The organism is Shewanella sp. TB7-MNA-CIBAN-0143 (assembly GCF_040310065.1).
Taxonomy (GTDB): domain Bacteria; phylum Pseudomonadota; class Gammaproteobacteria; order Enterobacterales; family Shewanellaceae; genus Shewanella.
The window spans coordinates 115,344-173,014 of record NZ_JBEOPL010000008.1; the positions used below are offsets into that span (position 1 = coordinate 115,344).

Consider the following 57,671-nt stretch of genomic DNA (forward strand, 5'->3'; position numbering starts at 1 on the left):
TTTCAACTAATCCGGCCATAAATGAGCATTGTGAATGATATCTTTGAATGTCCACTAAAGCATTCTCTAAAGAGTAAAATTTTTCATCATCATCATCCTCTTCAAGGATTTTTTGGTTAATTACCGCCCGTGATTTCGTTCTACTTACATCCATCGCTCTTACAATCGCAGTGCTCATTGCATTTGCATAGATTTCCTCATTGGCTATTGATTGAATACCTGTGACAGCGGTCGCTCCGGCGGCTAATTCAGCAGCTGTTTGGGCATGGCTTATAACGGCAGCAGTCCCAGTCAATAGCATAGATAAACTGCCCATACTCACATTCCACGCATTACCATTACTAATAATCGTTGCCTGATGTTGAGTGCATTTATTATCTGAACTGAGTATGGCTTGAGCAATAAAGGCTTTACGTTGTTCTTTGTTAGCATTGAGGTTGATTATGTCTTGAGTGGTTAATTTAATTTCTCCTTCTGGATTAAAATACGGAATAGGTTGTGCTTCCGTACCATAATCATTATCGGCGATAAGTTGATCTGGAAGGTAAGTTTTTGCGAGCGTGCCACATCCTTGTATCAGAGTAACTATTATAATAAACAGTAGCTTATTCATACTATATCCTTATATTGCAACACCGTGGTGGTTGTTTTTTGTACATTTCAATATTGAATTTAGTCTATATATGTGAATTACAGTAATCAGCGATTAGTATTAAAATTTTCTAAACGGTATTAATACTGTCACTTAAGATTGTTAACGATGCGTAGATAAGTGGGGGAAGTGGGGCAAGTAGATAAGTGTGGTCAGAGTCTGAGGTATCCCCACGAATTTAATTTCATGTTTGCGGATCCTTGATTAACGATTTTAGCGTCTTAATTCCAGCTAGCCAGTGAGACTTCAGCAGCCTTAAAGACTTATCTTTGTAAGCTCTTAATCCAATAAATTGATTTGATAAAACATTACGGTGCTTGATTGAATTCGTGGGGATCCCTCAGGGTTAGGGTTATCTTCGGGAGTAATAAAGAGTAGTGAATAAGCACGGGGAGCCGGAATAAAATGCGGCTGATTTCAGCAAAATGATTACAGTTACCATTTACCCGAGCGTGAAACATAAAAAGGCCTGCTTATTTTAAGCAGGCCTTTTGGGTTTAGTTTTCGCTGTTAGTCATGTTCACTTCAAAAACATCGCTTAAGCTAGTCACTATTTGGGTAAGTCACTTTCTACACAAGCAGTTATAAAATCAGTCTTAGAACTGGTTCATTGTGTTGTCTTTACCAGACGCTTTAAGCGCTTGGTCACCAGAGAAGTACTCTTTATGTGCATCACCCATATCTGAACCAGCCATGTTTTGATGTTTAACACAGGCGATACCTTGACGGATTTCCTTACGTTGAACATTGGCAACATAACCCAACATGCCTTGGTCACCGAAGTATTCTTTAGCCAAGTTGTCGGTAGACAGTGCTGCTGTATGGTAAGTCGGTAGTGTAATCAGGTGATGGAAAATACCTGCTTCACGGGCCGAGTCAGATTGGAAAGTACGAATCTTTTCATCAGCTTGGATAGCAAGCTCAGTGCCATCGTAATCAACACTCATTAATTGAGGGCGGTCGTAAGCTGACACGTCTTGTCCTGCTTTTTGCATCGCATCAAATATTTGCTGACGGAAGTTAAGCGTCCAGTTAAACGATGGCGAGTTGTTATACACAAGCTTGGCATTAGGAACAACTTTACGGATTTCGTTAACCATGGCACCGATTTGAGATACATGAGGCTTTTCAGTTTCAATCCACAATAAATCAGCGCCATTTTGCAATGAGGTAATACAATCAAGTACACAACGTTCTTCACCCGTACCGGCACGGAACTTAAATAAGCCATTTGGTAGACGAGCCGGTTTCACCAGTTTGCCACCTTGCTTGAATACCACATCACCATTTTCAAGTTTTGCAGCATCAACGGCTTCAACTTCAAGGAAGCTATTGTATAAATCGCCTAGATCGCCAGCTTCTTTAGTGACAGCAATTTTTTGAGTTAAGCCTGCACCTAATGAATCGGTACGCGCAACAATCACGCCGTCATCGATACCGAGTTCTAAAAATGCATAACGAACCGCATTAATTTTTGCTAAAAATTCAACATGTGGCACGGTGACTTTACCGTCCTGGTGGCCACACTGTTTTACATCTGACACTTGGTTTTCTAATTGAATACAACAAGCACCGGCTTCAATCATTTGTTTTGCCATCAAGTAAGTGGCTTCTTCGTTACCAAAACCGGCATCAATGTCGGCAATAATAGGTACAACGTGGGTTTCGAAGTTTTCAATTTTGTGTTGAATCGCGGCTTTATCTGACTCTTTGGCACTATCTAATTCGCGGAAAAGACCACCTAGTTCACGAGCATCAGCTTGACGTAGGAAGGTGTATAACTCTTTAATCAACGCAGCAACAGAGGTTTTTTCATGCATAGATTGGTCAGGTAATGGACCAAACTCACTACGCAGTGCAGCTACCATCCAACCTGAAAGATATAAGTAACGACGCTTGGTGGTTAAAAGGTGTTTTTTAATCGAAATCATTTTTTGTTGGGCGATAAAACCATGCCAGCAACCTAAAGACTGAGTGTACTGCGATGAGTCCTTGTCGTAGTTGTCCATGTCTTCACGCATGATCTTGGCAGTGTACTTTGCGATGTCTAACCCAGTTTTAAAGCGATTTTGTAGACGCATACGAGCGACTGACTCTGGGTTGATGGCATTCCATGCACTACCTTCCGAATTAATCAAGGTGGCAGCTTCATCGATATTATTTTTGTAGTGAGTCATGTGTTTATTCCTTAACAAATAGATTAGCGGCAATTGATTACGTTGAAAATAATAGCTAGACTTGGTTAAATAAACCTAATTTATACTTACTATCTTCGGTATTCACCATATGAATGTATCTCGTATCGACTTGAACCTCCTTGTTTATTTAGATGTTTTACTACGTGAAAGAAATGTTACTAAAGCGGCAGACCAGCTTGGGATCAGCCAGCCTGCAATGAGTAACGGCCTAAAACGCTTACGAAACTTGTTTGATGATCCCTTACTTATTCGCACGAGCCAGGGCATGACGCCGACCGAACGTGCAAATGAATTACAACCCATTATCAGTGAGCTGATTATTGGGCTGGAAAAAGCCGTACAACCGCGCGCCAATTTTGATCCACTGGAAAGTGATAAAGTCTTCCGTGTTATGGCAAGTGATTATGCTGAAGCGACATTAATTCCGCCGCTCATTGCTAAGCTTCGTACTCAAGCACCCAACATTATTTTAGATATCATGACCCCAAGTGATGTCAGTTTCCCTGATGTAGAACAAGGAAGAGTCGATATGGTGATCAACCGTTTTGACAGTATTCCGCAATCATTTCATCAAAAAATATTGTGGAGTGATGATTTTAGCTGCCTGATTAGTAAGGGTAATCCTGTTTTAAAGAAGTTTTCTTTAGACAGTTATTTAAAAGCTAAGCATGTGTGGGTGAGTAAAACAGGGATGGGTGTTGGGGTAGGGATGAACCCAGATGATGTTCAGCGTTTGGGCTGGGTAGATGAAGCATTAACGCGAATGGGTGTGAAACGCCAGATCACCGTTTTTACACGCCATTATCAAGCCGCCTGTTTGTTGGCTGAGCAACAAGATTTGATCGCAACCATACCAAGTAAGATGGCACGTCATCACATCAATAATGAACGGGTGAGCATTGTTCCGCCGCCTTTTATTATTCAACCCATCGCCTTGACTATGGCCTGGAGCCCTTTGCTTCAACATAATCCCGCGCATCAATGGATGCGACAACTTATCACTAAAACCGCAGAAGATATAAATAGAGGTGATGTTTAATCTTACTGTTATTGTGATTTTTAGTTACGTATATGTTGTAAATTAACCAAAAAACACCATTTTGCCATATCTTTGGTGAATAGTGGTGATAGTAAGTATAAATTGGATAAATAAGATAGCTTTGATATAGAGTAAAGTATTACTGCGTATGAACAGTAAGCTGTTAACAGTGGAATGAGTTTGCGCGAGTTATTTATGGCTAATGCTTATGACTGGAGATTCGGGACTAATGATTTGTGGCTAATGATTTAGGGCCAATGATTTAAGGCATATGATTTAGTACTGAGTTTACAGTCAACGCACAGGAATTAAGGTAGGGATATAAAATGACAGCACGTATTCAAGTAGGTGGATTACACATAGCGCAAGCATTGTGGCAATTGGTCGACAGTGACATTTGCCCAGGTACTGGCATTGATTCAGCAACCTTTTGGGCAAAATTTGAGGATATTATTAGCGAATTTTCTCCCGTTAATGTGAAGCTGTTAGAAAAAAGACAACAACTACAACAGCAAATTGATCAATGGCATATTGACCATCCCACCAAAGATTTTGACCCTGCACAATATAAAGCTTTTCTATTTGAAATAGGTTATCTGGTGCCTGAGGGGGAGGCTTTTCAAATTAGCACTGAAAATGTCGACCATGAAATTGCCGCGCAAGCGGGACCACAACTTGTAGTGCCGGTTAAAAATGCTCGCTTTGCGCTTAACGCTGCCAATGCTCGTTGGGGCAGCTTGTATGATGCGCTATATGGCACTGACGCGATATCTGAAGAAGGTGGCGCGGAGCTCACTAAACAATACAACCCGGTACGCGGCAATAAAGTTATCGCTTTTGCCAAACAACACTTAGATACCGCTTCGCCCTTAGCACAAGGCAGCCATGCCGATGTGACCCGTTATTACCTCGATGCGGGTGTGTTACGGGTGCAATTAACTGACGGCTCTACCACAACCTTAGCCCAAACCGATAAGTGTGTGGGTTACCAAGGTAGTGCCGATGCACCCAGTGCTATTTTGTTAGTTAATAATGGTCTGCATATCGAAATTCAAATCGATCCAAGCAGTGTTATTGGTGGCAGCGATCGCGCTGGCGTTAAAGACTTACTGGTTGAAGCCGCTGTTACCACCATTATGGACTGTGAAGACTCTGTCGCCGCAGTGGATGCTGAAGACAAGGTTGAAGTTTATCGCAATTGGTTAGGTTTAATGCAAGGTAACTTATCTGCTTCGCTGACTAAAAATGGCAAAGAGATCGTTAGAGAACTCAATGACGATCGCGTCTATACCGCAGCTAATGTCAACCAGAGTACCAACCAGAATGCAGAGGTAAAAACAGTCACTTTACCCGGCAGAAGTTTGCTATTTGCGCGTAATGTGGGTCACTTGATGACCATTGATGCTGTGCTGGATAAAAATGGTAACCAAGTACCTGAAGGGATACTTGATGGCATGATAACTGTGCTCGCTGCGATGCATGACCTTAAAGGTAACAATAATGGTCGTAATAATAGCCGTAAAGGTTCAGTGAATATTGTAAAACCTAAAATGCATGGTCCTGAAGAAGTGCAATTTACCTGTGATCTGTTTACTAAGATAGAAGATGCGCTCAAGCTTCCGCGTAATACGATTAAGGTCGGCATTATGGATGAAGAGCGCAGAACGACACTGAATTTAAAAGAGTGCATTAGGGCTGCGAAAGATCGCGTCGTGTTTATTAATACCGGCTTTCTTGACCGTACGGGTGATGAGCTGCATACCTCAATGCTAGCGGGCGCGTTTGTGCCTAAATCGGTGATGAAACAGCAAAAATGGATTAGTGCTTACGAAGATTGGAATGTCGATATTGGGCTTGAATGTGGCTTACAAGGTCGCGCTCAAATCGGTAAAGGCATGTGGCCAATGCCAGATGAAATGGCAGCGATGCTTGAGCAAAAAGTGGCTCATCCTAAAGCGGGCGCAAATACAGCGTGGGTGCCGTCGCCAAATGGTGCTGTGCTGCATTCTACTCATTATCACCAAATTAATGTGGCAGACGTTCAGCAACACATTAAGCAACGCCCACGTGCTAGCATTGACAGTTTGTTAACCATTCCTTTACTTGCTGAAGGGGTTACACTCACCAATGAGCAAATTGCTTTTGAACTAGAAAATAATGCCCAGGGTATTTTGGGGTATGTTGTGCGCTGGATTGACCAAGGTGTGGGTTGTTCAAAAGTGCCTGATATTAATAATGTCGGCTTGATGGAAGACAGAGCAACCTTGCGAATTTCGTCGCAATATTTAACCAATTGGCTTGAGCATGGCATATGCAGTGAAGCACAAGTGATGGCCGCGTTGAAAAAAATGGCCGCTGTGGTCGATACTCAAAATGCAGGTGATCCGCTGTACACTAATATGGCGCCTCACTTTGACGGCATCGCCTTTAAAGCGGCATGCGATCTGATTTTTAAAGGCAAATCTCAACCATCTGGTTACACAGAGCCTTTGCTACATGCTTATCGAATTCAAGCTAAAGCAGGTTAATCTTTACCGTTAATACTTGCACTGAGTGACTAAATAACCTCAACTCGGGATAATAAACGCCTTTCAAGCAGTCCTTTGCCCTGCTAACTGCGTTGAATGAACTTGCAATAGGCTAGCTATTGAGGCGTTCATTCGCCTTGTTAGCAAAACAAATGACAAGTTTGAAATAGTTGAACAATAATACTTTGATATTAAGCATTTTGTTTCCATTTCTAATCCCGAGACCAGGTTATTTAGCTTATTTCAGTTAAGGAGATAGACCATGAATGTGCGCGATATTATGACCCCTAATCCGGTGTGTATTAGCCATGAGGCTAGCCTTAAAGATGCGCATCAATTAATGCAAAGCCGTAATGTGCGTCATTTACCGGTGATCAGTGAATCAACAGGGCAGTTTATTGGGATGCTAACCCATAAAAAGATGATCGCTGTTGTATTAACCATGCTCAATAAGTATGGCCAAGGGGCGTTAGATAGAAAGGAGCGCTTTACGCCGATTGCCGAGGTGATGGATACCCAAGTGCAGAAGCTCGGTTTGGACGAGCCGCTGACGGTTGTAGTGCAATATTTTATCGACAATAAACTGGGTTGTTTACCTGTGGTTGATGAACACAATAAGGTACTAGGGATTGTGACATCGTCAGATTTTGTCAAACTTTGCCAGCGCCTACTACTAGCGCAAAAGTAACGATATTGGTCTTTTTCTGCTCGAGCTAAGCAGAACATTGACATGTGCAGCCTGAGTTGACTCTCAGTTTTACATTTATGTATAAGTGAAATATAGCTCTACAGCTAGCCTGAATAAAATGGTGACTAAACCAATAATAAATGTAGAAAATACTAAAATAAATATAGGAAGATAACCTAAAATCCCTTCATTTGCTTTAAGTGTTGCAAAATGTATGATTCCGTAAAACGTTACGGAATAACCGATGAAATGGAGGACATAATAATCTATCGTAAATATGTTTAATGCACAGTATATCGCTACAAGGCTGGGAATAAAAAAGGAGCATAGACCTAGCACTAAATTAGAAGTACTAGCAACCCAATGTCGTAAAGGTTGGTTTTCATATCTTTCTACTTCAAGCTTAATCTGTTCATCTAGTGTAAGACCTGTCAGCTTCATTTCTTTAGCTCTTCTGGCAAGATGTTGCTTTGAACGTTTGTTATCAAGCCAAATACTAAAACCAAAAAGCAGAAGGCAGGCTGCCATGAATATTAATGAGTAATATCCATATTCAACTTTAAAGTAATGACTGTATTTCAAAAGGGTTACCTCATATTTACAATACTGTAAGTTTAATTAATTATTTCTATTAGCCAATATTTTGCAGTTTTAAGATTCAGGCTACTATCTACAAATGGATTGAATTTAGACTAATTCCATCTTTGTTCGAAAACCAAACTAAATAAGTTGTATCATTAATGTCGGCAGTGATGAAAGCTGCACTTTAGATTCATGAAAAATATTACCTGGCAGCCGTGTTTTTTTTCGGTAAAACTAAAGTTGCCTTCTGAATCCGTGATTGTTTCATCAACATACTCTTCGTCACCGAATATTAGACAACGTATGATATTTTGGCTGGTGATAGGTTTTAGTTATTTGATAGTTTTCCATGAATTATGGGGCTGAGTTCTACAGTAGACTTATTAAGCATTCCTAGCATAATTTCATCCTTAAAATTTAAAGTGAACAAATAGATCTAACAATTAGGGGGTATTCAGGTGCCTCCACATTGACTAATTCAAACACCTCTTCGTCATTGCATATATCTGGATTTAGATTTCTTAAGTGTGACTTGCAAACATTAGGACAGGTAATGTTATGTTGATTTGTGGCCCAGATATAAGTTTCGCTATCATTGTCATCCAACGTAAACTCTAAAACTTGTCTAACAACAGGTTCATGTAAAATATTACCTGGTAAGCGTGATTTGATAGCTTTTGCTGTAAAACTAAATTCACCTTCAGCGTTAGTCATACAGTTATCTGAATATTCTTCATCTGCATAGGTGAGGCTACGTTCTATGAGTAGCTCTTTAATGGGGATGCCATTGTTTGTTATTTTTCCTGAAACTTCTGGGCATAATTCAACAGTATGTTTCTTAAGCATTCCTAGCATATTTCTGCTCCTTGCAAATATGGAGAGCGATTATAATCCTCGTATTTAAGAAGTAAACTATTTGCGGGTAAAGAATAAACAATAGATTTAAAACTCCTTTATTTATATATCCTTAATAATGTTTTATGGCTTCTGAATAGTTAGTTTTGGCGTATTTAACATGTCAGGTGATTGCTGAAGTTAGTAGAGGTTGAGCAGACGTTTCTCCCACTGACGGCCTGGCAAATTTAAATCAATGTAAAACAAAAAAATCGACCTGAAGGTCGCTTTTTTATTGGCTGAAAAATGCAGGGTTAGCGTTAACGACACAAATCACCAGTCGTTAAATCAATGATGATGTTTATTGTAATGACGCCACAATCTCACGGAAAAATTCGATGGTTTCTTGTTTTGAATTCAGTTCATCAAGAAAGCCTAAATCGGCACTGTTTTTAACGATCACCACATTGTGTTTTTGGTTTACATAAATATATTGTCCGTATACACCGACACAGAAAAATTCACCTTGCTGTGCTTCTGGCGGTAACCAAATTTGATAGCCATACCCTAATTTTCCGACTTGTGGTTGTAGGTAATCTGCTTGCGGTGTAGTGGCGGCTTTTATCCAAGCAGCTGACACTATTTGTTTGCCATTAAATGCGCCATTATTGAGTAATAAGCGGCCAAAGCGGGCGTAGTCGCGGGTAGTAACATTTAAGCCGCCTAATGCAAATGCGCTACCTTGGGAGTCAGTAAGCCAGTAGGCATCACTTTCCATACCGATGGTGTTCCAAATTTTTTGCTGTAAAAGTTCGACTAATGATTTATTAGTTACTCGTCTTAGAATCATGCCAATAACGTGGGTGTCCATGCTGACATAATGAAATGCTTTGCCTGGGGCTGACTCATTAACCAGTTCGCTGGTCATTTGATCTAACGAGCCGCCAATGGCCAGTACTCGGCCCATTTTGTTAATGTCAGAATAAAAATCTAGATAGTCTTCGTTCCACTTAACCCCGGACGACATTTGCAATACGTGTTTTACTTTGACGTTGCCATAACCAGACTTGGCAAGTTCTGGCAGATAAAAGCCGACGGTTTTTTCAATGTCTATGTTGCCAGCATCCACCTGCATGCCGAACAATATCGACACAAATGATTTGGCCATTGACCACGAGATACGCTTGTCATCACTTTTGGTGCCTAGAAAATATTGCTCGTAGGTTACTTTGTCATTTTTAAGCACCAGCAAGGCGGTTGTTGCCCTGCGAGTGAGAAACGCTTCGGTATTAGTTGAGCTGTTTCGATAGGTAAACGATTCAGGCAAAGGTGTTAAGGCGACGTCGAACACATAAGGCTCGCCTTGTTTATCGATTTTTTTGTTAAAAAAGACATCCTTCATATTGGAGAAATTATTTACCACGAGGGATTCATCAAATAAGGTGACTACGCTGTATAAGCGATTAACGCTTTGCCAATTAAACGCAACAAGAACGATGACAATAATAAAGATGCTGAGTAAGGCAGCTTTGATGAACTTAAACAAAGTCGACATTGACGTTTCCAGGTAGATAAAATTGATGTAATGACAATAACCTATAGTCATCATCAACATAAATCAAATAGTTAACCTGCTTGTTATTGCCGACCTTGGACGTTATGCACCTTGTGTTGAAATACTCACAATATCCCCATGCGATAAAGCTGGTTTTATTCAAACATCGCCGTTAGATTTACCGCTTATATGTGGTCACTTTTGTGAATGCAAACACCGCGGTAGTGTTTATGTTTACTGTTATTCACCTTGCTGCCATTGGCTAATCTGTTATATCAGTTGTTTTAATTAACATTTATTTAACTGGGTGGTTACAGGTTTATCTATTGCTAAAGTAGGTAATAGTGATGCGCTACACATTACATCTAATGTATTGCATTGAAAAATATCATTAATTTTACATTTTTGGTTTATTTTAGCATTTCATTACTTTAGAGTATGCGCCGCTAGGAAAGCGCGTTAGCCCGACGGTAAGGTTAGGCTACATTTGAGTTAATGGATAAACCCCCTTTTTATGATTTATCCATTCTTTATATCTGCTTGAATCTCCTAGCGTAAAATAATCAAATAAAGGAATGATTGATGAAAAACGTTACTGCATTAGCACTAGTATTAGGTTTTGCTGCACTACCAGCTGTAGCTGCACAAGATGCACCATTTCAACACGAAGCGGGTTTGCAATACTCTGCTAATACTGAAGAGTTCGGTGATGGTCAATGGGATCTAAACTACCGTTTCTATTTCGATTCTGTGTCACAAGAAAAAGGCCCATATGCATTAAATGGCTTTTTAGCACAAGCTACCAATGTTGGCGCTAGCTATTCAATGATTGATGATGCTGACATTGATGTTTTCTCTGTTGATGGCACTTATGTTTTTGATTCAAAGTGGTTTGTTGGCGCTAAAGTAGAGCGTTTTGACGCTGGTGTTTTTGATACTGATATTTACCAACTTGATGTAGGTTATTACTTCAACGACAGCTCAAAAGTAGCGGCATTCTATGTTGATGGTAGTGATATTGACTCAAGCTATGGTCTTGAAGCTCGCAGCTTTATCGATCTTAAAAGCACTACTGGTATCGATTTAGGCGCTATGTGGACTCATACTGATGCAGACGATCTCTTTAATGTAAACGCTGACTGGTATGTGACTAAAGCATGGTCTGTGGGTTTAGGTTACGCAGACATCGGTTCTGATGATTTTTTCATTGCTAAAACAGCTTACTGGTTACGCATCTCTGACGCTTTTTCTGCAACATTTGAATTGTCTAAAGATCTTGATTCAGACGTAGACGGTTTCGGTGCTGCAATTGGTGTTGTTGGCCGTTTCTAAGCTAAAAGGCTATTAATAATAGCTTATCAATAAAAGCTTATTGATATCGATCATTTACCCAAAAAAAAGGAGCCTTAACCAGGCTCCTTTTTTGTCTGTGTATCCATATTGTGTCTGTAATAGTGGCAAAATAATTCAGTTATAAATATCGTCTGAAACGTCACCGTATAAATCACTGCATGCACTGCTCGACATTAACCGTTTTTAGTAGCCAACTTGGTGGCTAAAGCTTCTACTTACGCACTTGGAATAAGACGTTATTATCTGATAGTCGTGTGCTTAGCGAAGGTTATTTGAGTGTTATAGATAAAAAAAAGCGAATCGATTGATTCGCTTTTGAATGTTAAAGATTCAAGTCCTGTTGTGTCTGTTGCGCTTCAGCTGTTAAGTGTTGCTGCGCTTGGTCACGAGGCTTAATCTTAACGGTCTAAGTTCATTACCTTAGTCCAGGCTGCAGCAAAGTCATTCACAAACTTTTGCTTCGATGTATCAAACGCATACACTTCAGACACTGCACGAAGCTCCGAGTTTGAACCAAAGACTAAATCGACTGAGGTGGCAGTCCATTTTTTGTGACCTGACTGACGATCAAATCCTTCATAAATACCATCGGTTGACGATTTTTTCCAAACCGTAGACATATCAAGTAAATTGACGAAAAAGTCATTGCTTAAGGTGCCCGGTGTGCTTGTGAGTACCCCATGTTTTAGCCCTTTGTAGTTAGCATCAAGTGCGCGTAATCCACCCACTAAAACGGTCATTTCTGGCACTGATAGGTCAAGTTGGTCTGCTTTATCAACTAACATGTCCACAGGCGACTTGTAGCTTTGCTCTGCGTCAAAGTAATTTCTAAAACCATCAGAAGTTAGCTCAAGTAAACTAAAGGCATTGATATCGGTCATTGCTTGTGTGGCATCACCACGACCAGCATTAAATGGCACTGATACAGTAAAACCTGCATCTTTAGCGGCCTTTTCTATTGCAGCCGTGCCCCCTAGAACGATTAAGTCGGCCAGTGATACTTTCCTTTTACTAAACAAGCTGTCGTTGTAGTCCGCTTGAATCGCTTTTAGTGTTTTAATCACTTTAGCGGTTTCAGCCGGATTATTTACTGACCAGTCTTTTTGAGGTGCTAGTGCAATACGAGCACCGTTTGCACCACCGCGCATGTCTGAATGACGGTAACTTGCCGCAGATGCCCAAGCTACACGCACTAACTCTGATACGGTTAAGTCAGACTTTAGAATTTGTGCTTTAAGTGCTTGCACGCCATCGGCATCTATATTTGATTGTGTTTTATCATCTATAGGATCTTGCCAAATTAGACTTTCTTTAGGGACTTCTTTGCCTAAGAAATTACGTGATGGGCCCATATCTCTGTGCGTCAGTTTGTACCAAGCTTTAGCGAAAGCTAAGCGGTATTCTTCTGGGTCGGCTAAAAAGCGTTCAGCAATTTTTCGATACTCAGGATCATACTTTAATGCTAAGTCAGCTGTTGTCATGACTGGAGCGTGAAACTTGCCTTTAACATGCGCATCAGGAACGGCTTTATGCAACGACTCGTCTGTTGGGATCCATTGAATAGCGCCAGCAGGGCTACGAGTTTGTTTCCACTCAAAGGTAAGTAAATTGCTTAGATACAAAGAGGTCCATTGTGTTGGGGCTTGAGTCCAAGCACCTTCTAAACCACTGGTGATAGTGTCTTCTGAGTGGCCTTTACCGCATTTGTTTTTCCAGCCAAGGCCTTGCTCTTCGATACCCGCTGCAGCAGGTTCAGCACCTAAACAATCTTTAGGCTTGTGTGCACCGTGCATTTTACCAAATGTGTGTCCACCCGCAATTAGGGCTAGGGTTTCTTCATCGTTCATCGCCATACGTTCAAAGGCCACACGAATATTTTTGGCTGAGCCCAATGGGTCTGGTACGCCTTTTGGGCCCTCTGGGTTTACGTATATTAAGCCCATGTGAGTGGCACCAAGCGGGCGCTGTAACTTGCCGCTGCTATCTTCACGGTCGCTAGCAAGCATTTCAACTTCTGGTCCCCAGTACACCATGTCTGGTTCCCAATCATCATTACGTCCACCGGCAAAACCGTAGGTTTTAAAGCCCATATTTTCAAGTGACACATTACCCGCTAACACTATCAAATCAGACCAAGAAATGGCTTCTCCATACTTCATTTTGATTGGCCAGAGTAAACGTCGTGCTTTGTCTAAACTCGCATTATCGGGCCAACTGTTGAGTGGTTCAAAACGTTGCTGGCCACCACCTGCGCCGCCGCGGCCATCAAGGGTGCGATAAGTACCTGCGCTGTGCCATGTCATGCGGATAAAAAAGGGACCATAGTTGCCATAGTCTGACGGCCACCAATCTTGAGATGTGGTCAGTAACGCATTAATGTCTAGTTTTACTTTATCAAGGTCAAGGCTGTTAAATGCCTTGGCGTAATCAAAGTTTTCGCCATAAGGATTAGATCGCTTATCGTGATCTCGTAGCGCAGATAGATTGAGTTGATCAGGCCACCAAAATTGATTTTTTTTAGCCTGGTTTTCTAATGCTATCCCAGTTCCAACCGCTCCTTTGGGCTTAGTCATTTCTGACTTTTCGTGGTTGTTGGCGAAAGCTGAGCCGGATATAAGCAGCATGCTGACAAAACCCGCGAGTACTTTCTGATTAAATAATGGATGTTTCATTGTTAGCTTCCTTAAAGTTAACGCATCTCCGCTTCATGTGAAGATGTATGGTTACGCTAAAATACAAAACCTAATTAACCACTCAAGCTATTAACTATCTACTTGATGTACTCGAGGATTAAAATCAGGGCTTAAATGACTAAGCGAAAACAGAGTATAGGAAAGTATCTAAATGGTAGGTGCGAATAAAAACGATTGTTCTAATCTGAAAAGCTGATGCTAATGAAGAATAAAAATAAGAGGGAAGATCATAAATAAGTGGGGGGACACACTGATTATTTGCTGACTTATATCGCATTATATTTATTGGCAAGTAGTAGCAAGCCAAAGCATTTATTATGCAATAGACCTGAATTCAAATAATATTTTTATGGTGACTTGAGCAGTATTTAACTAAGCTAGTAAAAATGACACGCTATTTTCTGGAGCGCTAATGAAGTATGTAGTGGCAATATTATGTTTAATTCAAAGCTCGTGGTTATTGGCCCAAGAGTATACGTTTGGGGTGGTGCCGCAATACGAGCCGCAAAAGTTGAATGCAATTTGGCAGCCTTTACTTGATCAGGTCAGTGCACAGACGGGGGTGACGATTAAGTTAGTCACTGTTGAGTCTATACCTGTATTTGAACAAGCCTTTGCTAATGGCGAGTATGATTTTGCTTACATGAACCCTTGGCACAGTGTCATCGCTAACGAGAAACAAGGTTATTTGCCGTTAATAAAAGATGCAGGGCGCCAGCTGCAAGGTGTGCTAGTAGTGAATAAAAACAGCGGCATAGACGATATTAGCCAGTTAGAAGGTGCCGAAATTGCTTTTCCGGCGCCTAATGCATTGGGGGCGTCATTATTAATGCGTGCTGATTTAGCGCAGTTGTATGGGCTAACAATAAAGCCGGTTTATGTGCAAACCCACTCTTCGGTTTATTTAAATGTGGCATTAAACTCTACTAAGGCTGGCGGTGGCGTGTTAGGCACGTTAAAACAGCAACCGCAAAACCTACAAGACAAGCTTAAAATTATTTATAAAACCCGTAAAATAAGCCGTCATCCTATTGTGGCTCATCCAAGAGTTGATCCTGCCATTCAGCAAAAAGTGCAACAAGCTATTTTAGATATAGGCCAAAGCGAAGAGCACAAGCACTTGCTTGCAGGTATTCCCATTATTAAACCCAGTATTGCGACTTTAGCTGAATATCAGCAATTAACTCAATGGGGGTTACGTTCATTTTATGTTGAAAATTAATGGCTGGCGTAGTTTACGGGCACAGAGTTTTATTGCCGTAATGGCGTTTGGTTTTTTACTTGCCTGTTTATTTATTTTTTATGCGCTACCAGAGCAAGCCCGTTGGGTTAATGATGGATTGTCTAAAACGGCACAGCGATCATTACAACAACTCTCAACCTCTGTCACAACGCCTTTGCTTACCCGCCAATACGCTGAGCTTTACGAGCAAATAGATAACCAATTAGACATTCAGCCTAATTGGAAGGCCATTAAAATAGTTGATACGGCAACCGGTAACCAATTGTATCCGCTTGATGTGTGGAACGGGGCAACCCAAAGCGGTGACATGCTGCTTAGCCAACAAATTATGTTTTTAGAAAAACCATTAGCAAGCATTACGCTAGTGGTTAACTTTACCAATGAAATTAATGAATCATCAAAGCTGCATTACACGCTGATATACATTCAATTTATGATTTTAGTTTTATTTTTTATGGCGCTAGCTTGGTTGGTCGATTATAGAATAACCAAACCATTGCGCTCATTGGAATTTGCATTTGCACGGCTGGCAAAAGGTGATTTTGATTGCCATGTCGATAAGCACCAAAATAACGAAGTGGGCAGTGTCATTAATGCGTTTAATCACATGGCAACCGAGGTCTCGAGTAATCATCAAAAATTAAACTCCCTGCGAATACAGGCAGAGTCGGCAAGTAAAGCAAAGTCAGATTTTATGGCCAGCATGAGCCACGAATTGCGTACGCCATTAAATGCAATTTTAGGCTTAGCACAGTTATATGAATATGATGATCTTGCTAATAAAGTCCAAAAAGACAATGCCAAGGGCATATATCGGGCTGGTGAACATTTACTGTTATTAATAAATGATGTGCTTGATTTAACGGCGATTGAGTCAGGTAACATGCAGTTCAGTTTTGATTATGTGCCAATCAAGCATGTTGTTGAGGATTCAGTTGAGTTTGTAAGTGAACTTATCAATGCACAGTCGATGACGATTCATATCGAGGGATTTAATGAACTCGAAGGGCTGTGCTTTTATGTCGATGAGCGCCGCTTTAAACAGGTAATGTTAAATTTACTCTCTAATGCCATTAAATATAATAAACCCCATGGCGATATTTTTATTAGCTGCAGCGTATCGAGCAATAACCAATGCACAATTAGCGTAGCAGATACCGGTTATGGCTTTGCTGCTGATGATGTTTCGCGGTTGTTTAAGCCATTTGATCGCTTAGGTGCCGAAACCAGCAACATTAATGGCACGGGTATTGGATTGGTTATTACCCGAGAGTTAGTTGAGCGAATGCAAGGCGAGATAAGAGTACAAAGTGAACTAAACAAGGGTTCATGTTTTAGTTTAATTTTTAATGCTTTTAAGCAAGCCGATGTATCCACTAAAACTGACATACTGGCTAAAACAGACTTTACAACTCAATCTGATATAGCTGACATCAACGAACAACTCGTTTCAGCAGAGACTTTTCCTATATTAGAAGTACTGGTTGCTGAAGATCAAGTGACTAATCAGCTAGTGTTAAAGCAACAATTAACCTTGCTTGGGGTACATTCAACGTTTGTGAGTAATGGCGAGCAAGCCTGGCAAAGTCTGCAAGATAAACGTTTTGATATACTGTTAACCGATATTCAAATGCCAATTTTAGATGGTTTAGGCCTGGCGAAAAGGATTCGAGCAGATAACCGCTTTAAAGATTTAGCCATTGTTGCGATTACAGCGAACATTATTAAAGACAATATAGATGCTTGTTACGATGCCGGTATGAATGGTTTTTTAACTAAACCGGTTGAGTTGGCTAAGCTTAAATCGCTTTTAATGGAGCACTCAACAACCATGGTTAATGCTCATATTGACGGTAATAAAGTGTCAGAGGTTGAGACTGATTCATTCGATCAATTAGATATAGCATTGTTAAATGCAATGTTAGGTGATGATCCCACGGTGCATTGCATGGTGTTTAATGCCTTTTTACAAACGGCAGGTGAGCAAGTTAAGTTAATCAGTGCTTATGCGGCTAGCGCAAACTACGCCGATTTATCGTTTCAAGCCCATGGCTTAAAATCGTCATCAAAATCTGTTTCGGCATTAACGTTAGCCGATATTTGTCAGCAAGTTGAAACACTGGCTGCAAAGGGCAGCGTTACCGCTGAGCACGTGAGTGACTTAGAACAATGCTTTAACGAAGTCGTGATTCAGTTAACACGTTATTGTGAATACTATGAATAATGAACTAACGAACCCTTTGGTTGATTAGTCATTTATAAGCATTATACCGCCCACAATCGAACAGTTTACTTTAGCGATTGTGCACAAGTTATGAATGACATTTGTTTATTTAAATTCGCTTAAAATCTTTGTCTATCATGTTACTGAGTAACAATTGTCCTGCCTGGTTAACTCTAAACTCGCCATATCTTGCGTGTTCAAACTCTTCAGCTCGGCCTTCTTGAAAGAAAAAAGCGTTGCTGGCCAGTTTGACTCTGCCGTCACGAACGCGGTACTGGATCAGTCGCTGTGCTGGTGTTAGCGTGGCACCGTTGTAGATACTGTCAAATTGGGCAATACGATTTTGGTCGAGTGTGACAATAAAAAAGCCATCATGGTTATTTGACGTGTTTGATAGTTCATCGACTGACCGGCTAACTGTTCTCGCGATATCGTAATTTAACGCCATGTAATCACCTTGCATTAACGAGCGAGGGTCGACGGGAGCCAGTTCAAACAGGATGATTTCGCCATTAGCCAACAAGTGTTCTTGTTGATAAATCTTGTAGTTAATACCAGCAAGTATCAATACTGCCGCGATAATAGCCCAAAGCGACCGCTTACTGAGTTGGCGTGAGTTGAGCGCCGCCATAGTATTTAATTGCATTATGGTTGCTCCTTATTGTGTGCCGTTGTCGCGGTATTCATGGTCATTTCTGCTTCAGCTGTCTTGTTCGTATTTATGCTCATGGCAAATCTGAGCAGTAGTAGCACTATGCCGCTGGCCATTAACCACAGTGATTTATCAAACAAGTCGATGTGGAGTGAGTAATAATACATGCCGATAAAGGCGAGCAGGGCGCATACCGAAATGATGACTAATTTACGCTCGTTATAAAAATAGCCTAGCAGTAGCATTAGTAGTGCGGCGCTTAATCCGCTCATGACGATAGAAAGTAGGCCGATTAATATTGCTGCAAGAATCACCATCAACTTGTTGCGAGGACGCACTATAAAAACTTGATTGCTATTGGCATTGCTATCAGTATTAGCATCGCTATTGGCATTAGAATGGAGCTGGTTAAAAATTTGATTAATCAGCCATAGCGCAGATAATAGGCTGATTATGATAGCTAAGTAGTCACTTAGGCTAGAGCTTAATGCCATCAGCACGTTAGGCAGTTCCATGGTGTCGCTAATTTCTGACAACATTAAATTGGCGAGTAGTAAACTGATAGCAACGGCGTAACCTAGCATTCTGATACGTTGATAATGTTGTGGCCATCGATAAAGCTGAGTCCATATAACCACTAAACTCAGCACCAATAATGGCAATATGAGTAGCGATAAATGGTTAATCACTAAGATGGCTAATAAGCTGGGAACCATGGCTAATGCCGCGACAAATTGGTTGGCTTTGTGGGGTATGGCTATCCAGTGTATGACAAACGTGACCACATAAATGACTGCGATGAGTGTTTCGTTGCTAGATTCTAGGCTTTCGAAGGTGCCAAAAAGCAGCATTGTTTGTCCACATAAACTAAACGCAAATACCATTTGTAGAATAAATTCTTGGCGATTCTCACCCAGTCGGTAATACGCTAAGCATCCTAGACTCAGTACGCCACCAAAGCCGATAAACGATTCGGTTATATCACTCGCAGATGACAGCCCCAGCATCACAAACGCTAATAAAAATAGCGCAGCAACCCAACCACCAAGCATTTGTGCAGCAATGATATACCATGGGCTGGCTAACAAGGATTCTGGTGCGGTATCAGTATTTACCCAGCCTTTATTTTGCAGTGACAGCCATAATGCGTTGTATGATTTAATGTTACTCATGAGCGGCTTCCTCACTGTTAAGCATTGCCGTTTGAGCAAACTCTGTTTGTAATTTTTTTAACCAATATAAACTGCCACTGGTTAAGCCTATGACCACCATCGCTATCAGAAAAAAGCCTCCAATGGTGTCGTGGCTATCAAATAGCTCCTTTGAAAGTAGCGAAACAATCGCGGTACTTATGCTGGTTAACACCAGTGTGAGCGGATACAAAGCGGGCGAACGATAACGATACCAAACAAATAAGCTAGTCAGGATGGCGAGGTAAAGCAGCGCATAATAGGTAATATGTTCGCTCGAGTCGAAGTCATAGCTGAAGTCAAAAATGATCCACACTATTAGCCAGGTAAATGCACTCAGACTAGCCAGTAAACTGGTTGCTTCTACCATGGGGCAGTTAAAGCGTAATTGTCCGCGCCACTGACAGCTTTTCGCAAGGGTAAATAGTAGGTGAATGGCTAAGTTAACTAAGCCAAAAATAGCAATTTGTTGAATGTCTTCGAGTAGAAAACTAAATACAGAAGCAAAGGATTGAAGATATAACCCTAGGCTGACGTTGAGTAATACCACTACCAGTAACCACAACAGATCAAAACCTGCGATGTAAGCAAAAGGTAAAATTAATACTGCCCAAATGGCGAATAGTTGCCATGGATCGGCGCCAGTTTGATAGGTTTGCCCAACTAACGCCAGCAATGCCCCGAGCATAATACTGGCCCCGAGTAACATTGCATTGGCTAAGCTCCAGCCATAAGTCTGTTGGTTGTGTTGAGCTTGCAAATGATATTGATCATGTTGGGATTTTTGCTGTAAATATTGCTTTTTTTGCGCGCGGTTATTGAGATAGAATCCGCCAATAAACAACGCAAATATGGTTTCGACTATGGCAAATTTATTGAGGTGTGATAGCGCATCCCAGTTGAAGGCCATGAAAAAAATCACCCCAGCGCCAAATAACAACACTCCGAGATACAGTAAGATATTGGCGATTAATAATTGCCAATTTTTTGCGTTTGGATGGGGATAGACCTCTAACATTGCGGCTTTAAGGTTAGCGGGGGCAATCTTGCCGTCTAAAAACCAATGCCATATAGTTGATCGTTTTTGCGTCATCATCCCTTGCCCATTATCCCTTTGATTAAACCCGTGGCAGTCAATACTCTTTCGCTCACTACGCTAAATGTAAACTAACGCTACCGATATGCAATTAAAAATCATATGCAATTAAAATGCATTGAAAATATCATACGGGATCTTAAATACAGACACTCAGCTTAACACTCAGCTTAACACTGATGCTTAGCGTTTATTATTAGTACTTCTTCCCTGGCAGACAGTATCTTTTCGGTGCGACTCACATTTATGACAGCCGCTATTGAGCATCAGGCCGGTATTGCCTACAATAGCGCACGTTTTATTAACTACAGCATACGACAATGAACGACACTACTGCTAAACCCGCTTTACCAGATCGCCTTAGCGTTAATCCACGTAGCCCACACCATGTGGCTGCAATTTTCGAACACGAGATTGGCATTTTGTTTAATGGCAAAGAGCGTGCTGATGTTGAAGAATATTGCATCAGTGAAGGTTGGGTAAAAGTCGCCTCACATAAAGCATTAGATCGTCGTGGCCAACCGCTTACGATGACAGTAAAAGGCAAGGTTGAAGCGTTCTATAAGTAAGACTGATTACCTGTTATTTATTGTTAAAACGAAAGGCTAGCCGAATGGGCTGGCCTTTGTTGTTTGTAGCGGTGTTATCCATTTGCGTTACAGTCATTAACTCATTTTCCCGTCAAGTACCTAATCGTAAACAATCTCTGCCAATGGTCGCAGTGCTTAAACATGGCATGAAGGCCAACATGACTTTCATTCATGTTGAATAGCTGTAGAATCCGCGCCTTATTTTCCCGTCTTAATAGCTGTTGTTTGTGTATTTATGATGATTGATCTGGCTTTACTTCCTTTATATTTAACCACTGTTGTCGCGTTATTATTAATTCCTGGACCTGACATGCTGTTGATTGCGAGTTCTAGTTTGAGCTATGGCCGCAAAGTGGGTGTGTATGCCTGTTTTGGTAATGCCACCTCTGGACTGGTGTTAACCTTGCTTGCTGCTATGGGTGTTTCTGCACTTGTGGCAATGAATCCAATGGCGTTAGAGCTATTACGGGTATTGGGCGGGGCGTATTTATTGAAAATGGGTTGGGATTGCATGCGCAGTGGTACAAGCGACGCGCCCGAGATTACCCAACAAGGTAATGTTGCAAAATTACTCTATCGTCGTGCGGTACTGAGCAATTTACTGAATCCTAAAGCGTTGATCTTTTTTGTGTTATTTTTGCCTCAGTTTGTGTCTACTCAGTTGAGTGTTAGTTCAGGTGAACAAATGCTGGCGCTAGGTTTGTTGCTGAATGTGATGGGACTGACGTTCAATTTACTGTTGGTAGCATTAGTGGGTAGTTTGGGTAAATCTTTGCTCAAAAACGAAAAATTCCGCACATATCAACATAAATTTATGGGTGTAATATTTTTTGCATTAGCCATTTGGTTACTCGCATCGCAGGTTCAAAGCATTGCTTAACCATTACGGTTGAGAGAGGCGGTTAACTAAAAACCACGGTCATTAGCCGTGGTTTTTTTGATCTTACTGCTGGCGCATTCACATCGATGATGTATTTGGCAAGTGACGAGTTATCGTTATGCTTCAGTTTTAGCGAGTTTAATCGCTGCTATCTCTTTTTCAACCGCAGCAACCACAGCATGAGGGCTGCTCAGGTATTGTGAGTGATCGATAAAAATAGCGTTATCATTAACGGTCATGACTAAAACGGGAAAGCCGGTAGTACCAATGACTTGTTGTATCTCTTCTATGCCTTCCAGTACGTACTCTGCGTCCATACTGAGCTCATCTTTAAACACTTTATTTGATGGTGACAGCTTAAATTTTTCTACAATGTCATTAAAGTCGTGCTTGTTGCTAAGCGGGTTGCCTTCAATGAAATGGGCTCTTTGTAGCGCATTGAGCACATCTAATTGCTTGTCAGCTTGTTTGCCCTGCAACCAGGCCATAAAGTTTGCGGTTTTGATTGAGCTTTTAGGACTGTTTACGTAACGAATATGATCGCGGCCAAATTTCAGTCCACTCATTTTTGCAGCCGCTTCCATTTGCTCTTCGCCAGCACTGTCTTTGCCAATGTAATGTGCGCTATGCAGTAAATGTACATTCATTTCGGGATAGGCTTGCTGCAATGCATTCACCAACGGTGTGGTGGCATAGCTCCAAGGGCAATGTGAGTCGTAGATAAAATAAAGCTCAGTGGTCATTAAGTGAATTCTTGTTTGCGAGTCAGATGTGCTGATCCTAAATAGTTTATGAGTATTATACAATCATTGAATCTGCACCAATTGAGCTGAAGTTGCCTGAGGCGTTGAATAAACGATAGCTTTCAATACTGTATAAAAAACGGCTACCGTATAAAAGCAATTGCCTATAGGATTAACACTAGCGACTAATATGCATGGCGTCGGCCAAGTCCAATAGACGATTGAGCTTTTGATTACATAACACTCAACCATGCTGATGTAGATTAAACGCATGTGGATTAATGACAAGGAATTAGTTCAAGTGACTTTATGGACACTAGATTATTATGATTAAACCAATTTGTTTTTTTGCTGCACTACTACTTTCATTATCAAGTTATGCAGAAACGCCAAGTACGGTTAACACACTAGGTGATACGTTCACTTGGCCAGGCGGGAGCAAGTTAGCCGTTAGTCTGTCTTATGATGATGCGCTTAATAGTCAGTTAGATAATGTGATACCCGCGCTGGATAAACATAATTTCAAGGCGTCTTTTTATGTGGTAGTAAACTCTCCGGTTATGAATGTCCGATTAGATGAATGGCGTGCAGCAGCTAACCGTGGCCATGAGCTTGGCAATCACAGTGTTTATCATCCTTGTCGAGCCTCTTTGCCGAACAAAGATTGGGTAGAGGCGCATCATGATCTTGATCATTACAGCGTGGCGCAGATGATTGAAGAGCTAAAAGTAGCCAATACTTTTTTAAAGGCCATTGATGGTCAATCGGAACGGACTTATACGGTGCCTTGTGGCGATATGGTAATTGGCGCTGATGTGTTGAGTCACCAACAATACCTGAGTCAGCTCAATGAGTTATTTACTGCGGTGAAAGGGCAAGGGAAAGATTCTCGATTTTCACTGATATTATATCCAGAAGGCCAAAGTGGTAAAGAGCTTATCGATTATATTCGCCATATTCCCGCAGATACTTTACTGGTAAACGTAATATTTCATGGGGTTGGAGGAGATTATTTATCGGTGTCATCTGAGGCACACGCTGAATTATTAACGTTTTTAGCCAATAACCGGGATGCTTATTATGTTGATTCATACATCAACTTGATGAAATATGCTGACAGTAAGCTGTAAGTGTTCAATCATTTGATGGTAGGCAAGGGAGTGTAGATGGCAGGTTGATAAACCTCGTAGTTTTCTTACAACTCAGCGGTTATTTCAAATGAATCAAAACTCTATCAAGTCGTTCAGAATACTTATCAAACAGTGGTGCAGAATAATTGAGGCCAAATACTGGCCTCAATTACTGGCCTCAATTATTAGTTCTTAGTTCTTAGTTATTAGTAGATGTACTGAGTTGATGCATCAATCCACCAAGGTTTGTGGATTTGGTGCGCGCATTCTATCCCACCACTCTTTGTCAGCTACAATTTGGCCTTGATCATCAATGGCGGGGTAGGGGATCTGTTTGCGGCGACACGCTTTGGCATAAACCGGATGACCTTGTTCAAATAACATAGTCTGGCAGTAGCTGTGATCCAGTCTACGTATGCCGTACATCTTGGCTACTTCGCGCTGGCGCTGAGCTTCGTACATCACTAGTGCAGCGGCAACCGACACGTTAAGCGATTGCACCATGCCACGCATGGGAATAATGATATGTTGGTCTGCTGCGGCAATGGCTTCTGCGCTGACGCCGTCACGCTCATTACCCATGATAATGGCAGTGGGTTGAGTATAATCAATCTCACGAAAATCGACCGCAGAGTCAGAAAACGTAGTGGTTAATATCTGCATTTTCTGTTTTTTAAAGGCCTGGTGAGCTTCTTCAAAAGTGTAATGTTTAACGGTATCAACCCATTGCTGGCTGCCAGAAGCGGTATTACCCGATACCCGCATATCATCATCGGGCCACACAGCATGAATTTGATGTATGCCCACACAGTCAGCAGAGCGAAGAACCGCAGCAATATTATTGGTCATATGCACTTTATCAAGGCAAACCGTTAAGTCGACTTGGCGGTTATCAAGCATTTGATTTATTCGGGCAAAACGTTCTGGACTCATGAGGTATTTCTACTTAATTTTATTCAACATATTTTAACATTAGCTTTCAACAGAAAGGGCGCTAAATGCGCTGGTAAGCGGTTAATATTGATAGCAGGTGATTATTTCGAGTGGCATTATAGCGTTAAAATGCGAACGCTAAAACGTCATCAATCGTGACAAGAGATTGGTTACTACATAATTCTAATTTTTTTTACTATGTTGCTTTTAAAGATATGCTAGTAAGTTATAGATAACGTTGAAGTTAGTAGTTTTTACCGATAAAAGTGTTTTAGCCAGAACTCATTTCAACAAAGTAGGTTTGCCACAAAATATTATGATTGAAGATATTACCATCCCACTTCCATCGCTTATTCATCGAATTGGTGGGGAGAAAACAAAGCAAGCTAAAGTCATTGCGCTGCAATTTAACTGCGAGCTGAAGCGTGTACGTCGGTCTCGGAATTGGGGCGTTATCGGTGAGGCGGTTAATATTCAGTCGTTTACTGAACAATTAAAAGCACAAAATGATGATAATTTTCGTTATCTTATTCAAAAGATTGAGACCGCGCTTCTTGGCCATGCAGATAAGTTAGAGCCATTAGATGCAAAACTTGTCCGCTTAATTAAACAAACTCCAGGTATCACCTTGGGGGAACTTATGCAGCTCACCCAATGTACATTAACTGAGGCGCGAGTGGCTCGTTTTAAAGTCGATTTTTGATTATTTCAACGTGTGATTCGTACTTTTTTATGCTGCAGGATCGCAATACTCCGTGGCGATAAAAATACAGCGCTTGTTGTTTTGAGCCCCAAGCTCAGTATGTAAATTTTGCATCGCAGTGAATAAACAGAGTTAAAGATAAGCAACCTAAATCATCAATTGTTTTATTGACGTAAATCGCAGACACAAGAGCGATGCTCATATAACTTGTTTGGGTAGAAGGTTAATCGCTTTAATGCGGATCTTAGAATGATAGGTATAAAATAAAGGTGTAACACAATTTGCATTACACCCTTCTGAATTTTATTATTAAGTAGTTAATTTAAGCACTCTACTTAATCACTAGAATCACTAGAAACGATATTCAACACCGATACTAGCCTGCTTAAAGTCTGTTTCTGTGTCAGAACCGTTAGAGACATTATCTAAGTTAATTTCTGCATCATACCAAGTGTACTCCGCATTAATTAAAAAACGATCTGTTACTTTAAACGCGACACCAGCACCGGCAAATACACCTTCATCATCTTTATTGCCAGAAAACCCGACCACGTCATAATCTGTTGAGTACCATAACTGACCACCTTTGGCATACAACTCTATTCGCTCAGCAATTGGCAATGTCACTTTTAGACCAGCGGTATAACCATCTGTTTCAGCGCTAGATAAGTTGTTGCCGTAACTACCAAAATCAATATAGCTACCTTCTAGAGCTAAGTATTTGTTGAAGCGATAACCTACTAGGCCCTGGAGTACATCATTGTCGTCGTCAAAGTCATCTTCGCCATCGACTTTTAGGTAACCATAATTAGCGCCGACATAAACGCCATTTTCTGCTGCGTCTTTCTTGAAGTCATCAGCGTGAGAATAAGTACTAAAAGAGGCTAACGAAATAAGTCCGGCTAAAGTAAGAATCGTATTTTTCATAAGGTACTCCTAGTTAATTACGTAAATACATCTAACTAAATACAAAACGGATGCCAACTTTATAAAAGTAACAGAGAGTTAATTATCGATATTTAAATTTAATATTTAATATCAATAGCTTATGTTTGGTGTTTTTGGTGAGGGAAGGTGTAGGTGATGATATCTCAAGCGAAATGGCTTATTTTTTCACCCGCTCAATGAGCCAGTAATAATGTAAAACGGTATTTTTTTCTGATTAAATTGTAATTTTTTCATCTTTAAAACATAATGTTATCAAGATGTTGTGGTTTTATTCGTTGTTGCCTATTTTCTAGAAAAGATAAAATCTTAGTCATAAACTTGCTATGTTGATTTAGCGTTTAAAGTGTAGGCTTGTCCGATAGCGTTAAAGTACAACCGTTAAAGTACAACCATTAAAGAAAGATAATGACTATACAGTCATAAGCCCAATAACCGGATTATCAACACGGTAGGATCGAAAACCTAGATTGTAAATTGGGTTGGATGACTTGCCTAATTGGATTTTGAAGCTAATTTCATATCTGTTTTTGGTTAACGGCTATGGCAGGCGCTATGGCAGGCTTAGTGGCTAATCTAGTGGTTAATCTCGTGCATTAAGGTTGCAGGTGGCAATGCTGCTAATCAAGTGGTTTTAGGTGTTGTTTATATTTATTCAATAAAAATATTTACAAGCTTAGATATTCGTGTATTATATGTCTTGCTCTGACATTCAGAGTTATTAATGAACATCAAGTAAAAGAAAAGCCTTAGAATCTCTTCGTTATCGTTGTTATCCTCTGTGTTTCCCTTAGCTTCATCGTGACATTCAATAATTCAAGCTTGAGCGCATCGCATTTTCGCGACAGATTGATTAATTTTAATATATAAGGGACACATCATGTCTAACAAAACAACTGGTTTAGTAAAATGGTTTAACGAAGATAAAGGTTTTGGTTTTATCACTCCTGATAACGGCGGCGCTGACGTGTTCGTTCATTTCCGTTCAATCACTTCAGAGGGTTTCAAGACTCTTGCTGAAGGCCAGAAAGTTTCTTTTGATGTTGAGCAAGGCCAAAAAGGCCCACAAGCTGCTAACGTAGTAGCTGTGTAACTCGACGTTATAAGAATAACGCAAACGGTTTAACGACTGTTTGCGTTTTTTTATGTCTGCGATTTAACAACTTGCATTCGTAACGGGTATAAACGGTTTATTTTTGTAGTGTCATCATTTCAAATTATTATTTTAACTATGTCTCCTCTGCTTGTTAATCACCATCCTCAACATGAGCGGAATCTAACTCTGATCTAATTTTCTTATTTCTCCATAATCCTATTTCTACTTTGATCTGAATCAAGGCTATTGATCGCAAATAGTTTCATTATATTAGCTGTACATCATGTTGATGATAGCGAGGCCATAATGCCGGATAACAAACTCATATTGATCTTAAAAATCTGTATCTCTATAGGGTTCAGCCTAATTTTGTTAGGCATTTATTGTCATAATTTCAGTGATACGATTGAGATGATGGGAGTTAATGGAATTATTATTAGTGCGATGTGCGTGGCCTTTGGCATGGCATTGTCGCTACCGACAAAAATGTACCTGACTTTTATGCTGGTTAAGCGTGAAGCAGATAAAGCGTCATAATCTCATCGTGGTCAGTTCGTTACAAGATGAGCGTTAATGTTTACACTAACGATATTTCATTTCACATAGAATGTTATTCCCTCCTAGAACACTACAGCAAGTCGCTTTTTAATGACTAAAACAGTCTAATTCTCTTCATTTTCTATTAGAAAATCGGTTGTCATAATACATAAATTAACGGGCATAAAAAGAAATTTCCCACGGTTGCAATAACAATTTAATACTTAATAATGACGTTTTTTAGTGATTGATTATTAAAGATTATATATAAATTCAGAGCCGAACGATGGTCAGTTTACTGTGACTATAACGCTGTTGGTTCATTTTGTGTTGAGTGATAGCTTATTTGAGATGAAAAATACTTATTACATTGATTTTAGAGCTATTAAGTATATTGAAATAAATTATTTAATCGCTAAAAAATGATTTAATTTGAGGGTATATGTGTGACTTTTATTATCTTTTAGCCTTTTTCGTGGTGACATTAGTAGTTGGATCAGTTATTACTATTTATACAAACAGGAAAATAACATTTAAGGAAAAATAATGCCTTCATGGTTTGATAATGTTCAGCTTGGTTTTGATATGGCGACAAGTCTGACAATTGTTGGTGCTGCAGTGACTTGGGTTATTCGTGAAAAGAAGCAGGCTGAAGCTGAAAAAGTGCGTGGAATTAATCAACAAGTTCGATCTACAAGTCTAAAAAAAGTACAAGATGTACTTTTTGAGATGGAAGATAAATTTTCAGTGTTGATCAATGAGACACAGACCTATGAAAATATGATCGATAATCGTGTTCGTAAAGTAAATGATCAACTCGATTTTTCTCGGTTGAATTTAGCGATAAAACGAGATGATCAATTTCTGATTAAAGCGATTGATCGTCTCCAAGCGATTCGCGAAGAATTAGGCCAGTTTTATGAATTGATTCAGGTTAGACGTTATAGCTTGATACCTTTACTTGATGCTATTGAAGAAGGTGATAAGTATATTGGTGTATTCCAACAAAACATCGACGAAGTCGGTGATGCTTATAACCAAGTGACATCAGGAAATGTATCTCTGTTAAAAGAACTAGAAGCAGTCATTTCAATGCTCAACAAACAGTTTGGTGATGAGCTTATTGACGTATCTGATGAAGTCAAAAAAGAGCTTTTTCAAAAGATATCGACAGATGAAACGTTTATGAAACCAATACAATCTATCATTTACGATGAAGATTATTTCTATTGGGTACAACGTTTTGTTCCTGCAGGAAGAGAAGAAGATTATTTAGAAAAGGTTGTCAGACCAAGTAAAATTGAAGATAAAGAGCTTTGCTCTGAAGTAATGGTTCATTTTATTTTAGCCTTAATTGGTAAAAATCATGAGCTAATTTCTCAAGTCTTGAGAACCGCTTCGGGATCGGTGATGAAAGCCAGAATTGAGTGTAAAGATATTTTGATTTCACTTAGTGCAATTTCGCATAAATTGGTGATGGATAATCACGGCGATACACTTGAAAAAGTAATCGCAAAGTATGAGTCTGAAGAATATTTTGGCCGAAACGTAACTATTCGCTAGTCGATCTATTTAACATTGAACTTGCTGTTTATATTTTACAGATGATTAGGGTCTGTTGATCTTTGTTGGTTGAATTTTGTTCGAGTTAAAAACGTTTTAATCGAGGCGAATGAATTGCTGCCTAGTCATCTAAGCAAAATGCATTCAACAAAGAGTAAAACGTTTTTAGCCGAACCTTTCGGGCAGCGTTTGTAGGTCATTTTTACTGTGTTATCGACTTTTTATGTAGAATAACTACACCACAAAGTCTCTGCCTTGTAGCTCATGTTTAAGTAATGGCCAACAATTCGCTGCAAAAACAACCTTGAAAGATCAACAGGACCTAGTGTTTCTAGGTCTTACCGGACTTAGTGGCCGATGAATGAGGGGGATAACCTTTCATCATTTATACATTGGGTTTTGCCTTTACCAAGACTGGCTTTAACCTTTGCCGTTAATACATTCATAATACGATCTGTGACGATTGGCTCTACAGTGATATCTGTTTATTTTTATTGAAATGAGCGTGTTCATCAATTTAGTCATTTTTATAAACACTAGCACTGTTCTGCTGCTAGCGAATCAATAGTGTTTATCCTGCAAAATCACCTTAAAGCTATCATTTTGGCAATTAACCCAAGACTATTGGGTCAAAAACACCGATAATTCACCCTAATTTAGACAAGCTGGCCGTTTGGTTGCGCAAGACTGTGGATATATTCAATGGAAATCAAAGTAAATTTTCTCGATAATTTGAGACTCGAAGCTAAGTTTGACGACTTTACCGTCACCGCCGATCAGCCGATCCGTTACAAAGGTGATGGTTCTGCTCCTAGTCCTTTTGATTATTTCTTAGCATCTTCAGCACTTTGCGCCGCTTACTTCATTAAGGTGTATTGTAAAGCTCGTGATATTTCGACTGAAAATATCAAATTGTCGCAAAACAATATCGTTGACCCGGAAGATCGTTATAACCAAATTTTCCAAATTCAAGTTGAGTTACCGGATGATATTTCGGATAAAGATCGTCAAGGTATTTTACGTTCAATCGATCGTTGTACCGTTAAAAAAGTGGTTCAGACTGGGCCAGAGTTTAAAATCGAAACCGTTGAAAACTTAGACGCCGACGCCAATGCGATGCTGATGGGCCAAACTGAAGCAGATGCGAGTACTTTTATCTTAGGTAAAGACTTACCGCTTGAGCAGACTATTAAAAACATGACGGGGTTGTTAGCCGACCTTGGGATGAAGATTGAGATTTCGTCATGGCGTAACATTGTGCCTAATGTGTGGTCTTTACATATTCGTGATGCAGCATCACCTATGTGTTTCACCAACGGAAAAGGTGCCACTAAAGAGAGCGCGTTATGTTCTGCTTTAGGCGAGTTTATAGAGCGTCTTAATAATAACTTTTTCTATAACGATCAATTCTTTGGTACTGAAATCGCCAATAGCGAATTTGTGCATTACCCAAATGAGAAATGGTTTGCGCTAGAGGATGATGACGCTCTGCCTACTGGCATTTTAGATGAATACTGTTTAGATATTTATAATCCCGATGAAGAGTTATGTGGCTCGCATTTAATTGATACTAACTCAGGCAATAAAGATCGTGGCATTTGTGCTATTCCATACACGCGTCAGTCAGATGGGGAAACGGTCTATTTCCCGTCTAACCTTATTGAAAACTTATTTTTAAGCAATGGCATGAGTGCGGGTAATAACCTGCAAGAAGCCCATGTGCAGTGTTTATCTGAAATTTTTGAACGTGCAGTTAAACGTCAAATTATCGAACAAGAAATTGTACTACCCGATGTGTCAATGGTAGTACTAGAGAAATTCCCAAGTATTTTAGCGGGCATTAAAGGACTTGAAGAGCAAGGCTTCCCTATTGTTGTGAAAGACGCTTCTTTAGGCGGTCAATTTCCTGTTATGTGCGTGACCTTAATGAACCCACGTACTGGTGGTGTATTTGCCTCGTTTGGTGCACACCCTAGCTTTGAAGTGGCATTAGAGCGCAGCTTAACCGAGTTATTACAAGGTCGCAGCTTTGAAGGCTTAAACGATGTGCCAAAGCCTACTTTTAATAGCATGGCAGTGACTGAGCCAGAAAACTTTGTTGAACACTTTATTGATTCAACAGGGGTTATCTCTTGGCGTTTCTTTAGCAGTAAGTTTGATTACGAATTCTGTGAATGGGACTTTAGCGGTACTAGTGAAGAAGAAGCCAGCGGTTTATTCGGTATTTTAGAGGCCATGGGCAAAGAAGTGTATATTGCCGAGTTTACAGATTTAGGCGCATCTGCGTGTCGTATTTTAGTGCCGGAATATTCAGAAGTATATCCAGTAGATGACTTGATTTGGGACAACACCAATAAGTCTTTAAACTACCGTGAAGATATCTTAAATCTGCATTCATTAAGCACTAAAGCGTTAGGTAAGTTAGTTAATCGCTTAGAAGAAAGCCAGCTAGATAACCATACCGATATTCGTACGTTAATTGGTATTGTGTTCGATGAGAATACGGTTTGGGGCCAGTTAACCATTATCGAACTGAAGATTTTGATTTATCTTGCATTGGGCTCGCACGAAGATGCGATTGAATTGGTAGGTGAGTTCTTACAGTTTAACGACAATACCGTCCAACGAGGTCTGTTTTATCAAGCTGTGAATGCAGTATTGGAAGTGACCTTAGATGAAGACTTAGAACTTGAGCACTTTATCGGTAACTTTAACCGCATGTTCGGTAAAGAAGTGATGGACAATGTCGTCGGTTCGGTTAATGGCACAGTACGCTTTTATGGCCTGAGCAAAACCAGCATGAATCTCGAAGGCATTGAACCGCATTTACGTTTGATCGAAAGCTACAAAAAACTACATCAAGCGCGTAAAGCAAACCTTAGTATCTAGTTTATTGGTTCTGTTTTGCATAGCAAAAAGCCCGCCATTTATGTGGCGGGCTTTTTGTTGCGCTATATTGTGAAGGAGTGGCGTGCTTACTGTTTGTCTAAATAGCTTTCTACAGCAGTGGATCTATCTTCTGCATGCTCTATTAGCTCATCGATAGCACGGTAAAAATCGCTGCTACTTTCTAAAAAACTATACCCAGTTACTTCAGTGGTCGCATAAGGGGCAACAAGTGCAGAGTAAGCATTGTAGCTTGCTTGCATTTTATTGGTTTCAAATGCATCGCTGATAACCTCAAGTAAAAACTGGTTGTAGCGGTCACGGTATACATCATCTGCGTACAGTTTTGATATGAGTGGCCAGCTGCTTGAGTTGAGGTCTGAGAAGTCTAACGACAATGCGCCACCTTGTTTCCCGTCTTGCAATGCTTCGTTGTTGTCCCAAGGTATCCAGGTCAGTTTTGAATTGTCTGGATTGTTATATAAATAGTAGTTGTGTGGCATTAAGCCGTAAGTGTCCCAGTTTTGAATTATGCCATTAACGGCTAAGTATTTTAAAAATACATCAACATCAAATACCGTTTCTAGATTGGCTCGCCATGTTTCAGGATCTGTGGTGCGAGTGTCGTCGTGTAGGGCGGTAAACAGGGCTTGTATGTCAGACCAATCTTCGTCGTCTTCGTTAGTTTTTTTCTCAAAGTCTTCTTGATTAAATGACCCATCAACAAACATTGCGCCATCATCTTCGGGTTTGTACAAGTTACCTTTGTCGCTAGAAAATTGCGTGTCGATTACAGTGTCATCAATTTCTTCTACAAGAGTATATAAACCAAAATATTCTGGGCCGTCTCCATGGTCAACGTATAAGGTGTAAAACCCTGTGTGAGATACAGCAAGCCCAGCGTCTTTAAACACATCCGCTGCGACTTTTTCACGTAACATTGACTCATCATCAAAGTTATTTTTTAAACTAAACTTTTTAAAGCCATAAAAACGTTGGTTTTTAATTTGCGGGTAATCGTCTTCATACTCGTCGAAATCAAGTTTAAGTGCCAGTTTAAGAATGCCTTGTTGCCAGCTAGTTTGCAGTGATGAATTACCTTTAAAGCGGATGCCGACGCGATACCATTGCGTGCCGTTATAAAATACTTCAGCTGGAACAAAAATAGGATCTTCATCGGTATCACTTAAGCTATTTGATGAGCTTCTACCAAATTCACCATAGAGTGTCGTCATGTCATCTAACATGCTTTGCCAGCGCGCTTGTGTGACAACGATATCAAGCCGTTTAACTTCGGTATCACTAAATACTTCATCAAAGTTAGGGTCGACATTTTTGCTGTGGGTTTCGTCTGTCCAATCGCTCGCTTCAAAATCTGCGTCAGTGACCTCTGTTTCAGTATCAGTGCTTGTGTCAGTATCAGCGCTAATGACCGTTTCGGCTATTTCGCTGTTGCTATCACTGTCGCTACCACAACCTGTGAGTATAAAAGCACAACTGAGTGTCATGATAAGTAATAGTGTCATTGGCTGGTTAATTAACCGCTTTTTGAGGTGTAAGTTATTAAGGGAAAACATCGGGCTCTCCTAGTACTTGGGTAAGATTATTTATATGAAGTCGTTACACGTATGTTAGAGAGTAAAAGTGCAGAAACTGCACAGTGAGTGTGGAACAAAATAGCAAGTCGATAAAAGTGCGATCTTGTTCACTGTGATATATTTGCGTGCTAATAGCCGTCGCCACCGGTATTCGATAAGATAAATAAGTTTACAGTGAAGAGGTTTATCTTTAGGTTAGTGAACAATGATAATGTTAACGTCTTGTAAAAAAACATATTCTTAATAATTAATATTCAAGGACGATAAATGAAACCTTCACTTTTTTTGCTCAGCTGTGCAATGTTAAGCCCTGCTATAAACGCCAATGAATTACCGCCAATTTTAGATTTTCACCCACTTTGTAGTCCACACACTATCGATACAGCCAATGATAAAATCGTCTACGATATTGACTCAGACATGCTGGAATCGTCTAGTGATGGCGTGTTGTCCCATCGTGATGCTTATATACAACAAGCCTTTGTGGAAATACAGCGCAAAGCTGCAGCAGCAGGAGCGGATGCGATTATTATTGATAGATTAAGTGTTGGCGGAATTGAGCGAAGTATTGACTTGCAAGATGACAGTAGCCGAGTTAAATCGATCACCAAGCAAATCCATGTGATTACCACTGCGCAATACGTTACCTTTTGTGACGATACACAACTGAGCAAAGATCCCACACCTTATAACAGTGAAGGTAAATCAGTTTCGTATACCCAAACCACAGTAAAGTTGACGATGCCAAACGAGGGGAATGTATTAAAGCAAGCGCAAAAACACCAAGCACCTGATGCGCTTATTACAACCGACAGCGCCTATGGCATACACATTGGTGACTCGGTTGATGTTTTACAACAAGCATTAGGTCCTCACAGTATTCAGTTGCAACTCGACAATGGTGCAACCGTTTATGGTTATGGGCGCAGTCTATGGTTTGTTGTTAAAGACAATCGTATCGAGATGATTACCCAGGATTTAGGATTGTTAAATGGCCATGGTCAAAACCAAATTGCCTTAAGTGAAAACTATGATGGTGATAATTGGGTGATTGCTAACCAAGTGCGTCAAGGTGATGGGCTTGCTAGCGTGAAAGCGCATTTAGCGCTTAAAAAGCAAGGTGATGTTTACAGTGTGGGAGATAAAAATAGCCGATTGATATTAACTTTTGAAGACTATAATGAAAGTCTAGATAATGCTGCTGTTTCTCGACTTAACAGCTTTGCAATTATGCCATTAACAGTCACTGATGATTATCACGTTAAGTTCGGTAACTTTGATAATATCGACATCGCAACATTGTTGACATTAGCATTTAAGCAAGCTTATACCTTGCAACCACAACAGCTCATCAACCAAATCCAATTGACAGACAACGGTCCAAAAGTGCTGGTGAATAGCAATGTATTATTGGGTTTTGATCGCCAAGGAGTCGTTAATTCAATTAAAATTACCGAGTCGATGTTTGGCACGCAAACGATGAGTGAATTTAATGCTGTGCTTGCTAATTATCAGTTGCCTACTATCAAATCTCAATTGTTGGAGCGATACCCAAACGCAGAAGATAATTTTGATAACATTATGCTGACAAAAGGGACGGTGATGTTGTCGATTAATTTTGATTCATACGATGACGATGCGCAGCTGATTGATTTTACGTTACGTTTTTAATCATCTTAGCGACTAGACCTGAGTGAGTGGTACAGTTACCAGCGCTATAGGCACAGATGGCATACAATATACCTTATTGAGGTTCAATGGGGTAAAGTAGCACCCAAGTTTTGATCTAAAGTTGTTGGGAATACAAATGAATATTGAAAATGATGTGATTGATAATTTAGCCGAATTAGAACGCTTTTTACTGTCGGTGGAAAAGGGCGGTTTAGGTTTGGAAGGTGTTGCGGGTGTGGGTATGGCAACTAGTCATGCCGACGGACGTCATTTTGTTGCGGTATTTGGTGATAACCACAAGCTATTACTTGGCCGTTGGATTACCGCAGAAATCTTCGAAAGTGGTCAAGATATGGTTAAAAATGGGCTTAAATCTAAGCATTGATGAACTAAATTGCTTGGCCTCAAAAAAGGCAGAATGAATATTCTGCCTTTTTTATTACACATTAAATTATTTGTTAATTAATCATATACATAGCTTTTTGGGTCGACAGCATTAACTGGGTACCATTACTGCTAGAGTATCGCGCTTTAAGCCCTTGCTCTGATGGTTTTCCAATTAAGCCAGGGCTTCGCCAGACGACATTACTGTTAGCGTCATGTTTTTCAATGTGGTAACTGACATCAGACTCACCGGTATAACCTTGACCTTTTTGGACAGTGACAAAATACCCTTGGTTATTACGGGTAGATTCATCGATAGCAATACCATAGATTGAACGATCGAATGCTTTTTTGCTTTTCTCAACAAGCACTAAGTTGTCTATTTCGTATGTATAGATATTACTGATGTTTTCATAATGATCACCTTCAATACAAATTAGTTCTTGTTGAAGGTCGGTGTCTTTGTTGAGTAACGTTAAATATTGGCAACGTTGATTGATAAAAGACTGCTCTGACAGAGAGTAAGTATTTAGCGTTAATACACTGACCGTATCTTTTCGGGCCACAATCACGGTGTTTTCATATATAACAAAGTCTGTGATATTGCTTTCAAAACTGTATTGCGCAATCAGACTTTGATCTTCAATATTGACTATTTTGAGTACTTTTCCATCGGCATAAATGGCATCTTCAAATCCATCTTGATTGATATCAAATGCCTTTATCACGCCAATATCAGATTGGCTGCTGATTGTAGATTGCCAATGGAAGCTATAATCAAATAATTGCATAACGCTCATGCGCCCATCGTAATATTCTGCTGTTGGCAGCAGTAAATCACCAAAACCGTCATGATTGTAATCAGTGGTGACAGCATGAAAGCTATTATCCCAATTTGACGATATTTGCTCACTCAATTGGTAAGAGCCATCTGCTGCCATTGTCAGGATTCGGCTTCCTTCATAACCGCTTGCTGTTTGCGGAACAAAGAATACGGCTTTTTCATCATTATCGGTAATAGTTGACCAACCAGCACTGCTAAAAGTATCTAATTGAATGGTGGGGGTTGATGGTTTGATGTTTATCGTATTAATGCCGAGATCTGCGACATGAAAACTGTCTGCCCCGGTGCTCATTGTGCCAGAGCCCCAATGAAGTTCGTCTTCGCCATCATTGTCTGAATCACCCACAGTTAACGAACTCACCCCAGTATATGGAATATATACAGACCATAACTCAGAGAGTGTATTAATATTTAAGTTATAAGCATGCAATTGTCCTGACTGACATTCACCAACCACTAACTCGTCGGCCTTATCATTATCCAAATTAATGGTACTGATGGAACAAGTATTAAAGACTTCTGTCGTCGCTAATTGCGATTTATTGACTGCAGAATAGACAGTGATAGCTCCCCAATTATTCGCGCCGGCAATTTCATTAACACCATCGTCGTTATAGTCACCGGCAGTTACGGCTCGGTCTCCAAATGGCGTGCTGTTAGCCCATTTATTTTGCCAACTCTGGGTATCGTAAACTAAGCCAGTATTTGTGATCAGTTCAAGGCCTGGTTGCAGATCCACATTGGAAAAGATGACTTGTTGAGCACTAATATTGGTTGTAAACAGCGTTTCTGAAGGTGCTGACATACTGATAACACTGAGCATGGGTTCTGCATCGTAAGAAGTCAGCGCTCGAGAATGCAAATAAGCAATTTCTGGGACCCCGTCATTATCGATATCATCAATTGCAGCGCTGAAGATCGTATCATCTGTAGCTAATAATTCGTATGACAAGGCATTGAGATCGTTAATAACACTGATCCCGTGTGTTGTTATTACCACAATATCATCACGATTATCTTTGTTAGTATCAAAAACCAAAACTTGTTGAATTGTGCCTTGTGATGCCACTTTAAATGGATAAAGCCAGGTTTGCACATAACTACCATTTTGTTCGGTTAGAATGAACAGCCTGTTGTTATTATCTGTTGATATGACTTCATTAATACCATTGCCATCAAAATCACCCACCCACATAGATTTTTCGTAATAAGGAACCTCAATACCTGAACGAGCCAGTGGCATTGGCTTATCGGCATTCACATCAAGTGAAACCGTTGCTGATTCTAGAATGTTGCCATTTGAATCGGTCAGTGCAAAAACAAAATCGACACTTTGCTGTGGAAAAATATAGTCACTTCCTACATGCCACGTGACCAGACCTTGGCTGTCAATGGTTGCACCATTAGGGCCTGAAATTAAGGATCCAATTTTTGATGGATCAATATTGTCTGGGTCGGTGAGCAATGCGCTAAATTGCACGGTTTGTCCCGATTGAATGTTGCTTGGGAGATTAACCGCATTAAATTGTGACGGTGAGTCATTAATGGTAAAGAAAAAGTAATCACTTTCAACAGTGTTAATCCCATCGGAGACGACCATTACCACTTTTACTTCATCGCCGAAAACAGCAATATGAGCTGGTAGGATATTACTTGTTTGCCCTGCGACAGGTTGGCCATTAATGTACCAACGGTAACTGACAGTGAGTTGGTCATTGCTGTTATCTGGGTCGTAATAATACCCAGGCGACACAGTCAGTGGTGTAGTTGTATATAACTGATAATTATTTCCATAGGGCGCTGAAGCTTCTGGAGGTAATGACATCTTAGCCACATCAACAAGCTGTTTATTTGATAAATTACTGCCGATTAAGTCATAAATAGATGCAAAGTAAGTACCTACATCATCAATGCCATTGTTGTCTGTATCTTGAGTATATTTTACTGGACCATTCAAAAACTCCAGCGTAGACGAATTGGTGCCCTTAAATATGATCTTTCCTTGTTCTAAATTTCCATCTAAAGCATTGGTAGATATATTGAATTGACCAATCTTACTGTGAAAGTATGAACCTGAAATAACCCAACTAAACAGGTTATCCTTATACGATTGAGTTTGAGTTATCTGAACAAGTGCTTGAGTTTGGCCTGAGTAAGTATAAAGAAGATTGGTTTTGATACTATTGCTGTATTGGGAAGTATTAGGCGTTTCTTGGCTATTAATTCCATAGGTGCCAGTGAGTGATGTTGTGAGATTACCTTCTTTCCAAGATAAATTATCAAAGTTAAAGCTAAAATTGTATTGGCTTTCTGTGGCAGTTTTTATTGAAAAAGCCATATTGCCGGTTACATTATTGCTATAACCATCACTACAATTATTGTAACTAATGGCAAGGTTACCCGTAAATTGAGTACTTAACTGACCTTTAAATTTGACACTGCCGGAGGTAGAGCATTGAGCAGTAAAATCCACTTTACCAGATTCGTTAACATTATAATCAAGCTCTTCTAAATGTAAGTTGGGCAGTAATATACCTTCTCCATTTATGACTTGTTTAAAGGCATGTTGGGTATTTGTTAGCGTCAATGTGGCCAATGATTTTGACCCCGTATAGCGTGCGATGATTAACTGCGCTGCAGCGTTTTCAAGTTCAATCGCATTATAATTATCGGCATTTTTAATGATATTAGATTGTGAGTTCGTGTTTGTTGAACCATCAGGTGTTTCTGAAGGAGAGTCTGATGAGTCTCCGCCACCGCCACAAGCAGAAAGGGAAAATAAAATCGCTAAGGCAAACGAAAGTTGGTTTTTGGTTAACATTTTTCATCCTTGTGACAATGCTATATAAGTGTGATTTTTATGTAAATTTATTGTTTATTTTTTTGCGTATACTAGGATTTAGATATGATTTTTGCAATGTAAATTTATGCTTAAGTCAGTTATTTTATTAAGGCCAAAGACGCTGAATGATGGCCGCATACGTCTCCCTGATTAAGTGTTCATTTTGGGGTGTTTCGGATTGGCGATAAGGGTTTAATATTATTGATTTTAATGAATTTGTTTATCTTTAATGAGCGAACATATTTCAGGACGGGACAAAGGAGACAAAAAAGGCAGAATGAAGATTCTGCCTTTTTTAATGGTTATCTTTTTAACTATTTATCTGAATTGGTTGAACCAATTTTATGAATCGCTAAATCCGCCCCAATAAATTCATCTTCTTGGCTTAAGCGTAAACTCGATAGCTTGTTAACCACGCCATACACAATCATACCGCCAACAATTGCCACCACAACACCAGCAATACTACCGATAAGTTGTGACATAAAGCTGACTCCGCCAAGGCCTCCGAAAGCTTGCTGGCCAAAAATACCCGCTGCAATACCGCCCCACACACCGCATAAACCGTGTAGTGGCCATACACCTAGAACGTCGTCTATTCTGTTGCTGCGCTGTAATTTGGTGTATACGAAAACAAACAAACCTCCAGCGACACCGCCAACCACAAATGCGCCAACAGGATGCATTAAATCAGAACCGGCACACACAGCCACTAAGCCTGCTAGTGGTCCGTTATGAATAAAACCAGGGTCATTCTTACCCACCACAAGTGCCACAATCGTACCGCCAACCATAGCCATTAAACTGTTTACCGCCACTAAGCCACTAATTCCATCGAGGGTTTGCGCTGACATAACGTTAAAGCCAAACCAACCGACAATTAACACCCAAGAGCCTAGCGCTAAGAACGGAATATTTGATGGTGCAAAAGCGATACCGGGTTTGCGGCCGCGTCGGGCACCTAATAAATAGATGGCGACTAAGGCTAACCAACCGCCCATGGCATGTACCACAACGGAACCTGCAAAGTCATGGAATTGGGCGCCGAATTGGCTTTCTAACCAAGCTTGGAAGCCATAATTACCGTTCCACATAATCCCTTCAAATAACGGGTATACGAAGGCAACAATCAAAGCTGAAGCCAGTAAAAAAGGCCTAAAACTGCCGCGTTCAGCAATACCGCCAGATACAATGGCTGGAATGGCTGCTGCAAATGTGAGTAAGAAGAAAAATTTAACCAGTTGGTAACCATTATCAGTGGTTAAGCTTTCTGCGCTGACAAAAAAGTGATTGCCGTAAGCAATTTGATAACCAATGACAAAGTAGGCAATAGCGGAAAAAGCAAAGTCAGTTAGAATTTTCACCAAGGCATTGACTTGGTTTTTATGTCTCACTGTGCCCATTTCTAAAAATGCAAAGCCTGCGTGCATGGCTAACACCATAATTGCACCAAGTAAGATAAACAAGGTGTCTGCACTTTGTGCAATGACGCCAATAGCATCACTAATATTATTCATTTCAGTTCCCACAAAACGATTCTCTGTTGAAATTCATACTTTTATAAAGCAAAAGTCATTCCTAAACCGTTACTTGACTGGCATATTCATGAACCCATATGGTGCAAATGGCTGAAAATGTTGCTGAAATGATCCGTTAAATGTTCTACTTCGGTGCGTTTTCATGTCGGTTCAATGCTCAATAGTGTCAGTAATGATTGATGCTTGGACTGATAATGTTTCATTTTGGTGCGCTATCGCTTTCATTTGGTGCGTTGTACTACAGGTAAATTAACTTTATGTTAACAGTTGTCATTAAGCTAATATTGTCCAATAACGAGGGCTTAAATACATCGGTTGTAAAGATCCCTATTCCAAATTATCAATAACTGATCCCCAATAACATCTCACTAGAAACAGCATTACGGGAGCAATATGACAACAGTAAGAGTGGCTGGAGTGGGAATGATCCCATTTTGCAAACCAGGTAAGCATGAGCCCTATCGTGTCATGGCGGCTAAAGCGATAAAGCTAGCATTAACCGATGCAGGTCTTGACGCCAAGTCAATTGGCCAAGCATATGGAGCCTATATTTATGGCGACAGCACCTGCGCTCAGCATGCATTCTACGATGTAATTCAAAGCGGCATTCCAATTATCAATGTTAATAATAATTGTTCTAGTGGCTCGACAGCGTTATTTCTAGCGCGTCAGGCGGTGTTATCTGGACAAGTAGATTGTGCGTTAGCGTTTGGGTTTGAAGAAATGCAACCAGGTGCATTGGGATCGCATTGGACCGACAGAGAAAGCCCTTTTGAGCGGATTGAGCCAGTGTTAAAGCAGTTTAATGCCCCGCAAGGTCCAATTGCATTACGCGCTTTTGGTGCTGCTGGCCGACATTATATGGATAAGTATCACGTCGGTGCCGATATTTTTGCCAAGGTGGCCGAAAAGTCACGTTGTCATGCGTTACAAAATCCATACTCGATGTTTTCAACGCCATTAACGTATCAGCAAGTACTTGATGACAAGTTAATCTACGATAACTACTTAACACGGCTTATGGCTTGTCCTCCCACCTGTGGTGCGGCTGCAACCATTGTCTGCAGCGAAAAATTTGCCCGTCAAAACGGCATTACATCCAAGGTAAAGATTATTGCGCAGGCAATGGCAACTGATACCGAGCAGTCGTGGCAAGACCCAATTTATGCCGTCGGTAAGGGAATGAGCCAACAAGCGGCGCAGCAGGTTTATGATGATGCTGGTATCGACCCCAACGATATCGATGTAATAGAACTGCATGATTGTTTTACCCCAAATGAGGTGATCACTTATGAAGCATTAGGCTTATGTCCTGAAGGCGGCGCAGCTGAATTGATTGCCAATGGTGACAACACTTATGGTGGCAAATTTGTTATTGGGCCATCGGGTGGATTAATGTCGAAAGGACATCCAATTGGTGCCACTGGGCTGGCACAATGTACCGAGCTGACATGGCACTTACGTGGTCAAGCTGGCAACCGGCAAGTCGACAATGCCACATTAGCGCTGCAACATAATGTAGGTTTAGGTGGCGCGGTGGTGGTGACGTTATATGGCGTTTAGCTAACGGTTTGATTTCATGCTGCGCTACAGTGTCGTCGATGTATGAAGGCAATGTAGCGCAACAAGGTGGGCTGTTCGTTAACTGGCTTTTTTGCGACTAAAAGTACGTCGGTAAAAGGTCACCACACTGAATGATAAAATCAATGTGCCAATGAGTGACACCAAGGTAATCAACATTACATAGCTTGCTGGCATGTACAGTCCATCGTGTAGAGGCCGAACAAAACTGGCAATTTTAGCTAATAAAGGTCGGTCACTGTGTTTGATTACTGACTCAATCGTTCCTTGTTGATAATTCATGTTGATGCGATCAGCTTCTCTTAACCACACGCCCTGATGTTCATCGAATTGAATACTGTACACAAGGTCTTGTGGTTTATCTGTTTCTGCTTGCTGGTCTTTATTGGGTTTAGAGCGTGGTTTACTTACTGATACAAGCTCTGCGTCTGGCCAAATTTGTTGTGCATTGCTTAGCTGGCTCAACCAATGACTTGGTTGGCTGACAGAATAAGTTAGTGTCTGTTCGTTGGTGGAATCTTGCTTAAGAACACCTGTCCATAAGCTGTTGTAAGTGATTAAAAATCCGCTGATACACAATATAAACAATGGTACTGAAATAAATAATCCCAGTTGAATGTGGCTTTTAAGTAAACTGCTTGAGCGGGTATTTTTAGGAATACTTTGTTTTAATCTAAATCCATTACGCACTCGCCACCACAGGTAAATGCCAATTAAGGTTACGATGCCCCCCGCAAGCGATGCCCATGCATTAATGTATTTACCACCATTGTCGATGAGAAAATTTCGATGCAACCAAAATACCGTGCTATATCCAGGTAAATCGAAAGAGGAGCTACTCGACAGTTCATTTAACTCTTTGTCCAATGCAATTGATTTACCACGAGTGCTAGCTTGAATATATGGCGTATGTTCTGTTGGAAAGCGAACAGTACTCATGTCGGGATAGCGCTCAAATACACTCGCAACAGTATCGGCTTTTTGTTCAAGTGTGATTGGAGAGTATGTTTGATCTTTACTGTCTAGGCGTTTGAGCAAATCAACGCTACCGAGATATACCCCAGTGGTAAGTACTATTAACATGGTGATGCTAATAAAAAAACCTACCCAGTTGTGAAACCATTTTAATGTCGAAACCATGTTCATTTTTGTTTGCTCAAATTATGCCATGCAGTATTGCAATAGAGTGTTAAACCTGCTGATTTTATTATTTTTTATAAACGTTAATACAAATCCACAAACTTGCGGTAATGATAATTAATCTCAATTATTTGTTCAATTAAAGAAGTGTAAAGATGTGGGGGGATAAACCCATTTATCGTCTAAATATCGTTTTGGCGTAAGTGCTTTATTCTGGGATTGTTATTAATTAGATCGTACTTCACCCTATTAGAGCTGTCGCTACGCATTTCTAGATGCCTCAATAATTGACAATCTAAATGTTCAAGTGGCTAGTAGAATTAGCATTAACGGCTGAGTTTAGTGATTATTTTATATTTTTTAAAACTCATACTATTCTGATAATAAGCAATATTCTCTAGTGTAAATGTGAATAACAACAATCAATTTGAGCAATCACTCAAAATAAACTTGAGCGATTGTTCAAATTGGTTTATAGTGGACTCAATTCGAAACGAAACGCTCCTAAATTTATTTATCTAGAAGAGAGAATATTATGACTGCATTTACTATTCATACAGTAGACACCGCACCAGAAGGCAGCAAAGCTATGTTAGAGGGTGCTAAAAAACAAATGGGTATGGTTCCCAATTTATTTGGCGTTTTAGCAGAATCTCCAAGCACGTTGCAAGCTTACCAACAGTTACATCAGGCCTTTTTAGACACATCATTTAACCCTGAAGAGCTAACGGTTGTATGGCAAACCATTAACGTTGAACACGAATGTGGCTATTGTGTACCAGCACATACAGGTATTGCACATTCAATGAAAGTAGACCCAGCGTTAACTGAAGCACTACGTAATAAAGCGGCGATGCCAACTGCAAAATTACAAGCGTTACAAGATGCGACACTAAGTATTGTACGTAACCGCGGCAATATTTCTGAAGCAGAACTAGCAGCATTTTATGCCGCAGGTTATGGCCAACAGCAGGTGTTAGAAATCATTTTAGGCTTGTCACAAAAAGTGATCAGTAACTACACCAACCATGTAGCAAAAACACCGGTTGATGATGCATTCAAAAAGTTTACTTGGTAATTCTTTACTAACATTGTTACCGACATTTTTATCAAAGATTATCATTCACGATAAGTCGATTCATGTATGACTTCATAATACCAATGCCGCGTTATCGCAAATGGCATTGGTATTTTTTTATCACGTTACAGTGAAAAAGCGTACTTGAAGAGATGAGGACAGCCAAATGACAGCAAAGATTAAGCTCGATATTATTTCAGATGTAGTGTGCCCTTGGTGCATCGTCGGTTATAAACACTTAGAAGCAGCGATAAATGAACTTGGGCTGCAAGATCAAGTTGAGATTGAGTGGCAACCATTTGAACTTAACCCTAACATGCCTGCTGAAGGTGAAAATCTGCGTGAGCATTCAGCCAGAAAATACGGCACAACCCCAGAAGGTAGCGTTCGTGCACGGGCCAATATTGCTCAACAGGGGGCTGAACATGGCTTTATTTTTGACTATTTTGAACAGATGAAAATGGTTAACACTTTAGACGCTCATGTGTTGTTGGAATACGCGAAAGAGGTCGGTAAGCAAACGGAGCTTAAATTGCGTTTATTCAGCGCCTTTTTTAGCGAACATAAAGATATTTCAAACCGTGAGGTGTTGACCGCTGAGCTCACCGCAGTGGGTATTAATGCCGCAGAAGCCATGAGTTTACTTGATAACGCTGCAGTGGCAGAACAGGTTCGCGCCAAAGAGGCTCATTGGCAGCAACTTGGTATTTCGGGTGTACCCACGGTCATTTTTAACCAATCGAGTGCATTAACCGGCGCGCATCCAGTTGAAGCATATAAACAAGTTTTGGCCGATTTAGTTGCCCAGCGCTAATGCGCTAGGGCTACATTGTTTGAGTATTGTTATCCCGAGTTTAGGTTACTTACACCTGAGCCACGCTAATCACCTGTTTGGTTGATGGAGTAATAACCACCGGGATTGATTTTGAGGTTGGGGTGTAAGAGCCAATTCCGACGCTGTTGATTGACACCAGTGGATTCGTCTCAGGATAATAAGCAGCAATGTTACCGCGTGGAATGTCGTAATAAACCACGCTAAAGTCACAGACTTTGCGGACGATATTGTCGTTGGCAATAGACTGTATATCAATAAGTTGGTCTTCAAGCAGATTAAGCTGAACAGCATCTTGTTGGTTCATAAACAATACATTCCGCTTACCTTTAATACCGCGATATCGGTCGTCCATTCCATAAATAGTGGTGTTGTATTGGTCGTGAGATCGCAAACTTTGCAGTAGAAAAATAGGGTGTTGTTCGGAGGATGACGCAGTTGTTTGTGCGTTGCTTGAGCAATCTGCAATAACTGAATTTGGCAACTGACTAGGATTAAATTGAGCTAACTGGTTAGTGGTATTCCAAATAAGCTCAGCAGCGCTATTCCCCAGATAAAACCCGGCAGGTTGCTCGATACGTTGATTAAAGTCACTAAAGCCGTCGATGGTATTTTCGATAAGCTGACGGATTAGTGCATAGTCATCACGTAATGCCAGCCAATCTAGTTTATTTGCGGCATGGTTTGTTGAGTTGAGCTGAGTCGAGCCGGAATGGTTAAATGTTGCATGAGCCATTTGAGCGACAATATCAATTTCAGATAAACATTGTTCAGAGGCGGGTTCGGTCATGCCTGTTGAAGCATGAACCATGCTAAAGGTGTCTTCAACGGTGATTTTTTGAATGCCGCTTTGCTGCTTGTCTAATTCAGTGCGGCCTAAACAAGGTAAAATTAAGGCGTCGTGTGTTACTTGTAAGTGGCTGCGATTAAGCTTAGTGCTGATTTGAACATTGAGTTCAGCATTGCGCATTGCTTGGTATGTAAAATCAGTATCGGGCGCCGCAGCCGCAAGGTTTCCACCTAAACAAATTAGCACCTTACTCTGTTTACTGTGCAGGGCTTTAAGGGCTTCGACCACATTGTGGCCCGCTTGCCGCGGTAAGCTGGTAGACAAATGTTGTTCTAAGCTGGTAATAAAAGCGGCAGACGGCTTTTCATTAATGCCCATAGTGCGGTTGCCTTGCACATTACTGTGGCCGCGAACTGGGCATAATCCGGCGCCTTTTTTGCCTATTTGACCACATAGCAGATGCAGGTTAACGACTTCACGAATAATGTCGACCGAATGCTTATGTTGAGTTAAGCCCATTGCCCAGCAACTGATCACGGTTTTGCTGTCACTGAACACGGTCGCAGCTTGAATAATCTCTGCTTTTGTCAGTCCAGATTGCTGTTCTATTTTATCCCAGCTAGTGTGTGTGACACTGTGTTGATAATCTTCAAAAAATGCACTGTGCTGCTGTATAAACTCATGGTCAATTTTATCTGGACGTTGTTCAATAATAAATTTAGCCATGCCTCGTGCAGCGGCCATATCGCCGCCTAATTTAGGGGTTAAATACAAATGGCTGATGGTAGTGGCTGCTGGAGTGAGCAATTCTATAGGGCTTTGTGGACTGGCGAACTTTTCTAAGGCAACTTCTTTAAGATTATTGAAAGTGACAATTTTACCCCCTTGTTTGGCGGCCTTGCGCAGAGTATTCATCATTCTTGGGTGGTTGGTGCCAGGGTTTTGCCCAAACACAAAAATGGCTTCGGCGGCATCAAAATCTTCTAATACTACCGTGCCTTTACCTATTCCAATGGCGTTAATTAATGCGACACCGCTAGCTTCGTGGCACATGTTAGAGCAATCGGGAAAGTTATTGGTGCCATAAAGTCGACCAAAGAGCTGGTATAGATAGGAGGCTTCGTTACTGGCGCGTCCAGAAGTGTAAAATTCAACTTGGTCAGGGCTACTTAAACTGTTGAGCTTGGTGGCGATAATCGAAAATGCCTCAGACCAGGTTACTGGTTCATAGTGATCCGTTATCGCATTAAAGCGCATTGGTTCGGTTAAACGCCCCTGATACTCTAACCAGTAGTCAGTCTGTTTTGTTAGTTGGCGTACCGAATGTTGAGCAAAAAAATCGCGGCCAACGCCTTTACCTGTTGATTCCCATGCCACAGCTTTGGCGCCATTTTCACAAAACTGAAATGCACCTTGCTTGTTATCACCCCATGCACAACCCGGGCAATCGAAGCCATCAGTTTGATTAACACGGAGTAAGTTTTTAAGGTTTTGCTTGGTGTGCTGGCTGCGAAGTACATGAGTAAATGTGGCTTGCAGTGAAGGAAATCCGCCGGCTTTAGTTGGTTTTTGGTGATGACTAGACATGAATTTCTCCGATAGGGCTCAGCGATAGACGGTTAACATTAAAATGACAATCGTAACTGGAATAATAAATAGGCGCTGAAAACTTGGGTATGTGAATAATATTGAGGTTGTATTTTAGTGCCAGCTTGACTGCCAGTTGGCTTGGCGAAGCTAGACTAATAAGATTGTTAGCGCCAAAAAGAACCGCTTTATGGATCAATTCACTGCTACAACGACTGGTGATTAATAAGGTATTACATGATGTTTTTTGCGTCGCGGTTGTTTGCCTTATTAACATGCCGATAAGTTTATCGAGTGCATTATGACGGCCGATGTCTTCACGACAGGCGATAATGTCGCCTTGTGCTGTTAACGCTAAAGCCGCATGTATCGCACCACTTTGTTGAGCTTTTATTTGGCTGTCGGCAATACGTTGTTTTAAGGTTTCAAGGTTATTAATGTCAATGGGGCGTGTGACCGGAAGAATAGCTAATTGAGGCAGTGCATGTTCTATTGCTTCAACACCGCAGATACCGCAACCTGTTGCACCCACGAGCCGACGTTTTTTACTGTTTAAGGCCGACAGACAACGATTGGCGATAGTCACTTCAACCATAAAGCCGCTATCTGATGGCGTTATTTGAATGTCATGTATGTCATGATCGTGTTGGATAATGGCTTCGGCAAATAAAAAACCAATCGCAAAATCTTCAATATCATCAGGGGTGACCATCATCACAGCATAGTTAATCCCGTTAATATTAATGGCGGCAGCCGCTTCCTCTACCAGATGTTCAATGGGGGGCAACCATTTATATGAAGCATTCATGTGTATAGACTCAAAACCGGACGTGGATCACAGTTTAGGGGGCGCTAATACACAAAGCCAATCAAACAAATTTATGCGGTGATAGTTTTTATCTATTAATATAGTGGAATTGATAGGTAGACTTTGAAGGGCGTATGAACCTGAGACAGTTACATTATTTTTATGAATTAGCGCAGTTTAAGCATTTTGCTAAAGCAGCCAAAGCTTGCCATATTACCCAGCCGACTTTGTCAGCCAGTATTACTGCGTTGGAAAAAAGCTTTGGTACCGAGCTAGTGGTGCGCGGCAGTCAGTTTGTTGCGTTAACCGATGCTGGACAGATTGTATTGCGCTATGCAGAAAAAATGCTGTTAGATCAAGCGGCGTTAAAACAAGAATTGAGTGTGTTTAGCGGGCCATTAATCGGCTCTTTGCGGATTGGCATTGTGCCGCAGTCGAGTGTCGATATTATGCCGATAATTAAAGCATTCAACGAGCTGCATTCTAATATTGCCGTAACGCTCTTGGTGACCACCAATGAAAAGCTGATTGAGCAACTGACTTTGCATCAAATTGATATCGGTTTAGGGTTTGATGAAAACCTTACTGAGGCGAATCGTCGCACGTTTCATTTTTATCCGCAGATTGATAATGATATGGCGGTATTATCAACCCAAGCACTTGTTAATCAACTCGACACTACTGCGCTAAGTGATAACCGATTAACCCTTAATAATTTGCAACGTTTACCATTGGTGTTGTTGAGCCAAAATATGCAGTTTAGGCAATACATTGATAATGCGATGGCAGAAACGGATTTACGCTTTAATGTGGTGTTAGAAACCGATTCGTTATTTCACCTAGTCAGCGCGGTAAAACACAATATTGGCTACGCGATTGTCAGCAGCGGTATTGCAAAATCAGCTCAGCAGTTATTCAATCTGCATTACCGACAACTGCAAGGTATTGAATCGGGTAATACGGTGTTTATTACCCGTAAATACAGTGTCTCACCAGCGATGCGCGAATTTGTGAGTCTGATTGAAATGGGGTAATTTTTGCAGGTGTTTTGCCGTTAAAGCATCATGCTAGCAAACTCAGATAGGCGTGGATATTGTTAATATCGCATCATTCAACTTGGCTGGTGGCATCTTAACGGCAGCAAAGATAACACCTGTTAATGACAACGCTGCTTTTTGGGTGTCATAGCTGTCCTAAAATAGCTGTCCTAAAAATAGCTGTCCTAAAAATAGCTGTCCTAAAATTGATGTCTTAAATGATTGCAACTTAACTTGGGTTTATGTTTGCTGCAAGCCTGTGATTGTTGATATAATAGCGGGCTAAAAAATTTATCTATTTACAGACTTTTTTATCTCGCAATCACTGCCACATCGCCTGCAGGAATAACTATGATTAACCACTTTAGCGTACTGGGCGTCAGAGCCAATGCCAAAGAAGATGACATAAAAAAAGCCTATAAACGTTTATCGAATAAGTACCATCCTGACAAATTACTTGGGGCGTCTGATGATGAAAAGCAACAAGCATCTGTCCAGCTCCAACGAGTCAAAAAAGCTTACGAAGTGTTGTCAGATAAAAAGCAGAGAAATGCTTTTATCAATGATTTTAACAACGTAATTGTTACCGATCCCACAGCAGCTATGCGCGAGTTGTGGGACGAATATTATTCCTGAGTATCCCATGGCTAAACATCTTAATATCTCACGCATTAATGAGCTAAAAAATAATGCCAATGACAATATAGAATCTTACAACGACCCTGATACGCCAAATGCACTGGCAAAGTTTACCAGCCAAATCAGAGAGATATTGTTGGCCGATCCTGGGATGCTAGATTCAGTCCCTGAATATTTACCTGTTGCACTTTATGAAAGAGTTAAGTTCTCGCCTGAGTCAAAGCGCCAATGGGCACATTGGATTAGCTTGAATATTCACCCAAGCTGGGATGAATTTAAAACGACGATTGCGTTTAACAACGCCGATCTACCTCTGGCGCTTGCGGTACGCAAATATAACGAAGATTTGCTCATTGAAAGTTGTGCCGTGGTGTATTTGTTAGAGACTCAGGGAGATACAGCGCCCAAGCCTGAGGAAGATGATTCAGATGGTCTTCACGAGCATGAACGTGATGAAAACGATGATGACGACACGGACTATGATAGCGATGAAGAAGGTTATTATGACCAATATGACGAGGATATCGAATGAACAGTCTCATTGAAATAACCGCAGCTGAAATACAAGAGCTGGCTAATGTTGAGCCTAAACAGGCCAGCAAGAGATTTGAATTGATTGCATCGTCGATGTCAGATGATCAGTTGGTTGAAGTTATCGAGAAAATGGATATCGTTACGTTGACACAAATTAACAGTCAGCATGATATTTCGTGTCCATCGATTATGTCTGAGTTAATGACCCCAGAACAGATCCGCGACATTGTCTGCCAGCAGCCACTTTATTGGGAAGAAAAAATCAAGAGTAATGCAGAAGAGTTAATGCAGCATACTTTTGATTTTATGACTTATCTGATTCGAATCCAAGACAATGAAGAGAAACAAACTGCTATTTTAGAGTGTTTGGCTGAAGATCCTGCTGCGCTGTTTTATCTATCGATTCCGTTTATCGAGCTTATTTTAGGCGGTACCAGCAGTGATGACGATGAGATCAACGACACTTTTGATGATGAAGCGGATGAAGAAACCGTGGGTTACTCCGATTGGCAAGCCGACGAAGAGGCACACAGTCTTAGCATCGATGACCCGCGCAGTTTATTAGCATTGATCCGCGATCGAGCGCCTAATGTTGAAAAGGCGATTAAGAACATGCTGCGTAACACCGGCTCTGATTGGCAGTTAATTATTAGCCAGTTTGCCAGTGAGTTAGTGATACAGGCGAAAGAAAAGAACCAAGTCACCGACGAGTATGCTGAAGTTGATGACATGTTTAGCTTTCTTGATTAAGGGTTCTGCAAATGCAATTGGTATTACGTGACGAAAATCAGGGTCCCTATCTGAGTCGGGTGTTGGCTTATGGCCGAACCGAAGAATTGCTCAATAATGAGCAATTGGGACAGATCAAAGCGAAAGCCATTTTGATGAGCCTTAAGTTCGCTGATAAGTTTTATAACAAGTATAAAATGCATTTGCTTGAAGAAGCTGCGCAAGATGTTATCGGCATTGTTAGCATTGGCTTAATGGCATTATCGGACCAAAGTCAGGCTAATGCTATACGGTTGCTACTGACTGATGACGGCGTAGTTAAGTCGTTCCAGAAGGGCTGGGGAATGCTAACTAAAGTTAGCCAACACAGGCTTCATGGTAAATCTGTTTATGGTGACGTAGATAAAGTGTTGCTTGATCAAGTGTCGAGTCCACCTGATTGTGACGAATGGCAAGGCTGGGCTTACTACCAAGAAGCATTAGCTGAGCATAATCGCCAGCAATCTATTAATGCCTTATTGGCACAGTTCTACATTGTCGGCACTTTTGATCCAATGGATTATATCAATCTAGAAAGTACTCTGGCAGAAGCCGTGTTATATCGGATATTTTTTGACGGTAAAAAAGTCCGTCAAGATCTTAAACGCCGCATGGCTCGTATAGAACTTAAAGATGAATGGTTTAACCTCGAATTTATCGAGCTACAAACTAAGGTGGCTTTGGCCGAGTTACCTAACGAGCTTGCTGATGCAATTCGTTTAGATTTAGGTAAACATTTTAACGCAGCATTGTTGCGGACCCTGCATTTCTCTCGAAGTTATCAAGAGTTGGCCATTCAAAATGCCTCTCCTGAACGATTGGAGCGCCTGGAATACAAAGAAGGCTTAATTGGTCTACTTGGTTGGCCAATCTATATCGACATGTAGTTTAGCTTTAGGAAGCTTGCGAGTGAGCAAGCTTCCTTCATTCACTGATTATGTCTGCCATTATTTACTTCCCTATTGCGCAGCACCATAAAATCTCTCGTTACCGTGATGTTGTACATTATATTTATACTCTGCTTTGAGTTAACAACGTTTTAATCCTATCTAATACCTATTTAAAATTACTTTTTTCAACTCAATCATTTCATATTGCATTTGTTACAAATACTGTTACCTCCCTATTCAACACTGACTTAATGGTTAACTTATTCATATAGCACAACATATGTGAGTTGCATCTTCTGCTATCCGATCGATACAGAGGTGTGGATAGTGTGGAGCCAATGGTATTAATGTCCACTGATGAAACGACTCGGTTATGGATTATCAAATGATTTTTGATAATGTTTAGCTTTTGTGGTGGTTCATTGGCAGTCATAATCCCAGTAATATAAGGCTTTGCTGATAAAGATCGCTAAAGTCGGCTATATTCTAAAAGGGCGTGGTATGAATATTCGCTTTGATCATTTGTCACTAAGTGCTAGAAATCCGCAAAAAATGAGCGATTTTCTGGTGGCGTTATTAGATTTAACCGTTGGTACTCGACCTAATCTTGAGTTTTCTGGTTATTTTTTATTTACCGGAGATAAAGATGTGATACATATTTTTGCTAACCAGCAGCCAGATGTGAGCAATCAACTGTCGCAAAATGAGCAGCCGCAAAATATTGTTCATCATGTGAGTTTTTTCAGTGATGACTATCAAGATGTCATGGCAAGAATTGCTAAACTGGGCCTGCGCTATTCTATGAGTGAAGTGCCGGGAACGTCGGTTAAACAAATTTTTGTTCGCGGCCCCGAAGGGCTCATTATTGAAATCCAAGCCTTGCCGAACGGCTAGTGCGGTTTGTAGTTGTGTATAGTATTGGTTTTGTGTCATATTTATCATTAAGTTATGTTGTTAGTACGTCATTGTAGAGAGTGATGATCTACAGTGAAAATCGATAGCGGTTGTTGATAATCATTGTCGATAGTGATTGTCGATAGTGATTGTCGATAGTGAAAATTGCTAGCATCTTGATAGGGTTAATTGTACATCTGCATTTTCTGTTAGTTGTTAACGCGTTAATCATTCTTTGGGCCGAGTCTGCTGCCTATTCCATCTTTGTTTAATTGTTCTTAGGATCCAATATGCTGAGTAGCTTACGTGCTTATCGTTCGTCCATTATTTTACTGAGTGCCTTACTGCTGGGCGGATTGTTTGGTGGATTATTTCCTGAATGGGCTATCAAGCTTAAGCCTATTGGACAAATATTTCTCAATCTACTGTTTATGATCATCGTACCTTTGGTTGCTGTGAGTGTGATGTCATCTATTGCTCACATGACCGATTTAAAGAAATTAGGCGCGATACTGGTGTCTATTATGGCTGTGTCGATTGTCATGGCGATTATTCCGTCAGTGGGCGTGGTGTTGTTGGCATTAGCATATGATCCCGCGCAAGGGGTGACATTAGACTTAGCCAATACCGTTGATTCTGCCTCGGGTAGCATGGACTTTGTCAGCTTACTCACAACTAACGATTTTGTCGGACTACTCTCTAAATCAAACATATTAGCATTGATTATTATGTCGGTGATTGGCGGTGTGGCCATTGGTCAATCCGGTGAAGATGGCCAGAGAGTGGGGCGCATGCTCGACAGTTTAAATACCGTGATCATGAAAGTGATTTCGATATTAATGTATGTGGCTCCAATTGGGCTTGGTGCTTATTTTGCCGCGACTATGGCTAGTCAAGATACTGAATTAATGGGGACATTTGCTCGAGCTGTGGGGCTGTTTTTCGTGGCGATGGCTATTTACCTAACGTTAGGTTCGACGTTATATGCGTGGATTGGCGGTGGTGCACAAGGTGTGAAACGTTTTTGGCAACATATGCTTGAACCTGCTGTGACGGCATTAGGCACTAGCTCGTCGTTAGCGACGTTACCTGTGACTATTCGCAGTGCAGCTAAAATGGGCCTAAATGAGCAAATTGCCGAGATTAGCTTACCGTTACTAGTGAATCTCAATAAAGGTGGTGCAGCGGCTATTACCGCACTAAAAATCGTGTTTATTTATTCGTTATTAGGTCTCGATTTTACGACCGATGTATTTATGCTGACGATTTTGATTTCGGTATTATCGGCATTTATCATTGGCGGAGTACCGGGCGGGGCATTTTTAGGTGAAATCTTTATTGTGACCACCTTAGGTTTACCGATGGAAGTGATCCCTATTTTAGTGGTCATAGGGGCCATTACCGATGCGGCTTCAACGGTGGTTAATGTAGTACATGATTTAACCGCAACGCAAATTATTGAGCGCATTAATGGTAAGCATTATATTGTGGATGCGCCAGCGAGTCGCTTACAAGAGTAAGATTCAATATTCTGTTAATTGTTAATTGTTAATTGTTAATTGTTAATTGTTAATTGTTAATTGTTAATTGTTAATTGTTCTTTATCCTACTAAGCCGCTGCTACACAGTTTCGCCCGCCAGATTTTGCTGAATATAAGGCTTTGTCTGCGCGGTCAAGCAAGCTGTGAGCCGTGTCTTCTACTCTGTACTGGGCGACACCTAAGCTAATTGTCAGTTCCATTGATTGAATATTTTGCATGGCAATATACAGCCTTAACCTTTCGGTTAACTCAACAGCATCTGCCAATGTCGTGTTGGGTAAAACTACCACAAATTCTTCGCCGCCCCAGCGTGCTAATAAATCGTCGCTACGCATTTGGTTTTGTAATAATTGCGCGAGTTGGCATAGCACTTTGTCTCCGAATAAATGGCCGTGATTATCATTAATTTGTTTAAAATGATCGATGTCGATAATTGCTACCGAAATAGGGTATTGAGTGGCAGCTTGTTTACTGAGTAAATCTTGAGTTGTTTGATGGTTTTTCAGCGGATGGTCATCCGCATAAGGTTGGTAAATAATCGGTGCTTCGTCTGTTCGTTTTGTCGCGTTAGCGCTTTCTGTTGCCATGGGCGCATTGGCTGCTGGTGTGGTCAGTAGAGTATCAAGCGCAAAATCGAGTTTTTCACGGTTATACAGTCCGGTGAGTTTATCTGTTTCTGCCATTTTTTGGATTTCTAAATTACGCAGTGCCAGTTTTTGATAAGCTGAAAAACGGGTTTTTTCGTAAAATCTAAACAGTAAAATTTGTGCAATACACACTTCAATAACGTTGAATAATGAGCCGGTGCTAAAGGCCACTGGCTGAGAGTCTTGCGTTTGCAGGTAAACAATAAAAGCACACACACTAAAGCAGATGCATGAAATAAATGTGCCCCATGTTCGACCGATAAGAAAAAATGAAAAAGGCGGAATAAGCGTCGCCCAAAACAGTGAATGAGAATACCCTTTGGCTGATATCACAAATAGCATAATTAAACTGGCTACCATGAGAGTGACAGCCCATGCGGTTATCTTTACATGACCCGTGCGACGAAAACGACAGTAAATACCCAATGAGATAACTAAGCCTGAACCGTCGAGCAAGGCATATTGATAACCTTCAAAATAGAATAGGTTGATCAGGGTAAGAATGAGAAAGTAACTCGTGGTAATGAGTGACGAATGTTCGATTAAGCGAATGCGCCAATAATCAGGGTGATCAGGCGGATACTGAGGGAATTGTTTGTACCAAAATTTAATCATAAGCAACTTCCGAGGTGACATTCAGTGAACGTTAATCTTTGTATCTTGATAACCGTATCATTCAATCCTTGATAAGTGATAACTAAGCATAGGTAAAATTTAAAAAATAACCGTCTATTTAGGCGGTTATTTTAAGATATTGGTATGAAAGGACGATTAAAATTTATGGTTTTGTTTCAATTAGCTTAAGAATGTCAAAACAGGCGCCCATAGTGTGATAATCGGTTTTGCCGATAGGACTTTTTTGGTCATCTATCTTTTGGTTGTCTTGAGTTCACATGCTAAACCCAGCACCGTATTGATGAGCGACCATGTGTTGCCATGAGCAGTGCCCAATTTGGTCAAATGGGTATTTAACTGTGGCTTTTAAAATGTGGTTTTCTAACGTTGGTTATTTAACTGAAAGTACCTAGCAAAGAGTATTTGACTGGAAGCATTGAGCTAGCAGTATTGAATGAGACGTTTTGCGCTATAAGTATTGGGCTATAAGTATTGAGGTAAGAGTACCAAAGTCGCTTGTTGTGAATAATCAGCTTCATAATTGATTGTTATTATTTGCACTCAAGTTGTCATTACAAGCACTGATATGCCGCCCTGCAAGTAGTTTTAACTTATACGCCAAACTTGAAGCATATAGTTTGGCAACGTATCATGCGCTTTTTATTGCGATGAGCTCTTCTATAATGCGCCACTTAACCACTCGTTATCATTCCGACACTCCAGCAGATTTTATTGCTGCGAATCACCAAACAATGCTAACGCGGCTTGCTGCTCGCGCAATTGTCATGCGTAATAATCAAATATTAATGCTTTACACCCAACGTTATCATGACTATTCATTGCCTGGTGGTGGCGTTGATGCTGGCGAGGAGATAGAGCA

General features: G+C 40.6%; 47 protein-coding genes and 1 pseudogene (2 of these 48 cut by a window edge). 28 read left to right on the forward strand and 20 right to left on the reverse strand.

Annotated features, from left to right (window positions below):
• The 3 genes and pseudogenes from AAEY97_RS08660 to AAEY97_RS08670 form a co-directional block, all read right to left on the reverse strand.
• On the reverse strand, positions 1 to 613 hold the 5' portion of the coding sequence (locus tag AAEY97_RS08660) for a hypothetical protein (protein ID WP_350998108.1). The gene continues 224 nt to the left of window position 1, outside the view; the window shows 613 of its 837 coding nt (coding positions 1-613); its start codon is at positions 611 to 613; its stop codon lies off the left edge, out of view.
• 223 nt (positions 614 to 836) lie between these two features.
• Positions 837 to 980 (reverse strand): annotated as a pseudogene (locus AAEY97_RS08665) (IS4 family transposase); the annotation flags it as partial.
• Between the two features lie 268 nt (positions 981 to 1,248).
• On the reverse strand, positions 1,249 to 2,829 hold the full coding sequence (locus AAEY97_RS08670) for an isocitrate lyase (RefSeq protein ID WP_350998111.1): 1,581 nt from the start codon (positions 2,827 to 2,829) through the stop codon (positions 1,249 to 1,251).
• A gap of 109 nt (positions 2,830 to 2,938) precedes the next feature.
• On the opposite strand from AAEY97_RS08670, the gene AAEY97_RS08675 reads away from it, so the two are divergent.
• The 3 genes from AAEY97_RS08675 to AAEY97_RS08685 all read left to right on the forward strand — a co-directional run bounded on the left by AAEY97_RS08675 (position 2,939) and on the right by AAEY97_RS08685 (position 7,105).
• A complete protein-coding gene (locus tag AAEY97_RS08675; protein WP_350998114.1) occupies positions 2,939 to 3,889 on the forward strand; it encodes a LysR family transcriptional regulator in 951 nt (316 codons plus the stop codon).
• Positions 3,890 to 4,215: 326 nt separating this feature from the next.
• On the forward strand, positions 4,216 to 6,417 hold the full coding sequence (locus tag AAEY97_RS08680; RefSeq protein ID WP_350998116.1) for a malate synthase G: 2,202 nt from the start codon (positions 4,216 to 4,218) through the stop codon (positions 6,415 to 6,417).
• Between the two features lie 262 nt (positions 6,418 to 6,679).
• Entirely contained in the window at positions 6,680 to 7,105 is a 426-nt protein-coding gene (locus tag AAEY97_RS08685) for a CBS domain-containing protein (protein WP_335690778.1), read from the forward strand.
• A gap of 75 nt (positions 7,106 to 7,180) precedes the next feature.
• On the opposite strand, the gene AAEY97_RS08690 is transcribed toward AAEY97_RS08685, so the two are convergent.
• From AAEY97_RS08690 to AAEY97_RS08700, 3 genes are all read right to left on the reverse strand, one after another.
• Complete coding sequence (locus AAEY97_RS08690) at positions 7,181 to 7,687, reverse strand: hypothetical protein (RefSeq protein WP_192115544.1); 507 nt, start codon at positions 7,685 to 7,687, stop codon at positions 7,181 to 7,183.
• 417 nt (positions 7,688 to 8,104) lie between these two features.
• On the reverse strand, positions 8,105 to 8,542 hold the full coding sequence (locus tag AAEY97_RS08695) for a DUF6795 domain-containing protein (protein WP_350998121.1): 438 nt from the start codon (positions 8,540 to 8,542) through the stop codon (positions 8,105 to 8,107).
• Positions 8,543 to 8,882: 340 nt separating this feature from the next.
• Positions 8,883 to 10,076: a serine hydrolase domain-containing protein gene (locus tag AAEY97_RS08700; protein ID WP_350998124.1), complete on the reverse strand. Its 1,194-nt coding sequence runs from the start codon at positions 10,074 to 10,076 to the stop codon at positions 8,883 to 8,885.
• Positions 10,077 to 10,658: 582 nt separating this feature from the next.
• Between AAEY97_RS08700 and AAEY97_RS08705 the strand changes: the two genes are divergently transcribed.
• A complete protein-coding gene (locus AAEY97_RS08705) occupies positions 10,659 to 11,408 on the forward strand; it encodes a putative porin (RefSeq protein ID WP_162022363.1) in 750 nt (249 codons plus the stop codon).
• Between the two features lie 419 nt (positions 11,409 to 11,827).
• Here AAEY97_RS08705 and katG read toward each other — a convergent pair whose 3' ends face one another.
• Positions 11,828 to 14,101 (reverse strand): catalase/peroxidase HPI, encoded by a 2,274-nt coding sequence (katG, locus tag AAEY97_RS08710; protein ID WP_350998127.1) that lies wholly within the window; start codon positions 14,099 to 14,101, stop codon positions 11,828 to 11,830.
• A gap of 433 nt (positions 14,102 to 14,534) precedes the next feature.
• On the opposite strand from katG, the gene AAEY97_RS08715 reads away from it, so the two are divergent.
• Both AAEY97_RS08715 and AAEY97_RS08720 read left to right on the forward strand, forming a co-directional pair.
• The gene (locus tag AAEY97_RS08715) at positions 14,535 to 15,344 is read left to right on the forward strand and encodes a phosphate/phosphite/phosphonate ABC transporter substrate-binding protein (RefSeq protein WP_350998130.1); all 810 of its coding nucleotides are present in this window, start codon (positions 14,535 to 14,537) and stop codon (positions 15,342 to 15,344) included.
• Positions 15,331 to 17,589 (forward strand): ATP-binding protein, encoded by a 2,259-nt coding sequence (locus tag AAEY97_RS08720; RefSeq protein ID WP_101086015.1) that lies wholly within the window; start codon positions 15,331 to 15,333, stop codon positions 17,587 to 17,589. The genes AAEY97_RS08715 and AAEY97_RS08720 overlap by 14 nt, the downstream gene beginning before the upstream one ends.
• A 109-nt stretch (positions 17,590 to 17,698) precedes the next feature.
• On the opposite strand, the gene AAEY97_RS08725 is transcribed toward AAEY97_RS08720, so the two are convergent.
• The 3 genes from AAEY97_RS08725 to AAEY97_RS08735 are packed head-to-tail and all read right to left on the reverse strand — an operon-like array spanning position 17,699 to position 20,527.
• Complete coding sequence (locus AAEY97_RS08725) at positions 17,699 to 18,235, reverse strand: GDYXXLXY domain-containing protein (RefSeq protein WP_242445103.1); 537 nt, start codon at positions 18,233 to 18,235, stop codon at positions 17,699 to 17,701.
• Positions 18,235 to 19,413 carry a DUF4401 domain-containing protein gene (locus AAEY97_RS08730; protein WP_350998134.1) on the reverse strand — a complete coding sequence of 393 codons (1,179 nt, stop codon included), beginning with the start codon at positions 19,411 to 19,413 and terminating at the stop codon, positions 18,235 to 18,237. Before AAEY97_RS08730 ends, AAEY97_RS08725 begins: the two co-directional genes overlap by 1 nt.
• Positions 19,406 to 20,527 (reverse strand): DUF2157 domain-containing protein, encoded by a 1,122-nt coding sequence (locus AAEY97_RS08735; protein ID WP_350998136.1) that lies wholly within the window; start codon positions 20,525 to 20,527, stop codon positions 19,406 to 19,408. Before AAEY97_RS08735 ends, AAEY97_RS08730 begins: the two co-directional genes overlap by 8 nt.
• A gap of 320 nt (positions 20,528 to 20,847) precedes the next feature.
• Here AAEY97_RS08735 and AAEY97_RS08740 point away from each other — a divergent pair, with 320 nt between their 5' ends.
• The 3 genes from AAEY97_RS08740 to AAEY97_RS08750 are packed head-to-tail and all read left to right on the forward strand — an operon-like array spanning position 20,848 to position 21,997.
• Complete coding sequence (locus tag AAEY97_RS08740; RefSeq protein WP_011638562.1) at positions 20,848 to 21,096, forward strand: DUF3297 family protein; 249 nt, start codon at positions 20,848 to 20,850, stop codon at positions 21,094 to 21,096.
• Positions 21,097 to 21,140: 44 nt separating this feature from the next.
• Entirely contained in the window at positions 21,141 to 21,299 is a 159-nt protein-coding gene (locus tag AAEY97_RS08745) for a hypothetical protein (protein ID WP_192115567.1), read from the forward strand.
• Between the two features lie 53 nt (positions 21,300 to 21,352).
• Complete coding sequence (locus AAEY97_RS08750; protein WP_350998138.1) at positions 21,353 to 21,997, forward strand: LysE family translocator; 645 nt, start codon at positions 21,353 to 21,355, stop codon at positions 21,995 to 21,997.
• A gap of 116 nt (positions 21,998 to 22,113) precedes the next feature.
• Here AAEY97_RS08750 and AAEY97_RS08755 read toward each other — a convergent pair whose 3' ends face one another.
• Positions 22,114 to 22,740 carry a protein-disulfide isomerase gene (locus tag AAEY97_RS08755; protein ID WP_350998141.1) on the reverse strand — a complete coding sequence of 209 codons (627 nt, stop codon included), beginning with the start codon at positions 22,738 to 22,740 and terminating at the stop codon, positions 22,114 to 22,116.
• A gap of 326 nt (positions 22,741 to 23,066) precedes the next feature.
• Here AAEY97_RS08755 and AAEY97_RS08760 point away from each other — a divergent pair, with 326 nt between their 5' ends.
• A complete protein-coding gene (locus AAEY97_RS08760; RefSeq protein WP_350998144.1) occupies positions 23,067 to 23,870 on the forward strand; it encodes a polysaccharide deacetylase family protein in 804 nt (267 codons plus the stop codon).
• 231 nt (positions 23,871 to 24,101) lie between these two features.
• Here AAEY97_RS08760 and trmH read toward each other — a convergent pair whose 3' ends face one another.
• Positions 24,102 to 24,803: a tRNA (guanosine(18)-2'-O)-methyltransferase TrmH gene (trmH, locus tag AAEY97_RS08765; protein WP_350998146.1), complete on the reverse strand. Its 702-nt coding sequence runs from the start codon at positions 24,801 to 24,803 to the stop codon at positions 24,102 to 24,104.
• A gap of 316 nt (positions 24,804 to 25,119) precedes the next feature.
• On the opposite strand from trmH, the gene AAEY97_RS08770 reads away from it, so the two are divergent.
• Positions 25,120 to 25,506: a ribosome recycling factor family protein gene (locus AAEY97_RS08770; RefSeq protein WP_182744586.1), complete on the forward strand. Its 387-nt coding sequence runs from the start codon at positions 25,120 to 25,122 to the stop codon at positions 25,504 to 25,506.
• 351 nt (positions 25,507 to 25,857) lie between these two features.
• On the opposite strand, the gene AAEY97_RS08775 is transcribed toward AAEY97_RS08770, so the two are convergent.
• The gene (locus AAEY97_RS08775) at positions 25,858 to 26,433 is read right to left on the reverse strand and encodes a porin family protein (RefSeq protein ID WP_162022374.1); all 576 of its coding nucleotides are present in this window, start codon (positions 26,431 to 26,433) and stop codon (positions 25,858 to 25,860) included.
• Positions 26,434 to 27,331: 898 nt separating this feature from the next.
• Here AAEY97_RS08775 and cspE point away from each other — a divergent pair.
• The 4 genes from cspE to AAEY97_RS08795 all read left to right on the forward strand — a co-directional run bounded on the left by cspE (position 27,332) and on the right by AAEY97_RS08795 (position 32,536).
• The gene (gene cspE / locus AAEY97_RS08780) at positions 27,332 to 27,544 is read left to right on the forward strand and encodes a transcription antiterminator/RNA stability regulator CspE (protein ID WP_011636218.1); all 213 of its coding nucleotides are present in this window, start codon (positions 27,332 to 27,334) and stop codon (positions 27,542 to 27,544) included.
• Positions 27,545 to 27,853: 309 nt separating this feature from the next.
• Positions 27,854 to 28,084, forward strand: a complete 231-nt coding sequence (locus tag AAEY97_RS08785) for a hypothetical protein (protein WP_101086008.1) — start codon at positions 27,854 to 27,856, stop codon at positions 28,082 to 28,084.
• 546 nt (positions 28,085 to 28,630) lie between these two features.
• Positions 28,631 to 29,647 (forward strand): hypothetical protein, encoded by a 1,017-nt coding sequence (locus tag AAEY97_RS08790; RefSeq protein ID WP_101086007.1) that lies wholly within the window; start codon positions 28,631 to 28,633, stop codon positions 29,645 to 29,647.
• 702 nt (positions 29,648 to 30,349) lie between these two features.
• Positions 30,350 to 32,536, forward strand: coding sequence for an OsmC domain/YcaO domain-containing protein (locus tag AAEY97_RS08795; RefSeq protein ID WP_350998150.1), 2,187 nt, complete (start codon positions 30,350 to 30,352; stop codon positions 32,534 to 32,536).
• 86 nt (positions 32,537 to 32,622) lie between these two features.
• On the opposite strand, the gene AAEY97_RS08800 is transcribed toward AAEY97_RS08795, so the two are convergent.
• Positions 32,623 to 34,110, reverse strand: coding sequence for a CotH kinase family protein (locus tag AAEY97_RS08800; protein ID WP_350998153.1), 1,488 nt, complete (start codon positions 34,108 to 34,110; stop codon positions 32,623 to 32,625).
• A 288-nt stretch (positions 34,111 to 34,398) separates the two neighbouring features.
• On the opposite strand from AAEY97_RS08800, the gene AAEY97_RS08805 reads away from it, so the two are divergent.
• Entirely contained in the window at positions 34,399 to 35,802 is a 1,404-nt protein-coding gene (locus AAEY97_RS08805) for a hypothetical protein (protein WP_350998156.1), read from the forward strand.
• 136 nt (positions 35,803 to 35,938) lie between these two features.
• The gene (locus tag AAEY97_RS08810) at positions 35,939 to 36,187 is read left to right on the forward strand and encodes a hypothetical protein (RefSeq protein WP_162022379.1); all 249 of its coding nucleotides are present in this window, start codon (positions 35,939 to 35,941) and stop codon (positions 36,185 to 36,187) included.
• Positions 36,188 to 36,260: 73 nt separating this feature from the next.
• Here AAEY97_RS08810 and AAEY97_RS08815 read toward each other — a convergent pair whose 3' ends face one another.
• Positions 36,261 to 39,851: an FG-GAP repeat domain-containing protein gene (locus AAEY97_RS08815; RefSeq protein WP_350998160.1), complete on the reverse strand. Its 3,591-nt coding sequence runs from the start codon at positions 39,849 to 39,851 to the stop codon at positions 36,261 to 36,263.
• Between the two features lie 335 nt (positions 39,852 to 40,186).
• Positions 40,187 to 41,389 (reverse strand): ammonium transporter, encoded by a 1,203-nt coding sequence (locus AAEY97_RS08820; protein ID WP_101086001.1) that lies wholly within the window; start codon positions 41,387 to 41,389, stop codon positions 40,187 to 40,189.
• 414 nt (positions 41,390 to 41,803) lie between these two features.
• On the opposite strand from AAEY97_RS08820, the gene AAEY97_RS08825 reads away from it, so the two are divergent.
• Positions 41,804 to 42,973, forward strand: coding sequence for a lipid-transfer protein (locus tag AAEY97_RS08825; protein ID WP_350998163.1), 1,170 nt, complete (start codon positions 41,804 to 41,806; stop codon positions 42,971 to 42,973).
• A 78-nt stretch (positions 42,974 to 43,051) separates the two neighbouring features.
• Here AAEY97_RS08825 and AAEY97_RS08830 read toward each other — a convergent pair whose 3' ends face one another.
• Positions 43,052 to 44,137, reverse strand: coding sequence for a PepSY-associated TM helix domain-containing protein (locus AAEY97_RS08830; protein WP_350998166.1), 1,086 nt, complete (start codon positions 44,135 to 44,137; stop codon positions 43,052 to 43,054).
• 529 nt (positions 44,138 to 44,666) lie between these two features.
• On the opposite strand from AAEY97_RS08830, the gene AAEY97_RS08835 reads away from it, so the two are divergent.
• The gene (locus AAEY97_RS08835; RefSeq protein WP_123777319.1) at positions 44,667 to 45,209 is read left to right on the forward strand and encodes a carboxymuconolactone decarboxylase family protein; all 543 of its coding nucleotides are present in this window, start codon (positions 44,667 to 44,669) and stop codon (positions 45,207 to 45,209) included.
• Positions 45,210 to 45,375: 166 nt separating this feature from the next.
• Positions 45,376 to 46,023 (forward strand): DsbA family oxidoreductase, encoded by a 648-nt coding sequence (locus AAEY97_RS08840; RefSeq protein WP_123777318.1) that lies wholly within the window; start codon positions 45,376 to 45,378, stop codon positions 46,021 to 46,023.
• Positions 46,024 to 46,072: 49 nt separating this feature from the next.
• Here AAEY97_RS08840 and AAEY97_RS08845 read toward each other — a convergent pair whose 3' ends face one another.
• Together AAEY97_RS08845 and fdhD are read right to left on the reverse strand one after the other, a co-directional pair.
• Complete coding sequence (locus tag AAEY97_RS08845) at positions 46,073 to 48,418, reverse strand: FdhF/YdeP family oxidoreductase (protein ID WP_350998170.1); 2,346 nt, start codon at positions 48,416 to 48,418, stop codon at positions 46,073 to 46,075.
• Positions 48,411 to 49,226 (reverse strand): formate dehydrogenase accessory sulfurtransferase FdhD, encoded by an 816-nt coding sequence (gene fdhD / locus AAEY97_RS08850; protein ID WP_162022385.1) that lies wholly within the window; start codon positions 49,224 to 49,226, stop codon positions 48,411 to 48,413. Before fdhD ends, AAEY97_RS08845 begins: the two co-directional genes overlap by 8 nt.
• Before the next feature lie 134 nt (positions 49,227 to 49,360).
• Between fdhD and AAEY97_RS08855 the strand changes: the two genes are divergently transcribed.
• The 7 genes from AAEY97_RS08855 to AAEY97_RS08885 all read left to right on the forward strand — a co-directional run bounded on the left by AAEY97_RS08855 (position 49,361) and on the right by AAEY97_RS08885 (position 55,508).
• Complete coding sequence (locus AAEY97_RS08855) at positions 49,361 to 50,260, forward strand: LysR family transcriptional regulator (protein ID WP_101085995.1); 900 nt, start codon at positions 49,361 to 49,363, stop codon at positions 50,258 to 50,260.
• A 354-nt stretch (positions 50,261 to 50,614) separates the two neighbouring features.
• Positions 50,615 to 50,899: a cold adaptation protein ActJcold adaptation protein ActJ gene (gene atcJ / locus AAEY97_RS08860; protein ID WP_059745623.1), complete on the forward strand. Its 285-nt coding sequence runs from the start codon at positions 50,615 to 50,617 to the stop codon at positions 50,897 to 50,899.
• A 7-nt stretch (positions 50,900 to 50,906) separates the two neighbouring features.
• The gene (gene atcA / locus AAEY97_RS08865; protein WP_011636233.1) at positions 50,907 to 51,434 is read left to right on the forward strand and encodes a cold adaptation protein AtcA; all 528 of its coding nucleotides are present in this window, start codon (positions 50,907 to 50,909) and stop codon (positions 51,432 to 51,434) included.
• On the forward strand, positions 51,431 to 52,186 hold the full coding sequence (gene atcB / locus AAEY97_RS08870) for a cold adaptation protein AtcB (protein WP_101085994.1): 756 nt from the start codon (positions 51,431 to 51,433) through the stop codon (positions 52,184 to 52,186). Before atcA ends, atcB begins: the two co-directional genes overlap by 4 nt.
• Positions 52,187 to 52,197: 11 nt before the next feature.
• Complete coding sequence (atcC, locus tag AAEY97_RS08875; protein WP_182744878.1) at positions 52,198 to 53,091, forward strand: cold adaptation protein AtcC; 894 nt, start codon at positions 52,198 to 52,200, stop codon at positions 53,089 to 53,091.
• A 504-nt stretch (positions 53,092 to 53,595) separates the two neighbouring features.
• Positions 53,596 to 53,988, forward strand: coding sequence for a VOC family protein (locus tag AAEY97_RS08880; protein WP_350998178.1), 393 nt, complete (start codon positions 53,596 to 53,598; stop codon positions 53,986 to 53,988).
• Between the two features lie 290 nt (positions 53,989 to 54,278).
• Positions 54,279 to 55,508 (forward strand): dicarboxylate/amino acid:cation symporter, encoded by a 1,230-nt coding sequence (locus AAEY97_RS08885; RefSeq protein WP_162022388.1) that lies wholly within the window; start codon positions 54,279 to 54,281, stop codon positions 55,506 to 55,508.
• 89 nt (positions 55,509 to 55,597) lie between these two features.
• On the opposite strand, the gene AAEY97_RS08890 is transcribed toward AAEY97_RS08885, so the two are convergent.
• Positions 55,598 to 56,791, reverse strand: a complete 1,194-nt coding sequence (locus AAEY97_RS08890) for a GGDEF domain-containing protein (protein ID WP_350998182.1) — start codon at positions 56,789 to 56,791, stop codon at positions 55,598 to 55,600.
• A 683-nt stretch (positions 56,792 to 57,474) separates the two neighbouring features.
• Between AAEY97_RS08890 and AAEY97_RS08900 the strand changes: the two genes are divergently transcribed.
• Positions 57,475 to 57,671, forward strand: the 5' portion of a protein-coding gene (locus tag AAEY97_RS08900) for an NUDIX hydrolase (RefSeq protein ID WP_350998185.1). Its footprint extends 337 nt past the window's final position; the window shows 197 of its 534 coding nt (coding positions 1-197); the start codon lies at positions 57,475 to 57,477; the stop codon falls past the right edge of the window.

Excerpts from the sequence above, each read along its gene's own strand:
- AAEY97_RS08735 (WP_350998136.1), bottom strand. The coding sequence starts at position 20,527 with ATGATGACGCAAAAACGATCAACTATATGGCATTGGTTTTTAGACGGC.
- AAEY97_RS08805 (WP_350998156.1), top strand. The coding sequence starts at position 34,399 with ATGAAACCTTCACTTTTTTTGCTCAGCTGTGCAATGTTAAGCCCTGCT.
- AAEY97_RS08825 (WP_350998163.1), top strand. The coding sequence starts at position 41,804 with ATGACAACAGTAAGAGTGGCTGGAGTGGGAATGATCCCATTTTGCAAA.
- AAEY97_RS08840 (WP_123777318.1), top strand. The coding sequence starts at position 45,376 with ATGACAGCAAAGATTAAGCTCGATATTATTTCAGATGTAGTGTGCCCT.
- AAEY97_RS08760 (WP_350998144.1), top strand. The coding sequence starts at position 23,067 with ATGATTAAACCAATTTGTTTTTTTGCTGCACTACTACTTTCATTATCA.
- AAEY97_RS08815 (WP_350998160.1), bottom strand. The coding sequence starts at position 39,851 with ATGTTAACCAAAAACCAACTTTCGTTTGCCTTAGCGATTTTATTTTCC.
- AAEY97_RS08785 (WP_101086008.1), top strand. The coding sequence starts at position 27,854 with ATGCCGGATAACAAACTCATATTGATCTTAAAAATCTGTATCTCTATA.
- atcJ (WP_059745623.1), top strand. The coding sequence starts at position 50,615 with ATGATTAACCACTTTAGCGTACTGGGCGTCAGAGCCAATGCCAAAGAA.
- AAEY97_RS08700 (WP_350998124.1), bottom strand. The coding sequence starts at position 10,076 with ATGTCGACTTTGTTTAAGTTCATCAAAGCTGCCTTACTCAGCATCTTT.
- AAEY97_RS08830 (WP_350998166.1), bottom strand. The coding sequence starts at position 44,137 with ATGAACATGGTTTCGACATTAAAATGGTTTCACAACTGGGTAGGTTTT.
- AAEY97_RS08775 (WP_162022374.1), bottom strand. The coding sequence starts at position 26,433 with ATGAAAAATACGATTCTTACTTTAGCCGGACTTATTTCGTTAGCCTCT.
- cspE (WP_011636218.1), top strand. The coding sequence starts at position 27,332 with ATGTCTAACAAAACAACTGGTTTAGTAAAATGGTTTAACGAAGATAAA.
- AAEY97_RS08795 (WP_350998150.1), top strand. The coding sequence starts at position 30,350 with ATGGAAATCAAAGTAAATTTTCTCGATAATTTGAGACTCGAAGCTAAG.
- AAEY97_RS08745 (WP_192115567.1), top strand. The coding sequence starts at position 21,141 with ATGGGCTGGCCTTTGTTGTTTGTAGCGGTGTTATCCATTTGCGTTACA.
- AAEY97_RS08720 (WP_101086015.1), top strand. The coding sequence starts at position 15,331 with ATGTTGAAAATTAATGGCTGGCGTAGTTTACGGGCACAGAGTTTTATT.
- AAEY97_RS08770 (WP_182744586.1), top strand. The coding sequence starts at position 25,120 with ATGATTGAAGATATTACCATCCCACTTCCATCGCTTATTCATCGAATT.
- AAEY97_RS08855 (WP_101085995.1), top strand. The coding sequence starts at position 49,361 with ATGAACCTGAGACAGTTACATTATTTTTATGAATTAGCGCAGTTTAAG.
- AAEY97_RS08685 (WP_335690778.1), top strand. The coding sequence starts at position 6,680 with ATGAATGTGCGCGATATTATGACCCCTAATCCGGTGTGTATTAGCCAT.
- AAEY97_RS08835 (WP_123777319.1), top strand. The coding sequence starts at position 44,667 with ATGACTGCATTTACTATTCATACAGTAGACACCGCACCAGAAGGCAGC.
- trmH (WP_350998146.1), bottom strand. The coding sequence starts at position 24,803 with ATGAGTCCAGAACGTTTTGCCCGAATAAATCAAATGCTTGATAACCGC.
- atcC (WP_182744878.1), top strand. The coding sequence starts at position 52,198 with ATGCAATTGGTATTACGTGACGAAAATCAGGGTCCCTATCTGAGTCGG.
- AAEY97_RS08670 (WP_350998111.1), bottom strand. The coding sequence starts at position 2,829 with ATGACTCACTACAAAAATAATATCGATGAAGCTGCCACCTTGATTAAT.
- AAEY97_RS08845 (WP_350998170.1), bottom strand. The coding sequence starts at position 48,418 with ATGTCTAGTCATCACCAAAAACCAACTAAAGCCGGCGGATTTCCTTCA.
- AAEY97_RS08890 (WP_350998182.1), bottom strand. The coding sequence starts at position 56,791 with ATGATTAAATTTTGGTACAAACAATTCCCTCAGTATCCGCCTGATCAC.
- atcB (WP_101085994.1), top strand. The coding sequence starts at position 51,431 with ATGAACAGTCTCATTGAAATAACCGCAGCTGAAATACAAGAGCTGGCT.
- AAEY97_RS08695 (WP_350998121.1), bottom strand. The coding sequence starts at position 8,542 with ATGCTAGGAATGCTTAAGAAACATACTGTTGAATTATGCCCAGAAGTT.
- atcA (WP_011636233.1), top strand. The coding sequence starts at position 50,907 with ATGGCTAAACATCTTAATATCTCACGCATTAATGAGCTAAAAAATAAT.
- AAEY97_RS08885 (WP_162022388.1), top strand. The coding sequence starts at position 54,279 with ATGCTGAGTAGCTTACGTGCTTATCGTTCGTCCATTATTTTACTGAGT.
- AAEY97_RS08725 (WP_242445103.1), bottom strand. The coding sequence starts at position 18,235 with ATGCAATTAAATACTATGGCGGCGCTCAACTCACGCCAACTCAGTAAG.
- AAEY97_RS08740 (WP_011638562.1), top strand. The coding sequence starts at position 20,848 with ATGAACGACACTACTGCTAAACCCGCTTTACCAGATCGCCTTAGCGTT.
- AAEY97_RS08800 (WP_350998153.1), bottom strand. The coding sequence starts at position 34,110 with ATGTTTTCCCTTAATAACTTACACCTCAAAAAGCGGTTAATTAACCAG.
- AAEY97_RS08880 (WP_350998178.1), top strand. The coding sequence starts at position 53,596 with ATGAATATTCGCTTTGATCATTTGTCACTAAGTGCTAGAAATCCGCAA.
- AAEY97_RS08790 (WP_101086007.1), top strand. The coding sequence starts at position 28,631 with ATGCCTTCATGGTTTGATAATGTTCAGCTTGGTTTTGATATGGCGACA.
- AAEY97_RS08750 (WP_350998138.1), top strand. The coding sequence starts at position 21,353 with ATGATGATTGATCTGGCTTTACTTCCTTTATATTTAACCACTGTTGTC.
- AAEY97_RS08730 (WP_350998134.1), bottom strand. The coding sequence starts at position 19,413 with ATGAGTAACATTAAATCATACAACGCATTATGGCTGTCACTGCAAAAT.
- AAEY97_RS08820 (WP_101086001.1), bottom strand. The coding sequence starts at position 41,389 with ATGAATAATATTAGTGATGCTATTGGCGTCATTGCACAAAGTGCAGAC.
- AAEY97_RS08680 (WP_350998116.1), top strand. The coding sequence starts at position 4,216 with ATGACAGCACGTATTCAAGTAGGTGGATTACACATAGCGCAAGCATTG.
- AAEY97_RS08705 (WP_162022363.1), top strand. The coding sequence starts at position 10,659 with ATGAAAAACGTTACTGCATTAGCACTAGTATTAGGTTTTGCTGCACTA.
- AAEY97_RS08675 (WP_350998114.1), top strand. The coding sequence starts at position 2,939 with ATGAATGTATCTCGTATCGACTTGAACCTCCTTGTTTATTTAGATGTT.
- katG (WP_350998127.1), bottom strand. The coding sequence starts at position 14,101 with ATGAAACATCCATTATTTAATCAGAAAGTACTCGCGGGTTTTGTCAGC.
- fdhD (WP_162022385.1), bottom strand. The coding sequence starts at position 49,226 with ATGAATGCTTCATATAAATGGTTGCCCCCCATTGAACATCTGGTAGAG.
- AAEY97_RS08715 (WP_350998130.1), top strand. The coding sequence starts at position 14,535 with ATGAAGTATGTAGTGGCAATATTATGTTTAATTCAAAGCTCGTGGTTA.
- AAEY97_RS08810 (WP_162022379.1), top strand. The coding sequence starts at position 35,939 with ATGAATATTGAAAATGATGTGATTGATAATTTAGCCGAATTAGAACGC.
- AAEY97_RS08755 (WP_350998141.1), bottom strand. The coding sequence starts at position 22,740 with ATGACCACTGAGCTTTATTTTATCTACGACTCACATTGCCCTTGGAGC.